Origin of the sequence: Acetobacter pasteurianus, assembly GCF_009914215.2 — a bacterium.
Classification (GTDB): Bacteria; Pseudomonadota; Alphaproteobacteria; order Acetobacterales; family Acetobacteraceae; genus Acetobacter; species Acetobacter pasteurianus.
Genome location: NZ_CP039846.2, coordinates 287779 through 345449 on the forward strand (window position 1 = coordinate 287779; position 57671 = coordinate 345449).

The 57671-nt window shown below is 54.9% G+C and carries 56 protein-coding genes (2 of these 56 only partly in view); 7 read left to right on the top strand and 49 right to left on the bottom strand.

Annotation, left to right across the window (positions count from 1 at the left end):
• The 4 genes in view from FCN51_RS14755 to FCN51_RS14770 are tightly spaced (each overlapping or abutting the next) and all read left to right on the top strand, a layout consistent with a single transcriptional unit that may run on beyond the window.
• A protein-coding gene (locus FCN51_RS14755; RefSeq protein ID WP_003622774.1) for an efflux RND transporter periplasmic adaptor subunit crosses the window boundary here: on the top strand, positions 1–238 show its 3' portion. 998 nt of this gene lie to the left of the window's left edge; only the last 238 of its 1236 coding nucleotides appear in the window; its start codon lies off the left edge, out of view; it ends in the stop codon at positions 236–238.
• On the top strand, positions 235–3426 hold the full coding sequence (locus FCN51_RS14760) for an efflux RND transporter permease subunit (protein ID WP_003622771.1): 3192 nt from the start codon (positions 235–237) through the stop codon (positions 3424–3426). Before FCN51_RS14755 ends, FCN51_RS14760 begins: the two co-directional genes overlap by 4 nt.
• A complete protein-coding gene (locus FCN51_RS14765; RefSeq protein ID WP_003622769.1) occupies positions 3423–6731 on the top strand; it encodes an efflux RND transporter permease subunit in 3309 nt (1102 codons plus the stop codon). The genes FCN51_RS14760 and FCN51_RS14765 overlap by 4 nt, the downstream gene beginning before the upstream one ends.
• A complete protein-coding gene (locus FCN51_RS14770; RefSeq protein ID WP_003622766.1) occupies positions 6731–8296 on the top strand; it encodes an efflux transporter outer membrane subunit in 1566 nt (521 codons plus the stop codon). The genes FCN51_RS14765 and FCN51_RS14770 overlap by 1 nt, the downstream gene beginning before the upstream one ends.
• A gap of 85 nt (positions 8297–8381) precedes the next feature.
• Here FCN51_RS14770 and FCN51_RS14775 read toward each other — a convergent pair whose 3' ends face one another.
• From FCN51_RS14775 to FCN51_RS15005, 47 genes are all read right to left on the bottom strand, one after another.
• Positions 8382–8558, bottom strand: a complete 177-nt coding sequence (locus tag FCN51_RS14775) for a DUF1328 domain-containing protein (RefSeq protein WP_003622765.1) — start codon at positions 8556–8558, stop codon at positions 8382–8384.
• 64 nt (positions 8559–8622) lie between these two features.
• Entirely contained in the window at positions 8623–8856 is a 234-nt protein-coding gene (locus FCN51_RS14780; RefSeq protein WP_003622764.1) for a hypothetical protein, read from the bottom strand.
• 83 nt (positions 8857–8939) lie between these two features.
• Complete coding sequence (locus tag FCN51_RS14785; protein ID WP_003622762.1) at positions 8940–9758, bottom strand: ABC transporter ATP-binding protein; 819 nt, start codon at positions 9756–9758, stop codon at positions 8940–8942.
• Positions 9746–10510 (bottom strand): ABC transporter permease, encoded by a 765-nt coding sequence (locus tag FCN51_RS14790; protein WP_003622758.1) that lies wholly within the window; start codon positions 10508–10510, stop codon positions 9746–9748. Before FCN51_RS14790 ends, FCN51_RS14785 begins: the two co-directional genes overlap by 13 nt.
• A complete protein-coding gene (locus FCN51_RS14795) occupies positions 10507–11568 on the bottom strand; it encodes an ABC transporter substrate-binding protein (RefSeq protein ID WP_050819566.1) in 1062 nt (353 codons plus the stop codon). The genes FCN51_RS14790 and FCN51_RS14795 overlap by 4 nt, the downstream gene beginning before the upstream one ends.
• A 175-nt stretch (positions 11569–11743) precedes the next feature.
• The gene (gene rplQ / locus FCN51_RS14800) at positions 11744–12169 is read right to left on the bottom strand and encodes a 50S ribosomal protein L17 (protein ID WP_012812772.1); all 426 of its coding nucleotides are present in this window, start codon (positions 12167–12169) and stop codon (positions 11744–11746) included.
• A 34-nt stretch (positions 12170–12203) separates the two neighbouring features.
• A complete protein-coding gene (locus FCN51_RS14805; RefSeq protein WP_003622752.1) occupies positions 12204–13223 on the bottom strand; it encodes a DNA-directed RNA polymerase subunit alpha in 1020 nt (339 codons plus the stop codon).
• 109 nt (positions 13224–13332) lie between these two features.
• Positions 13333–13725, bottom strand: a complete 393-nt coding sequence (rpsK, locus tag FCN51_RS14810) for a 30S ribosomal protein S11 (RefSeq protein ID WP_003622750.1) — start codon at positions 13723–13725, stop codon at positions 13333–13335.
• A gap of 66 nt (positions 13726–13791) precedes the next feature.
• Positions 13792–14169: a 30S ribosomal protein S13 gene (rpsM, locus tag FCN51_RS14815; RefSeq protein ID WP_003622748.1), complete on the bottom strand. Its 378-nt coding sequence runs from the start codon at positions 14167–14169 to the stop codon at positions 13792–13794.
• A gap of 113 nt (positions 14170–14282) precedes the next feature.
• Positions 14283–14951, bottom strand: coding sequence for an adenylate kinase (locus FCN51_RS14820; RefSeq protein ID WP_003628214.1), 669 nt, complete (start codon positions 14949–14951; stop codon positions 14283–14285).
• Entirely contained in the window at positions 14948–16306 is a 1359-nt protein-coding gene (secY, locus tag FCN51_RS14825; protein WP_003628215.1) for a preprotein translocase subunit SecY, read from the bottom strand. Before secY ends, FCN51_RS14820 begins: the two co-directional genes overlap by 4 nt.
• 135 nt (positions 16307–16441) lie before the next feature.
• Positions 16442–16930 carry a 50S ribosomal protein L15 gene (gene rplO, locus FCN51_RS14830; protein WP_003622740.1) on the bottom strand — a complete coding sequence of 163 codons (489 nt, stop codon included), beginning with the start codon at positions 16928–16930 and terminating at the stop codon, positions 16442–16444.
• A 1-nt stretch (position 16931) separates the two neighbouring features.
• Positions 16932–17117, bottom strand: a complete 186-nt coding sequence (rpmD, locus tag FCN51_RS14835) for a 50S ribosomal protein L30 (RefSeq protein ID WP_003622738.1) — start codon at positions 17115–17117, stop codon at positions 16932–16934.
• Positions 17110–17685: a 30S ribosomal protein S5 gene (gene rpsE / locus FCN51_RS14840; protein ID WP_003622736.1), complete on the bottom strand. Its 576-nt coding sequence runs from the start codon at positions 17683–17685 to the stop codon at positions 17110–17112. Before rpsE ends, rpmD begins: the two co-directional genes overlap by 8 nt.
• 15 nt (positions 17686–17700) lie before the next feature.
• Positions 17701–18063 (bottom strand): 50S ribosomal protein L18, encoded by a 363-nt coding sequence (gene rplR / locus FCN51_RS14845; protein ID WP_003622734.1) that lies wholly within the window; start codon positions 18061–18063, stop codon positions 17701–17703.
• Positions 18063–18596: a 50S ribosomal protein L6 gene (gene rplF / locus FCN51_RS14850; RefSeq protein ID WP_003622732.1), complete on the bottom strand. Its 534-nt coding sequence runs from the start codon at positions 18594–18596 to the stop codon at positions 18063–18065. Before rplF ends, rplR begins: the two co-directional genes overlap by 1 nt.
• Before the next feature lie 10 nt (positions 18597–18606).
• Positions 18607–19005 carry a 30S ribosomal protein S8 gene (gene rpsH, locus FCN51_RS14855; RefSeq protein WP_003622730.1) on the bottom strand — a complete coding sequence of 133 codons (399 nt, stop codon included), beginning with the start codon at positions 19003–19005 and terminating at the stop codon, positions 18607–18609.
• A gap of 9 nt (positions 19006–19014) precedes the next feature.
• On the bottom strand, positions 19015–19320 hold the full coding sequence (gene rpsN, locus FCN51_RS14860; RefSeq protein WP_003622728.1) for a 30S ribosomal protein S14: 306 nt from the start codon (positions 19318–19320) through the stop codon (positions 19015–19017).
• A gap of 79 nt (positions 19321–19399) precedes the next feature.
• Positions 19400–19969: a 50S ribosomal protein L5 gene (rplE, locus tag FCN51_RS14865; RefSeq protein WP_003622727.1), complete on the bottom strand. Its 570-nt coding sequence runs from the start codon at positions 19967–19969 to the stop codon at positions 19400–19402.
• Between the two features lie 10 nt (positions 19970–19979).
• Complete coding sequence (gene rplX, locus FCN51_RS14870; RefSeq protein ID WP_003622726.1) at positions 19980–20300, bottom strand: 50S ribosomal protein L24; 321 nt, start codon at positions 20298–20300, stop codon at positions 19980–19982.
• Entirely contained in the window at positions 20300–20668 is a 369-nt protein-coding gene (gene rplN, locus FCN51_RS14875) for a 50S ribosomal protein L14 (protein WP_012812770.1), read from the bottom strand. Before rplN ends, rplX begins: the two co-directional genes overlap by 1 nt.
• Positions 20669–20686: 18 nt before the next feature.
• Positions 20687–20956, bottom strand: a complete 270-nt coding sequence (gene rpsQ, locus FCN51_RS14880) for a 30S ribosomal protein S17 (protein WP_006116046.1) — start codon at positions 20954–20956, stop codon at positions 20687–20689.
• Positions 20957–20969: 13 nt separating this feature from the next.
• Positions 20970–21206 (bottom strand): 50S ribosomal protein L29, encoded by a 237-nt coding sequence (gene rpmC, locus FCN51_RS14885; RefSeq protein ID WP_003622719.1) that lies wholly within the window; start codon positions 21204–21206, stop codon positions 20970–20972.
• 1 nt (position 21207) lies between these two features.
• Positions 21208–21624 carry a 50S ribosomal protein L16 gene (gene rplP / locus FCN51_RS14890; RefSeq protein ID WP_003622718.1) on the bottom strand — a complete coding sequence of 139 codons (417 nt, stop codon included), beginning with the start codon at positions 21622–21624 and terminating at the stop codon, positions 21208–21210.
• An 18-nt stretch (positions 21625–21642) separates the two neighbouring features.
• The gene (rpsC, locus tag FCN51_RS14895; RefSeq protein WP_003622715.1) at positions 21643–22320 is read right to left on the bottom strand and encodes a 30S ribosomal protein S3; all 678 of its coding nucleotides are present in this window, start codon (positions 22318–22320) and stop codon (positions 21643–21645) included.
• Positions 22321–22323: 3 nt separating this feature from the next.
• Positions 22324–22734 carry a 50S ribosomal protein L22 gene (rplV, locus tag FCN51_RS14900; protein WP_160256256.1) on the bottom strand — a complete coding sequence of 137 codons (411 nt, stop codon included), beginning with the start codon at positions 22732–22734 and terminating at the stop codon, positions 22324–22326.
• Between the two features lie 6 nt (positions 22735–22740).
• Complete coding sequence (gene rpsS / locus FCN51_RS14905; protein ID WP_012812769.1) at positions 22741–23019, bottom strand: 30S ribosomal protein S19; 279 nt, start codon at positions 23017–23019, stop codon at positions 22741–22743.
• A gap of 13 nt (positions 23020–23032) precedes the next feature.
• Positions 23033–23863, bottom strand: a complete 831-nt coding sequence (rplB, locus tag FCN51_RS14910; RefSeq protein ID WP_003628218.1) for a 50S ribosomal protein L2 — start codon at positions 23861–23863, stop codon at positions 23033–23035.
• A 16-nt stretch (positions 23864–23879) separates the two neighbouring features.
• Positions 23880–24215, bottom strand: coding sequence for a 50S ribosomal protein L23 (locus tag FCN51_RS14915; RefSeq protein WP_003622708.1), 336 nt, complete (start codon positions 24213–24215; stop codon positions 23880–23882).
• Positions 24212–24826 (bottom strand): 50S ribosomal protein L4, encoded by a 615-nt coding sequence (gene rplD / locus FCN51_RS14920; RefSeq protein ID WP_003622706.1) that lies wholly within the window; start codon positions 24824–24826, stop codon positions 24212–24214. Before rplD ends, FCN51_RS14915 begins: the two co-directional genes overlap by 4 nt.
• Positions 24827–24830: 4 nt before the next feature.
• A complete protein-coding gene (rplC, locus tag FCN51_RS14925) occupies positions 24831–25514 on the bottom strand; it encodes a 50S ribosomal protein L3 (RefSeq protein ID WP_003622704.1) in 684 nt (227 codons plus the stop codon).
• Positions 25515–25524: 10 nt separating this feature from the next.
• Positions 25525–25833 carry a 30S ribosomal protein S10 gene (gene rpsJ / locus FCN51_RS14930; RefSeq protein ID WP_007282720.1) on the bottom strand — a complete coding sequence of 103 codons (309 nt, stop codon included), beginning with the start codon at positions 25831–25833 and terminating at the stop codon, positions 25525–25527.
• Between the two features lie 108 nt (positions 25834–25941).
• Positions 25942–27132 (bottom strand): elongation factor Tu, encoded by a 1191-nt coding sequence (gene tuf / locus FCN51_RS14935; protein WP_003622701.1) that lies wholly within the window; start codon positions 27130–27132, stop codon positions 25942–25944.
• A 90-nt stretch (positions 27133–27222) separates the two neighbouring features.
• Complete coding sequence (gene rpsG / locus FCN51_RS14940) at positions 27223–27699, bottom strand: 30S ribosomal protein S7 (protein WP_006116053.1); 477 nt, start codon at positions 27697–27699, stop codon at positions 27223–27225.
• Between the two features lie 14 nt (positions 27700–27713).
• Positions 27714–28085, bottom strand: coding sequence for a 30S ribosomal protein S12 (rpsL, locus tag FCN51_RS14945; protein ID WP_003622698.1), 372 nt, complete (start codon positions 28083–28085; stop codon positions 27714–27716).
• Between the two features lie 339 nt (positions 28086–28424).
• Complete coding sequence (gene rpoC / locus FCN51_RS14950) at positions 28425–32600, bottom strand: DNA-directed RNA polymerase subunit beta' (RefSeq protein WP_003622695.1); 4176 nt, start codon at positions 32598–32600, stop codon at positions 28425–28427.
• A 93-nt stretch (positions 32601–32693) separates the two neighbouring features.
• Positions 32694–36866, bottom strand: a complete 4173-nt coding sequence (gene rpoB / locus FCN51_RS14955; RefSeq protein ID WP_035362067.1) for a DNA-directed RNA polymerase subunit beta — start codon at positions 36864–36866, stop codon at positions 32694–32696.
• Between the two features lie 219 nt (positions 36867–37085).
• Entirely contained in the window at positions 37086–37460 is a 375-nt protein-coding gene (gene rplL / locus FCN51_RS14960) for a 50S ribosomal protein L7/L12 (RefSeq protein ID WP_003622688.1), read from the bottom strand.
• 100 nt (positions 37461–37560) lie between these two features.
• On the bottom strand, positions 37561–38079 hold the full coding sequence (gene rplJ / locus FCN51_RS14965) for a 50S ribosomal protein L10 (protein WP_003622686.1): 519 nt from the start codon (positions 38077–38079) through the stop codon (positions 37561–37563).
• A gap of 279 nt (positions 38080–38358) precedes the next feature.
• Complete coding sequence (gene rplA / locus FCN51_RS14970; protein ID WP_003622682.1) at positions 38359–39051, bottom strand: 50S ribosomal protein L1; 693 nt, start codon at positions 39049–39051, stop codon at positions 38359–38361.
• 6 nt (positions 39052–39057) lie between these two features.
• Positions 39058–39492 carry a 50S ribosomal protein L11 gene (gene rplK / locus FCN51_RS14975; RefSeq protein WP_003622680.1) on the bottom strand — a complete coding sequence of 145 codons (435 nt, stop codon included), beginning with the start codon at positions 39490–39492 and terminating at the stop codon, positions 39058–39060.
• Between the two features lie 104 nt (positions 39493–39596).
• Entirely contained in the window at positions 39597–41207 is a 1611-nt protein-coding gene (locus FCN51_RS14980; protein ID WP_160256257.1) for an efflux transporter outer membrane subunit, read from the bottom strand.
• Positions 41204–42556, bottom strand: a complete 1353-nt coding sequence (locus FCN51_RS14985; protein WP_124295259.1) for an efflux RND transporter periplasmic adaptor subunit — start codon at positions 42554–42556, stop codon at positions 41204–41206. The genes FCN51_RS14980 and FCN51_RS14985 overlap by 4 nt, the downstream gene beginning before the upstream one ends.
• Entirely contained in the window at positions 42553–45726 is a 3174-nt protein-coding gene (locus FCN51_RS14990) for an efflux RND transporter permease subunit (RefSeq protein WP_064776141.1), read from the bottom strand. Before FCN51_RS14990 ends, FCN51_RS14985 begins: the two co-directional genes overlap by 4 nt.
• Positions 45727–45823: 97 nt before the next feature.
• Positions 45824–47218: a sensor histidine kinase gene (locus tag FCN51_RS14995; protein WP_003622671.1), complete on the bottom strand. Its 1395-nt coding sequence runs from the start codon at positions 47216–47218 to the stop codon at positions 45824–45826.
• Positions 47205–47936, bottom strand: coding sequence for a response regulator transcription factor (locus FCN51_RS15000; protein WP_003622669.1), 732 nt, complete (start codon positions 47934–47936; stop codon positions 47205–47207). Before FCN51_RS15000 ends, FCN51_RS14995 begins: the two co-directional genes overlap by 14 nt.
• 3 nt (positions 47937–47939) lie before the next feature.
• Positions 47940–49208: a DNA recombination protein RmuC gene (locus FCN51_RS15005; RefSeq protein WP_003622667.1), complete on the bottom strand. Its 1269-nt coding sequence runs from the start codon at positions 49206–49208 to the stop codon at positions 47940–47942.
• A gap of 236 nt (positions 49209–49444) precedes the next feature.
• Between FCN51_RS15005 and FCN51_RS15010 the strand changes: the two genes are divergently transcribed.
• Entirely contained in the window at positions 49445–50728 is a 1284-nt protein-coding gene (locus tag FCN51_RS15010) for an MFS transporter (protein WP_160256258.1), read from the top strand.
• Between the two features lie 200 nt (positions 50729–50928).
• Positions 50929–51330 carry a hypothetical protein gene (locus tag FCN51_RS15015; RefSeq protein ID WP_160256259.1) on the top strand — a complete coding sequence of 134 codons (402 nt, stop codon included), beginning with the start codon at positions 50929–50931 and terminating at the stop codon, positions 51328–51330.
• A 38-nt stretch (positions 51331–51368) separates the two neighbouring features.
• On the opposite strand, the gene bcp is transcribed toward FCN51_RS15015, so the two are convergent.
• Together bcp and FCN51_RS15025 are read right to left on the bottom strand one after the other, a co-directional pair.
• Positions 51369–51857: a thioredoxin-dependent thiol peroxidase gene (bcp, locus tag FCN51_RS15020; protein WP_003628233.1), complete on the bottom strand. Its 489-nt coding sequence runs from the start codon at positions 51855–51857 to the stop codon at positions 51369–51371.
• Positions 51858–51937: 80 nt separating this feature from the next.
• The gene (locus FCN51_RS15025) at positions 51938–55015 is read right to left on the bottom strand and encodes a bifunctional [glutamine synthetase] adenylyltransferase/[glutamine synthetase]-adenylyl-L-tyrosine phosphorylase (RefSeq protein WP_201762587.1); all 3078 of its coding nucleotides are present in this window, start codon (positions 55013–55015) and stop codon (positions 51938–51940) included.
• A gap of 116 nt (positions 55016–55131) precedes the next feature.
• On the opposite strand from FCN51_RS15025, the gene FCN51_RS15030 reads away from it, so the two are divergent.
• On the top strand, positions 55132–57671 hold the 5' portion of the coding sequence (locus FCN51_RS15030; protein ID WP_201762614.1) for an AsmA-like C-terminal region-containing protein. Its footprint extends 646 nt past the window's final position; 2540 of the gene's 3186 nt are visible here — the first part of the coding sequence; its start codon is at positions 55132–55134; the stop codon falls past the right edge of the window.

Sequence of the window (57671 nt, forward strand, 5' to 3'; positions counted from 1 at the left end):
CACTACAGCAGTGCAAACTGGCCCTACCGGCCAGTTTGTTTACGTTGTAAAGGCCGATAACACTGTTGAGGTGCGGCCCGTTACCACCGGCACATCAGATGGCAACAACATTGTTGTGCCCACTGGCCTGAAAGATGGTGACAGAGTGGTAACAGATGGCACAGACCATCTGCGCGCCGGCATTAAAGTCACCATTCCTGCACAAACCACTCCAGCATCGGATCACGCGGCAAAGTGAACCCCTCAGCCCTTTTTATTCGCAGGCCGGTTGCCACTACTCTGCTTATGCTGGCCATTTTTATGGCTGGCCTGCTGGGCTACCATTTTCTGCCCGTTTCCGCCCTGCCTCAGGTAGATTATCCAACCATTACGGTTGAAACATTCTACCCCGGCGCCGGGCCGGATGTGATGTCCACCTCCGTAACTGCGCCGCTGGAAACCCAGTTCGGCCAGATGCCGGGGCTGGACCAGATGACATCCCGCTCATCTGGTGGGGCATCGGTTATTACTCTGCGCTTTGCGCTGGATACCTCTATCGATGTGGCGGAGCAGGAAGTTCAGGCGGCCATCAACCAGGCCAACTCCCTGCTGCCAACAGATCTGCCAGCCCCTCCGGTTTACGCCAAGGTAAACCCGGCCGATACACCTGTGCTGACGCTGGGCATTACATCCTCCACCATTCCGCTGCCTGAAGTGGAAGACTACGTGGATACGCGTCTGGCGCAAAAGATCAGCCAGATTTCCGGCGTGGGGTTGGTGACGCTTTCTGGCGGCAACCGCAAGGCCATTCGGGTGCGGGTGAACATTCCCAAGCTCACATCCTACGGGATGGATCTGGACACGTTACGCACCACCATTGGCAACGTGAACGTAAACTCCCCCACCGGTACGTTTGATGGCCCGCAAAAAGCCGCCACGTTGCAGGTGGATGGGCAGATTACCAGCGCAGATGTGCTGCTTAATCAGGTTATCGCCTACCAGAACAGCGGGCCCATCCGCCTACGTGATGTAGCAACTGTGGTTGTGGGCGCAGAAAACACGCAGCTTGCGGCGTGGTCCAATCTGACGCCTGCGCTCATCATGAACGTGCAGCGTCAGCCCGGTGCCAACGTGATTTCCGTGGTGGACAACGTAAAGGCCACCCTGCCTGCCCTGCGGGAAACGCTGCCTCCGGGCATTGATATTACCCCGCTGACAGACCGCACAACCACCATCCGCGCTTCTGTTTCCGATGTGCAGGGTGAACTGTTTTTATCCCTTGCGCTGGTTGTGGCGGTTATTTTTGTGTTCCTGCGCAATATCCCTGCCACCATTATCCCCAGCCTGTCTGTGCCGCTTTCCATTATCGGCACACTGGCGGTGATGTACCTGCTGGATTTCTCGCTGGATAATCTGTCTCTCATGGCGCTGACCATCGCCACCGGTTTTGTGGTGGATGATGCCATTGTCATGATTGAGAACATCTCCCGCTATGTGGAAGCAGGAGAAGACCGGATGACAGCCGCCCTGAAAGGGGCCGGGGAAATTGGCTTTACCATTATCTCGCTCACAATCTCGCTGATTGCGGTGCTGATTCCGCTGCTGTTCATGGGCGATGTGGTGGGCCGCCTGTTTCATGAATTTGCGCTTACGCTGGCTGTGACCATCATTCTGTCTGCTGTGGTCTCGCTTACGCTGGTGCCGATGATGTGTGCGCGTATTCTTTCCGAACGTGTGCATGATGCCAGTTCGGCCACCACGGCATTCCAGCGCTGGTCTGCCCGGATGGAAGACTACACGGAAAAGCTGATTGCCGGGTATGACCGCATACTGGATGTGGTGCTAGCCCACCGTGTGCTCACCCTGTGCGTGGCCGTGGGCACACTGGTGCTTACGGGTGTGCTGGCGTGGGTTATCCCCAAAGGGTTCTTTCCTGCGCAGGATACAGGGGTTATTCAGGGCATCTCCGTTGCTTCGCAAACCATCTCTTTTGAGAGCATGAAGGAACATCAGCAGGAACTGGCCAAAGTGCTGCTGAAAGACCCTGATGTGGTCTCTCTGTCTTCCTTTATCGGGGTGGATGGGCAGAACGCCACACTCAATCAGGGCCGGTTCCTTATCAACCTCAAACCGCATGATGACCGCACAAGCACTGCAGCACAGATTGCCCGCCGGCTGGCAGATGAAACCGCGCAGGTCGCCGGTATCAAACTGTATATGCAGCCTATTCAGGATCTTTCTCTGGATACAACGGTTACGGCCACGCAATACCAGTTTCTGCTGGAAAACCCGGAATACAGCGCCTTTGAAACATGGGTGCCAAAACTGCTAGACCGCCTGAAGCAGGAACCTGCGCTTTCTGATGTGACATCGGATTTGCAGGCATCTGGGCTGGTGGCAAAGGTTACGCTGGATAGAGCCACCGGGGCGCGCTATTCCATTACGCCGCAAACCGTTGATAACGTGCTGTATGACAGCTTTGGCCAGCGGCAGATTTCCACCATCTATACGCAGTCCAACCAGTATCGCGTTATTCTGGAAGCAGACCCGCAGTTTCAGACCAACCTGACCTCACTCTCCCAGCTTTACCTACCGGGTATTAGCGGCAATTCGGGGGAAAGTGTTTCTGGCCCCACGCGTTCGCCTACCTCCGGGCTGGTGCCACTGGCTGCCGTTACCACCGTTACGCAGGAAACAGCTCCCCTGCTGCTCACGCATTTTGGGCAGTTCCCGGCCACCACCATTTCCTTCAATCTGAGCGATGGTTACGCGCTGGGGGATGCCACGGCCGCCATCCGCAAGGTGGAAAAGGAAATAGGGCTCCCCTCGGCTTTCCAGACATCGTTCCAAGGCACGGCGGCGGCGTTTGAAGGCTCGCTCAGTAACGAGCTGTTCCTTGTGGCTGCGGCGCTGATAGCTGTGTACATCGTGCTGGGCATTCTGTACGAAAGCTTTGTGCACCCGGTTACCATTCTGTCTACCCTGCCCTCCGCCGCCATTGGTGCACTGCTTACGCTGATGATTGCGGGCGTGGATCTGGATATTATGGGCATTATCGGCATTGTGCTGCTGATTGGTATTGTAAAGAAAAACGCCATCATGATGATCGACTTCGCGCTGGAAGCCGAACGCGTGCATGGCATGGACTCCCTGCAATCCATCCGTACCGCCGCCACACTGCGTTTTCGCCCTATTTTAATGACAACCCTTGCCGCCATGCTGGGTGCGGTGCCTATGGTCATCTCACACGGCACAGGCTCGGAACTGCGTTACCCACTGGGGCTGAGCATTATTGGCGGGCTGGCACTCTCCCAATTGCTTACGCTGTTCACCACGCCGGTTATCTATCTGGCGCTGGATACGCTGGCCCATAAGTTCAATGCCATGCGGCATCGGCACAGCCAGCCTTCTGCCCCACCTCCGGCTGATGGACATTCTGCGCCATGAGCATAAGCCGGCTGTTTATTGACCGGCCCGTGGCCACCATTCTGCTTACGGTGGCCATGTTGCTGGGGGGCATTCTGGGCTACCGCACCCTGCCGGTATCTGACCTGCCGAATGTGGATTTTCCAGTCATTATGGTGCAGGCCACGCAGGCCGGTGGCAGCCCGGAAGAAATTGCCAGTTCCGTAGCGGCCCCGCTGGAACGGCATCTGGGCCAGATTGCGGATGTGACGGAAATGACGTCACAATCCTCGCAGAACACCACGCGCATCATGCTGCAATTCTCCCTCTCGCGCGATATCAACGGCGCTGCGCGAGATGTGGAGGCCGCCCTTCAGGCCGCCCATGCAGATATGCCTTCCTCCCTGCGGCAAAACCCGACGTACCGTAAAGCCAACCCCAACGGCGCGCCCATTCTGATTTTAACCCTGACATCAGATACACATACGCGCCCGCAGCTTTATGATTACGCCACCAACGTGCTGGTGCAGCATCTTTCCTCCGTAGCGGGTGTTGGTCAGGTAGAAATCAGCGGAAGTGCGCTGCCTGCTATCCGTGCGGAAATAAACCCCCTGCCGCTTTACCGTTACGGCATCAGCTTTGAAGACGTGCGCGCAGCCCTGGCCTCAGCCAATGCCCATACCCCCAAAGGTATTATTGATCAGGGCGGCATGCGCTTTACGCTGGACACGAATGATCAGGTCAGCAAGGCGCAGGATTATCGGGATCTGATTATTGCATGGCGCAATAGCCGGCCCGTGCGGTTGGCCGATATTGCCCAAGTGCGTGACAGCGTGGAAGACCTGCGCAACGCCGGGTACTATAACGGGCAGGACTCAGTTATTGCCGTTGTGTTCCCGCAGGCCGGGGCCAACGTGATCCACACGGTGGATCAGATCAACGCCAAACTGCCCATGCTCAAAGCCGCCCTGCCCGGTGGGGTGGATTTGCATGTGGGGCTTGATCGCTCCCTTACCATCCGTGCCTCTTTGGCGGATACACAGCTTACGCTGGTTATTTCGGTGGTGCTGGTTGTGCTGATGGTGCTGCTGTTCCTGCACTCTGTCAGAATGACGCTTATTCCCGCCATTGTGGTGCCTGCGTCCATTGTGGCCACGTTTGGGGTGATGGCGCTGTTTGGCTATTCGCTGGACAACATGTCCCTTATGGCGCTTACGGTTTCCACCGGCTTTGTGGTGGATGATGCCATTGTGGTGGTGGAAAACATTGCCCGCTACATAGAGCAAGGCCTTGCCCCGCGCGAGGCTGCCATAAAAGGCAGTGGCGAGGTGGCGTTTACCGTTTTCTCCATTTCCATTTCGCTCATTGCGGTTTTTCTGCCCATTCTGCTGATGGGTGGCCTTGCGGGCCGGTTGTTCCACGAATTCGCCATGACGGTCAGCATCACCATCATTATTTCCATGGTGCTGTCTCTCACCCTTACGCCCATGATGGCCGCTTACCTGCTGGCCCCACGTGCCCCTGCGCTTGAAACACAGGAACACCCTCCGCTTTCTGCCCGCGTGGCGGCACGCATTACGCGTGCGCTGGATAAGCTTCAGGCTGGATATGCGTATTCACTGGATGTGGCGTTGCGGCATAACAAGCTGGTGCTACTGAGCCTGCCCTTTACGCTGGCACTGATTGTGGCGCTGTTTATTCTTATGCCCAAAGGCTTCTTCCCGGTGGAAGATACGGGCCTGTTGATGGGGCATTTGCAGGGCGATCAATCCATCTCTTTTGGCGCACTCAGCAAAAAGCTGGCAGATGTGCAAAAGGCCATTCTGGCGGAACCGGAGGTGCAAAGTGTTTCCTCCTTTATCGGTGGTCGAGGCTCCTCCAACCAAGCCAATCTGTTCCTACAATTGCAGGACAAAAGTAAGCGCTCGGATACACCAACAGACCTTATCAACCGTATCAGCAAGCGGCTGAGCAAACTGGTGGGGGCTGATTTCTTTCTGATGGAACCCGGCGCCGTACGTGCGGGTGCCCGGCAGAGCAATGCCGCCTACCAATATACATTGGAGGGTGAAAACGCCTCCGAGCTTTATACATGGACTGAAAAACTACTGAGCGAGCTCCGCCATCACACGGAACTGACAGATCTTTCATCCGACGTGCAGCAGGGCGGTTCCGCCATGAGCGTGGATATAGACCGTGATACCTCCGCACGTGTCAGCATCACGCCCCAGTTGCTTTCCAACACGCTGTATGATGCCTTCGGCCAGCGTGCGGCCTCTGTCATCTACAACAGACTCAATCAGTATCGTGTGGTTATGGAAGCCGATCCAGTGCTGTGGTCCAACCCCCATAGCCTGATGCAGGTATGGGTGAGTGTGGCCGGTGGCACAGCAGGTGGTGGCACACAATCCAACACCATACGCGTACGCAACACGACCGGGCTGGATGCAGCGGGCAGTAGCTCGGCATCCTCCCTGAGTTCGGAATCCTTCAAAAACCAGATTGCCAACGCACTGGCCGGAGGTGCCGGGGCTTCCAACGGGTCTGCTGTCAGCACATCATCAGAAAGCATGGTGCCGCTTACCCTGGTTTCGCAGATTGTGCAGACACGCACCCCCCTTTCGGTCAACCATCAGGGTATGGCGGTGGCTTCCACCATTTCCTTCAATCTGGGCAAAGGGGTTTCACTCAGCACGGCAACGCAGATTATCAATGCGGCTCAGGTTACACTGCACATGCCTTCCACCATCCACGGCAGCTTTGCGGGGAATGCCGCACAGTTCCAGAAAGCCGTGAATGATGAGCCCCTGCTGATACTGGCGGCCCTATGTGCCGTGTATATTGTTCTGGGCATTCTGTACGAAAGCTATCTGCACCCGCTCACCATTCTTTCCACCCTGCCTTCCGCAGGTGTGGGCGCGCTTCTGGCGCTGCAACTGGCTGGTGAAGAGTTCTCGCTTATCGCCATGATCGGGGTGATCCTGCTGATTGGCATTGTGAAGAAAAACGCCATCATGCTGGTGGACTTTGCCCTTGTGGCAGAGCGTGAACATGGCATGTCTTCACTCGAGGCCATTCGTACCGCCTGCCTGCTGCGCTTCCGCCCCATTATCATGACATCCGCTGCCGCAGCACTGGGGGCAGCCCCGCTGATGATCACCAATGGCTATGGGGCAGAACTGCGCCACCCATTGGGCATTGCCATTGTGGGTGGGCTGCTCGTCAGTCAGGCCCTTACACTTTACACCACCCCTGTTATTTATCTTACGCTTGATACGTGGCGGCTGCGTGTTCAGAAAATACGCCTGCGCTCCTTCTTTTCTCGCACCTCCCGGCAGGATAGCTGATGGTTTCGCCTTCTTTTTCCAGCATGATGCTCAAACACAAAAAACTGTCCCGCCGCGCAGCCAGCCTTATGGCGCCACTGGTGCTGATGGGCTGCATGGTTGGCCCCAATTACAAGCGGCCCTCCGCCACTATCTCTCCCAAGTTCAAGGAGCTGCAGCCTGCTCCGGGCTGGAACTACGCGCAGCCCAGCTTGGCCGCCATTCCCAAAGGTGCGTGGTGGACGCTGTATAATGACCCGTTGTTGAACCAGCTTGAATCTCAGGTTGAAATCAACAACCAGAACGTGGCGCAGTATGAGGCCAGATACCGCAATGCCCGCGCTGCCATTAACGCCATACGGGCTGAACTGTATCCTACCTTAAGCGGCGCCCTCTCCTTCAACCGGCAGAGCTCTGGCCGTGGTTCACGCTCATCGGGCACGATCATCAATTACGGAGATACAACCTCATCCGTTGCCTCCAACACCACAGAAAACACCTATGCCATGGGTGCTTCGGCATCGTGGGATCTGGATTTGTGGGGCGCTATCCGCCGCCAGATTCAGGCTCAGGTAACCGAGGCTCAGGCTTCTGCGGCGGATCTGGCCAATGCCAAGCTCTCCTATCAGGCGCAGTTAGCCACCGCCTATTTCAACCTACGGTATCAGGACAGCCTGCACGATCTGCTGCAAAAGAACGTCGATTTTTACGAACGCTCCTACCAGATTACCAAAAACCAGTATGATGCAGGCACGGCCGACCCTACCACCCTGATGCAGGCCAAAACGCAGCTTGAGCAAACCCGTGCCCAAGCCACTGCAACAGATGCCGCTCGTGCAGGGTATGAGCACGCCATTGCCATTTTAATGGGTAAGGCTCCGGCAGATCTGTCCATCCCGCACGGTGCGCTTACGCGGGATATTCCGGCTATCCCCGTTGCTGTGCCTTCCGAACTCTTGCAACGTCGGCCTGATGTTTCTGCTGCAGAACGCAGGATGGAAGAATATAACGCTCAGATTGGCGCAGCCCTTGCCGCCTTTTACCCGGACGTAAAACTGACAGCCAGCTACTCCTACAGTGGTGACCCGGTGGGCGCGCTGGTGCAGGTGGCCAACCGTATTTGGGCGCTTGGTGCTTCCGCCACGGAAACCCTATTTGAAGGCGGTGCACGTACAGCCGCCGTGCGTGAAGCCGAGACCAATTATAATTACTATGTAGCTGCCTACCGCCAGACAGTACTGACCGCCCTGCAACAGGTGGAAGATCAGCTTGCCAACCTGCGCGTACTGGCAGATCAGGCAAACCAGCAGGCCGTTGCGGTAGAAGCCGCCAATAAGGCTGTGCAGATTTCCTTCAACCAGTACATGGCTGGCACCCAGATTTACACCACGGTGATTACGGCGGAAGTAACGGCCCTTTCCAACGCGGAAACGGCGCTGCAAATCCAGCAAAGCCGTATTCTGGATTCCGTAACGCTGATTGAGGCTCTTGGTGGTGGGTGGGACGCATCCTCCCTACCCAGCAAAGATTCCATGCAAACAGACAACCCGCTTCTGCCTTCCTTTATTCAGAAGGACAAAAACTAAGGTCTGCGCAGCTCTGCAGCACAAACAAAAACCCCCGGCCTTTCCAGACCGGGGGTTTTTTCATGCTCTGATTATTCCAGAGCGGTTATTTTGTAATGGCGCGCCCAGCCAGCAAGGCCACCACCAGGAAAACAACAAAAAGAATAATTGCAATAAAGAACAGGATTTTTGCCATTCCCGCAGCTGCAGTGGAAATGCCGCCAAAACCGAACAGCCCTGCAATAAGGGAAATAACCAGAAAAAACAGTGCCAGCTTCAGCATGTAATCATCTCCTTCATACTCTCAGGCAGAATTTTTCTGACTGAAAGACGTCTATCAAAAAACCTTAGCGTCGCCGACGCAGCAGGCCACCAACAATAAAGCTGAAAATCCCCACAACCGGCAGGATCAGAAAAGGCCGGTCAATCACCACATCTTTCACTGCTTCTGTTGCAGCGCAACGCTTGCCCGGGTTCATTTCATCATAACTGGGGAGCTGGCTGAACAAGCCTTCCGCACCATCCTGAACACGGCCAATACCTTCTTCCAGCGCGTAATCCTTTGTGTTGTCATCGCTCATGCGATGTCTCCCCGTTTTGTTGCATGTGAACGCACGACACCCCGCAAAGGATGCCGTGTTATGTTTATTTATATGCTTTTCAACTAAATTTCAGCAGAACGCCAGTAAGGAGCGCCACCGGGGTCTTTTTCCCCTGCAATCATGGCCCGCAAACGGGCGGCATAGGTTCTAAAAACCGTGCTTTCGGGGTTCCGTTCATCCATCGTAATGGCAATTTCACCCGTAATGCCTGCTGGTGGACCACCTGCCAGCACCACCACACGTGTTGCTAGGCGCAAGGCTTCCTCAATATCATGCGTAACAAACAGCACGGTTTTATGTGTTTGCTGCCAGATACGCTGGAGTTCTTCCTGCAGGCTGGTGCGTGTAATAGGGTCCAGCGCGCCAAAAGGCTCATCCATCAACAGCAGATCAGGGTTTACCGTAAAAGCACGGGCAACCCCCACACGCTGGCGCTGGCCGCCGGACATACGGCGCGGCCACCGGTCTGCGGCTTCCTCCAGCCCCACCAACTTGAGCGCATCCATGGCGCGGGTACGCTTTTCTTCACGCGTCAGGCCCAAGCCTTCCAGCCCGAACTCAACATTTTTCAGCACAGAACGCCACGGCATAAGCCGCGCATCCTGAAACACCAAGGCACGCCTGCGCCGTTTGGTGCCTGTTTCCTCTGCATCTGTTGTGCAGGCCGAACCTCCTACCGTGCCTTCTGTAGGCTGCATCAACCCCATAAACACGCGCAACAGCGTGGATTTACCCACGCCAGAGGGGCCTAAAAGCGCAACAAACTCCCCCTGCTCCAATGTCAGGCTGACATTGCGCAGTACAAAATTCGCCCCACCATCATGCGAGAGGCCAACATTATCCAAGCTGGCAACGCTATGTTTTTCGCTCATGGTTGCCACCTCAGCACGCGCTTTCTTACAAACCCGAACAGAAAATCGGTTACCGCATAAAGCAGCGCCATGGTGAGCATGTAAACAACCACAACATCGGTTGCCAGCAAGCTGGAGGCCTGCATCATTCGCGCACCAATACCGGGAACGCCAAACAGTTCCGCAGCCACAACAGACATCCAGCCCTGCCCCAGCCCTGTGCGTAGGCCAGACATAAGGCCGGGAGAAGCCGCAGGCAGCACCACTTTGAACAAGCGGCCAAAAAAGCCACCATGCCCAAAAGCGGCTGCCAGTTCATACAACTCCGGGTCCACCCCGCGCACGGCACTATGCGCCGCGTAAAAGTTGATCCAGAAAACTGAAATGGCGATGACAAACGTGGCGCCAGATGTGTTCAGGCCAAACCACAAAATGGCAAAAGGCACCCATGCCAAGCCCGGCACAGGCCGCAGCAGCCGGACAATACCTTCCAGCAAGCCATCCACAACGGCCACCATGCCGCACAGAATGCCTAAGCCAGCCCCCAGCACGGAACCAATAAGCAGGCCCAACAGATAATGATGCAGACTATCCAGAATGGCCTGTTGCCAAAAACCCCCGCGCACTTCATCCAGCCAGGCTGGCCCAAGTGAACTGGGAGCAGGCACCATACCAGAAGGCAGCAACCCTGTGCGGACTGCTGCCTCCCACCCTCCAAAAAAGACGATAAGCCCGATAAGACCTAACGCCCATTTTGTTGAAAACGAAACTTTATCCCTCACTGCTGGCTCTGCTTCCACATCTCCAGATCAAACAGGCCATCCACTGGCTCGGCTTTGCGCAAAAGCCCCTGTTCAACCTCAAAATCCTGCAACTGGCGCACGCCTTCTACAATACGCGCAGGGTCGCTCACAAAATGCTGGGCAGAGCGCGCAAGGGCTTTCTGCAACACTTCTTCCTTCAGCATACCGCCACCAAGTGCCGTGCGCACAAAAGGAGCGGCTTCATCCGGATGCTGGGCCACCAAGGTGTTGGCTTTAACAAACAGGCCTGTGAGTGTTTTTGCCCAAGGCACTTCTGTTGGCTTTACAATAGCCAGAACAGAACCCGGCTGATCGGGCAGCATATCATGCCCGGTGGCCAGAATGCGGGCATCCGGAATGCGGGTTTTAACAACGGTTAAAGAAGGTTCGCGCAACACAGCGGCATCTACCGCGCCAGCCAGAAAAGCCTGCTGTGCGGCATCAATATCTACACCGGCAATGTTGATAACAGAGGCAGGCTGCGCAATATCAAGGCGTTTTTGCAGCCAGTACCGCAGCATGATATCCGGCACAGAACCGGCTGGCTGTGCAGCAACACGTGGCAGATGGCCCTGTTCCTGCTTGAACTTGGCAAAACCATCCTTAATGACCTGAGCAGACAGGCCACCTTCCTGCCCTTCTGGCACCATTTGCGCCAGTGGACCACGGGCCACCAGCTCCAGTTCTTCAACCGAGCCAGAAGCCACAACCTTAACATCCACACCATGCGCACGGGCCTGCAGCAACGGCAACACACCCGCCACGTAGGCATCAATCCGCCCGGATACCAAGGCCTGAATAGCCTGAGGGCCAGAACCAAAGCGCACAAGCTGCAAGTCCAGCCCGGCCTGCTTGGCCCAGCCTTCACCATCCAGAACAAACAGGGCGGATGACCCCAGAACAGGAATATACCCAATACGCACCGGGGTTCCGGCCCGTGCCTGCTGTGTCAGCCCTACAAAAAGCAGGCTGATCACCAGCATGATCCGCAGAAAAACTCGCCTCATAATGCCACCGTGTTTGTTTGCGCCGTTCATTTTGCAATTACTAACGTGCTACAAGGCTATATTGTCAATATAGCAAGTAGAAATGGTGTAAATTTTCCAACCAATTTCACGATATAAAATCGCACCACTAACGGAGTCATAAACGCATAAAAAAAGGCCAGCCCATTTCTGAGCCAGCCTTTTTTCTAAAAACCGGATAAGTGGCTTATGCAGCCAGATCCTGCTTTTCTTCTGCTTCCGGACGTGGGCCGCTGTCCTGCCCTTTGGCAGAAACATCGCGATCAACCAGTTCGATAACAGCCATAGGTGCGGCATCGCCATAACGCACGCCAGCACGCAAAACGCGCGTATAACCGCCGTTACGAGCCTTGTAGCGTTCTGCAATAGCAGCAAACAGCTTTTTCACGATCACATCATCACGCAGCACGGCAAAAGCCTGACGGCGTGCATGCAGGTCGCCCCGCTTGCCCAGCGTAATCAGCTTTTCAACAACCGGACGCAGTTCCTTAGCTTTAGGCAGCGTGGTGGTGATCTGTTCGTGTTTGATCAGTGCAACAGCCATATTGCGAAACATGGCTGCGCGGTGAGAAGAAGTAACGCCGAGCTTTCTGCCGGCAATCCCGTGACGCATAGTTCAGTTCCTACGTACTGTGTGAAAAGTCAGATCAAAACGGCTCATCAAGCCGCTTTGCCAGCTCTTCAATATTTTCCGGCGGCCAAGCCGGCACATTCATACCCAAGGACAGCCCCATAGAAGTGAGAACTTCCTTGATTTCGTTCAGGGATTTCCGGCCAAAGTTCGGAGTACGGAGCATTTCCTGCTCGCTCTTCTGCACCAGATCCCCAATGTAGATGATGTTGTCGTTCTTCAGGCAGTTTGCACTACGAACAGACAGTTCAAGCTCATCCACCTTACGCAGCAGATTACGGTTGAACGGCAGATCATCTTCAGGCTCTTCAGCCTGCACAGGGCGCGGTTCATCAAAGTTGATGAACAGCTGGAGCTGATCCTGCAGAATACGTGCAGCCAGAGCCACAGCATCTTCAGGCGTTACAGCGCCATTGGTTTCAACCGTCAGCAGCAGCTTATCATAGTCGGTCACCTGCCCAACGCGGGTAGGCTCAACTTTATAAGACACGCGCTTTACGGGGGAATAAATTGCATCCACCGGAATCAGGCCAATTGGTGCATCTTCCGGGCGGTTAGCCGCGGCAGGCACATAGCCTTTACCCATGTTTACAATAAATTCCATGCCCAGCTTAACGCCATCGTCCAGCGTGCAGATAACAAGATCGGGGTTCATGATCTCGATATCATGGCCGGTCTGGATCTGACGGGCACGCACTTCGCCGGGGCCTGTGGCCGTCAGCATCATACGCTTTGGCCCTTCGCCATGCATACGCAATGCCAGCTGCTTGATGTTCAGCACGATGTCCGTGACATCTTCCCGAACGCCTGCAACAGACGAGAACTCATGCAGCACGCCGTCAATCTGCACAGCAGTAACAGCCGCACCCTGAAGCGAGGACAGCAGAACACGCCGCAGCGCATTCCCCAGTGTCATCCCGAACCCGCGTTCCAGAGGTTCTGCAACCACGGTTGCGATGCGTGCTGGCTCCACACCGGATTCGACCTCAAGCTTTTCAGGCTTGATCAGAGATTGCCAGTTTTTCTGAAGGACCAAGGTACCGGCCTTTCAATACGAAAAACCACTGCAATCGCAGCGATTTCTCTGAAGTGGACACAACAACCGGAAGACAGCCTAATTGATAAGCTGCCTTCCTGCTCAGGACTTAGACGCGGCGACGCTTGCGCGGGCGGCAGCCATTGTGCGGAACCGGCGTCATATCGCGGATGGAGGTGATGGTGAAACCAACAGCCTGCAAAGCACGCAGTGCGCTTTCACGCCCTGACCCAGGACCGGAAACTTCGATTTCCAGAGTTTCCATACCATGTTCGCGAGCCTTGCGACCTGCGTCTTCCGCCGCAACCTGCGCCGCATAAGGCGTAGATTTCCGAGACCCCTTAAACCCCTGTGCGCCAGCGGAAGACCAAGAAATGGCGTTCCCCTGTGCATCAGAGATGGTGATCATGGTGTTGTTGAACGTGGAGAGCACATGCGCCACGCCAGAAATAATGTTCTTACGCTCTTTTTTGCGAATACGCGGAGTTGCGGCTTTCGCCATGTCTTTTCTACCTCAGTCCCTGCCCAGAGCCTGCCGCAGCAGGGTTAGACATCCTAACCAGTTGGATTAGCGCGTTGCTTTTTTCTTGCCTGCAATCGCCACAGCCTTGCCCTTGCGCGTGCGGGCATTGGTGTGTGTGCGCTGACCGTGCACAGGCAGACCGCGACGATGACGCAGACCGCGGTAGCAGCCCAGATCCATCAGACGCTTGATGTTCATTGCGATTTCACGACGCAGATCGCCTTCAACGCGATACTTGCTGTCGATCAGTTCACGCAGCTTCAGGATTTCGTCATCGCTCAGCTCGTTAACCCGCTTTGCTTCCGGAATTTCCAGAGCCTTGCAGATTTCAACAGCCTTAGTTGCGCCAATCCCGTAAATATACTGAAGCCCGATAACAACCCGTTTGTTGGTCGGGACATTCACGCCGGCAATACGTGCCACGCCTTATACTCCTGTTCGCCCGCCTTAACCACGAACGCTCATAGCCCTTGGGGCAGATTTCACTTGGTGGCCGCGAAATATACCGGCCACCGCCACAAGTCAACGAAAACGGATCACTTTTTCGTGATCAGCCCCTCGCTGGCAAGCGCATCTTCGATTTCGCCTGTCACTTCAGAGGCCGACAGCATGCCGTTAATTTTGTGCAGCCGTCCGGTTTTTTCATAAAACGGCAGAATCGGAGCCGTCAGTTTCCGGTACTCTTTCAGCCGTTCAACAACGGTTTCCCGCTTATCGTCCGCCCGGCGCTTGAACTCATGGCTGCCGCAAGAATCACAGACCCCATCCACTTTAGGTGGGTTAGAGACCTCGTTGTACGTCTTGCCGCAGTTGCCACACGTAAAGCGACCGGAAATCCGATCTGCCAGAATTTCTTCATCCACATCCAGGAAGAGAACGGTGTCGATCTTCTTCCCATCAGAAGACAGCATGCTGTCCAGCTCTTCAGCCTGCGCCAGCGTGCGCGGAAAACCATCCAGAATAAAACCATTCTGGCAATCTGCCTGCGCAATCCGGCTTTTCAGCATTGCAATAATCAGCTCATCCGGCACCAGTTTCCCGGCATCCATCAGAGCTTTTGCCTGCTTACCTGTTTCAGATCCCTTGGCCACTTCTGCGCGCAGCATGTCACCTGTAGAAATCTGAATCAGTCCATACCGCTCTTCAAGAAGTTTGGACTGCGTACCTTTTCCCGCGCCGGGAGGGCCCAGAAAAATAATATTCATCGTCTGATGATCCTCTGCTTCCTGCCGCCGCGTGATTTACGCATAAGCCCCTGATACTGGTGCGCCACCAAATGAGACTGAATTTGTGTGACCGTATCAATAGTTACAGACACAATAATAATCAGACTCGTTCCGCCAAAATAGAACGGCACGTTGTAGTGGCTGATCAGGATCTGAGGCAACAGACAGACTGCCACCATATACGCTGCACCAATCGTGGTCAGACGGGTAAGGATTTTATCAAAGTATGACGCCGTAGACGCACCAGGGCGCACACCAGGAATAAACCCACCCTGCTTTCTCAGATTATCGGCTGTTTCCGTCGGGTTGAAGGTAACGGCCGCATAGAAATATGAGAAAAACACGATCATGGCAGCATAGAACAGCATATACAGCGGCTGCCCCTGCCCAAGCTCCTGCCCCAGAAATGAAAGCCAGCCCGGCAGTGATTTGCCATTCATAAAACCAGCAATCGTAACCGGAATCAGCAGCACTGAAGATGCAAAAATCGGTGGGATAACGCCCGCCGTATTCACTTTCAGTGGCATATGGGTTGTGTCACCCCCAAACATCCGCTGCCCCATCTGGCGCTTTGGATACTGGATGACAACCCGACGCTGCGCCTGTTCCATGAACACAATGAACATGATGGTAAGCGCTGCAAGAACCAAGAAAAGCAACACGAAGAACGGCGAAAGTGCACCCGTGTAACCAAGCTGAAAGAGGCTTGCCAGCGCATGCGGCAGGTTGGCCACAATACCAGCAAAGATAATGAGCGAAATGCCATTCCCCACGCCACGCGCGGTAATCTGCTCACCCAGCCACATCAGAAACATGGTTCCGCCAACAAGCGTAGTGACGCATGAAAGCAAAAAGAACATGCCCGGATGAACAACAGCAGCGCCAGCAGCGCTATGCACGTTCTCCAGCCCGACAGCTATCCCATACGCCTGAAACAGCGCGATAAGAACAGTGAGGTAACGTGTGTACTGGTTAAGCTTTTTACGCCCCTGTTCACCTTCCTTCTTGAGAGCCTCAAGAGAAGGCACAGCAGTAGACATAAGCTGCACAATAATAGACGCAGAGATATATGGCATGATGTTCAGTGCGAACACGGTCATACGCCCAAGCGCACCCCCCGTGAACATGTTGAACATGCCCAGAATGCCACCCTGATGCTGCGCCAGAAGCTGCCCCATAACTGTGGCATCTACCCCCGGAACCGGGATGTATGTGCCCAAGCGGTAAACAATCAGCGCACCTAGCGTAAACCAGATTCGCTTCTTCAGTTCTGTCGCTTTGGCAAAAGAGCCGACATTAAAGTTGGCAGCCAGTTGTTCGGCCGCGGAAGCCATGCATCCGTCCTTTCATACAAACAGCGCCACCACGGCTGTGGAGACGCTGGCACAATCGCCTGAAAAATTCAGACAACATTCTGAGAAGGAACAAGAAAGGAGAACAGTGCGAACACTGCTCTCCTTTTTGCAACATCAGGAAGCGCTGGCTTCAGCAGCTTTAGGCTGCAGCAGCTTAACGCTACCTCCGGCTTTTTCTACTGCTGCAACAGCAGAAGCTGATGCACCAGAGACTTCAAACGTAACAGCTTTTGTCAGCTCACCTTCGGCCAGAATGCGCACGCCAGCATATTTGCCAGTGCCAACCAGACCAGCTTTTTTCAAAGCTTCTTCAGTAACAGGTGCGCCTGCTGCAAGTTTGCCATCAGCCAAGGCTTTTTCCACCGCGCCAAGGTTTACAGGAGCATAAACCTTGCGGAAGATGTTTTTGAAGCCACGCTTCGGCAGACGACGATAGATGGGAAGCTGACCACCTTCAAACCCGTTCAGAGAAACCCCTTCACGAGCCTTCTGGCCTTTTACACCCCTACCAGACGTCTTGCCCTTACCAGAACCAATACCGCGCCCAAGACGCTTTTTCCGGTAACGGGAACCTTCGTTATCACGAAGTTCGTTCAGCTTCATTTCAATCCTCCACCTTCACCAGGTGGGCCACTTTGCGTACCATACCCCGGACAGACGGAGTATCTTCCAGAACGCGTTCACGGCCAATCTTGTTCAGACCCAGACCGATCAAAGTTGCCTGCTGCCCAGGCTTACGTCCGTTACCGGACGCAATCTGCACAACCTTAAAGGTTTTTTTATCAGACATCAGCGGCCTCCGCAGCAGCAGCCTGTTCACGCTTACCGAAGATTTCAGCAACCTTCTTACCGCGACGGCTAGCTACAGAACGTGGGCTTGCACAACGTGTCAGCGCATCAAAAGTTGCCTTAACCATGTTGTGCGGGTTCCGGGTACCCAGAGACTTCGCAACCACATCGTTAATACCAAGGCTTTCGAACACAGCACGCATCGGACCACCAGCGATGATCCCCGTCCCCGCTTCGGCTGACCGCAGCACAACCTTACCAGCACCGAAGTGACCAGCAACATCATGATGCAGTGTACGGCCTTCCTTCATCGGGACACGGATCATGCCACGCTTAGCACGTTCCGTAGCCTTACGAATTGCTTCAGGAACTTCGCGCGCCTTACCAGCACCGTAGCCAACACGCCCCTTCTGGTCACCAACAACAACCAGAGCAGCGAAAGCAAACCGACGACCACCCTTAACCACTTTCGCAACGCGATTGATGGTTACCAGTTTGTCGACCAGTTCATCCCCTTCGCGTTCACGCTCACGGCCGCCTCGACCGCCTTCTCTTGGTTCACGAGCCATTCCGTGATCCTTTCCTCAGAAGGAGAGACCGCCCTCACGGGCCGCCTCTGCCAGGGCCTTGACGCGCCCGTGATAAAGATAAGACCCCCTGTCGAACACGACCTGAGATACACCTGCAGCAACGGCGCGCTGTGCAACCAGCTTACCGACAGCGCCAGCGCTTTCCTGCGTGGAACCTTTTTTCAGATCCGCCTGCAGCTCCTTATCCAAGGAGGACGCTGAGGCCAGAGTACGGCCCTGCGCATCGTCGATCACCTGAGCATAAATGTTCTTGCCAGACCGGAAAACAGACAGACGCGGGCGCCCACCTGCTTTGCGGCGCAGCTGAAAACGGAGACGCGCCCGACGGCGGTTCCGCAATTCCTGCTGAGTGCTCATTATTTCTTCTTGCCTTCCTTACGACGAATGGTTTCCGTTTCGTACCGAACACCTTTGCCCTTGTAAGGTTCAGGCTTACGGAAGCTGCGGATATCAAGGGCCACCTGGCCAACCCGCTGCTTATCGATCCCTTCCACCACAATAGCCGTCGGACGCGGCGTAGAAATCTTGATGCCTGCAGGAATCGGATACACAACATCATGGGAGAACCCAAGGTTCATCACCAGATTGGAACCCTGCACAGCTGCACGGTAACCTGTGCCGTTAATTTCCAGAGCTTTGGAAAAACCTTCCGAAACCCCTTTAACAGCCGTTGCGATCAGAGCACGAGTTGTGCCCCACATCATGCGAGCCTGAGCAGCGGTGCCCACTGGCTGCACAACAACCTTTCCATCCTGTACATCAACGGAAACATGTGAAGAAAGCGGCAGAGCCAGCTCCCCCAACTTTCCTTTGGCCTTCAGAACACCATCTGCAATAGCGATGGTTACCCCTGCCGGCACTTCAACAGGATACTTGCCTACGCGTGACATTTACCCCTCCTTAGAAAACACGGCAGAGGACTTCACCGCCAACATTGGCAGCACGAGCCTCAACATCGGAAAGAACACCACGCGGTGTGGAAAGGATGGAAACACCCAGACCTGCACAAACGCGAGGAAGTTCCTTAATTTTGGAATATACGCGACGACCAGGGCGTGAAACGCGCTGAATTTCGCGGATAACCGGCTCACCGTCAGTGTATTTCAGCTCGATATGCAGCTGAGCAATACCCTTACGGACATCTTCACGCTTATAGCCACGAATGTAGCCTTCACGCTGCAGAGCTTCCAGAACACTCACGCGCAGCTTGGAAGCCGGAGCAACACAAGCATTGTGACGCGCACGCTGAGCATTACGAATACGGGTGAGCATATCACCCAAAGGATCAGAAAGTGACATCTCGCGCCCTTACCAGCTTGCTTTAACCACGCCCGGAATCTGGCCTTCAGATGCCAGATCACGGAAAGCAATACGGCACAGTTCAAACTTACGGTAGTTACCGCGAGAACGACCTGTCAGCTTGCAACGCAGACGAACCCGCACGCGCGAACCATTGCGCGGCAGTTCAGCCAACTTCAAAGACGCATCAAACCGATCCTCCACGGGAAGAGAACGATCCATAACGATATTTTTGAGAGCTACCCGCTTCTCTTTATCCCGTGCCGCCATGCGCGCGCGCTTTGCGTTACGCAGAATGGCAGAAGTCTTAGCCATACAAATTACCTCCGGAACCCTTCGAAAACCTTCGACGGTTTTCCAAGATCACACATTAAAACACCCAGAAGGGTCTGTATCACCCCAAGAAGGGAAGATCAAACGCCTTAAGCAGGGCCTTGGCTTCTGCATCTGTCTTTGCACTGGTAACAAACACCACGTCCATGCCGCGGATTTCATCTACCTTATCGTATTCGATTTCAGGAAAGATGATCTGTTCTTTCAGACCCAGAGCAAAGTTACCACGACCGTCAAAACCTTTGGTAGCCGGCAGACCGCGGAAATCGCGGATGCGTGGCATAGCAATGGTTACCAGACGATCAAGGAATTCATACATCCGTGCACGGCGCAGAGTGACCTTACAGCCAATCGGCAGACCTTCACGGATCTTGAAGCCCGCGATAGCTTTCTTCGCCACTGTTTTAACAGGCTTCTGACCAGCAATAAGAGCCATTTCTGCAACAGCAGCATCCAGCTTCTTCTGATCGCCAGCAGCTTCACCCACGCCCATGTTCAGGACGATTTTTTCGAGGTGAGGCACCTGCATTTCATTTTTGTAACCAAACTGCTTGCGCAGGTTGGCACGCAGTTCGCTTTCATACCGCTGCTGAAAGCGCGGCAGAGAACGACCTTCCTGTTTCGCACTCATTCGTAGCCCCTCAACCTTCAATAGCTTCGCCGGTCGCCTTAGCGATGCGAACTTTTTTGCCGTTTTCCAGCACTCGGAAGCCAACACGTGTGGGCTTTTTAGAGGCCGGATCAATCAGCTTCAGGTTAGAAAGGTGAATGGGCGCTTCACGGGTAATAATCCCGCTTTCTTCACCCATGCGGCGCGCACGCTGATGGCGCTTAATCAGCGCCACGCCACGAACAACAGCACGGTTTTCGGAAGGACGAACCTCCAGAACTTCTCCCTGCGTTCCCTTGGAGGAACCGCTGATGACGACAACCGTATCGCCTTTTTTAATACGGGCAGCCATTACAACACCTCCGGCGCAAGAGAGATGATCTTCATGAACTTCTTCGCACGCAATTCACGCACAACCGGCCCAAAAATACGCGTACCAATTGGTTCCTGCTGCTTGTTGATCAGCACGGCTGCGTTTTTATCGAAACGGATAGCGCTACCATCAGGCCGACGAACTGGATAGGAAGTCCGTACAATAACAGCCTGGTGAACGTCGCCCTTCTTCACTTTCCCGCGGGGGATAGCTTCTTTGACGGAAACGACGATCACGTCGCCGACCGAGGCGGACTTCCGCTTGGAGCCGCCCAGCACCTTGATGCACTGCACCTGACGTGCGCCGGAATTATCGGCTACGTCAAGGTTGGTCTCGGGATGGATCATAACCTAAATATCCTTACGTTAGGCCGATGCACCGGCTTCCGCACCAACGACTTCGCCGTTGCGGGAAATCACAGTCCACGTCTTGCGGCGTGAAATAGGCGGACATTCAACAATCCGCACGGAGTCACCAACCTTGCAGATATTTTCTTCATCATGCGCCGCATATTTTTTAGAGCGACGAATGAATTTCTTATAGAGCGGATGCATGACGCGACGATCAACAAGAACCGTAATGGTTTTGTCCATCTTATCGCTGGTCACACGCCCGGTCAGGACGCGCCTTGGCATCGGCTAACTCTCCTCAGGCATTGGCAGCAGATGTTTTTGCACCTGCTGCAGTCTTTGCATTTTGCACTGCAATCGTCTTGATTCGTGCAATCTCACGACGCACCGCACGCATACGGCTCTGCGCTTCAGTCTGACCCGTGGCCTGCTGGAAACGCAGATTAAGCTGCTCACGCTTCAATTCAACCAGACGAGCTTCGAGCTCGTCTGGAGTCTTGGCGCGCAAATCGGCTGGCTTAGTTGCCTTTACCATCTCACGCATCTCCAATTCGGGTCACAAACTTGGTCTTGATCGGCAGTTTTGCTGCACCCAGAGCCAACGCTTCACGCGCCAGTTCAGGGGGTACACCTTCGATCTCGAACAGAATGCGACCTGGCTTCACACGGGCCACCCAGAATTCGGGGGAACCCTTACCGGAGCCCATACGCACTTCTGCAGGTTTTGTCGAGACCGGAAGGTCAGGAAAAATACGAATCCAGACGCGACCTGCACGTTTCATGGCACGTGTGATAGCCCGACGGGAGGCTTCAATCTGGCGTGCCGTAATACGTTCCGGCTGAAGAGCCTTCAGTCCAAACGTACCGAAGTTCAACGTGGTGCCACTTTTAGCAAGGCCGTGGATACGGCCTTTGTGGGCTTTACGGAATTTTGTCCGCTTCGGGGAAAGCATGTTGTTTTATCCCTCTCCTCAGCGCTGAGGAGCCTGTTCGGCCGCCCGGCGATCCTGAGCCATCGGATCATGAGCAAGAATTTCGCCCTTGAAGATCCAGACTTTTACACCGCAAGTGCCATAGGTGGTCTTTGCTGTGGCTGTGCCATAATCGATATCAGCACGCAGGGTGTGCAGAGGCACACGACCTTCACGATACCATTCGATACGTGCGATTTCTGCACCACCAAGACGACCAGAGCAGTTAATACGAATGCCCTGTGCGCCCAAACGCATTGCAGACTGCACGGCACGCTTCATTGCACGACGGAAAGCCACGCGGCGTTCCAGCTGCTGAGCAATGTTTTCTGCAACCAATGTTGCATCAATTTCCGGCTTGCGGATTTCAACAATGTTCAGCGCAACTTCCGTGCCAGCCATACGCGTCAGCTCTTTACGGAGCGCATCGATGTCCTGGCCCTTCTTACCAATCACAACACCCGGACGGGCAGCGTAAATGGTAACACGGGGCTTTTTAGCCGGACGTTCGATAACGACACGAGACACACCAGCGCCAACCAGCTTGCGGCGCAGGAATGCACGCAGCTTCAGATCTTCATGAAGCAGCTTTGAATAGTCGGAATCGGCATACCACCGGCTATCCCACGTGCGGTTGATACCGAGCCGCAGCCCGATTGGATTGACTTTATGTCCCATACCTCAGGCCGCCTTCTGTTCGGAAGAAGCTGCTTCAGGCTCAGCAGCCCGTTCAGCTACAACAATCTTCAGGTGACTGAAAAACTTTTCAACGCGAGCAGAACGCCCACGGCCACGGGCATGGAAACGCCGCATGACAATGGATTTTCCAACTTCAGCTGTCTTCACCACCAGCTGGTCAACGTCCAACTGGTGATTGTTTTCAGCGTTAGCGATTGCGCTTTCCAGCGTCTTTTTCACTTCCTGAGCGATACGGCGCTTAGAGAACGTCAACGTTGCAACGGCCTGGGAAGCAGGCTTGTTGCGGATCAGGCCGGCCACAAGGTTCAGCTTGCGGGGGCTAACCCGGATGTTGCGCGTAATTGCCTGCGCTTCTGTTTCCGCGAGTGTGCGCGGATGCTTCGGCTTGCTCATCTCTGCTTAGCCCCGCTTAGACTTCTTGTCAGCGCCATGCCCGTGGAATGTACGGGTAGGGGAAAATTCGCCGAACTTATGTCCGACCATGTTTTCCGTAACCTGTACGGGCAGGAACTTCTGACCGTTATAAACACCGAACGTCAGACCGACGAACTGCGGAAGAATTGTAGAACGACGAGACCAGATCTTGATCACTTCGTTACGACCCGACGCGCGGGATACCTCAGCTTTATTCAGCAGATACCCGTCGACGAACGGGCCTTTCCAGACGGAACGTGCCATCTTCTATTGCCCCTTACTTGCCGGTCTTTCGACGACGGATAATCAGACTGTCCGTCCGCTTGTTGACCCGAGTTTTATACCCTTTGGTTGGCTTGCCCCACGGCGTAACCGGATGACGGCCACCAGACGTACGGCCTTCACCACCACCATGTGGGTGATCAACAGGGTTCATCACCACGCCACGGTTGTGAGGACGACGACCCAACCAACGGGAACGCCCTGCCTTACCCATGTGCTGGTTCATGTTATCCGGGTTGGACACGGCACCAACAGTAGCCATGCACTCACCACGAACAACACGCAGCTCACCAGACTGCAGCTTGATCTGGGCGTAGCCGGAATCCTTACCAACGAGCTGGGCATATGTGCCAGCAGAACGTGCCAGCTTACCGCCTGCACCCTGCTTCAGCTCGATGTTATGGATGATCGTTCCCACCGGGATGGAAGCCAGCGGCATAGCATTACCAGGCTTAATATCCACGCGTGCACCAGCGATGACATTGTCACCAACCTTCAGACGCTGCGGAGCCAGGATATATGCAAGCTCACCATCTTCGTACTTCACCAGCGCAATAAACGCGGTGCGGTTCGGATCATATTCCAGACGTTCCACCGTACCCAGAACATCAAACTTACGACGTTTGAAGTCTACATAACGGTAAGACTGCTTATGACCACCCCCACGGAAACGGGAAGTGATACGACCGTTATTATTACGGCCGCCTGTCTTGTTTTTACCTTCGGTCAACTGTTTGACCGGCTTACCTTTCCAAAGGTCAGCACGATCAACCAGCACCGTACCACGCAAGCTTGGCGTGACAGGATTAAAGTGCTTCAGAGCCATGAATTTCTACCTTCGGTCACGCCAGCTTGGCGGTAAGGTCAATGGACTGACCTTCCGCAAGCTGAACGAACGCCTTCTTCACGTCGGAACGCTGCCCAACACGCCCTTTAAAGCGCTTGGTTTTCCCCTTCTGAACCAAGGTGTTGACACCAACAACCTTGACCCCGAACAGCGTTTCCACCGCAACCTTGATTTCAGGCTTCGTAGCGGACATTGCCACTTTGAAAACAACCTGGTTCTTTTCAGAAAGCGCCGTAGCTTTTTCCGTGATCACAGGTGTACGCACGATATCGTACATTGCTTCACGGGAAAGACGCTCGGCTTTCTTGCGAATGGCAAGAATATTCGTCATGCCAGGCGCTCCTTCAGTCCTTCAAGGCCGGCCTGCGTAATAGCAAGCACCTCGTGGTTCAGAATGTCGTAAACATTCGCACCAATGGTCGGCAGAATGTCGATCTTGGGCAGGTTACGGGCGGCACGACCGAAGTTCTCATCCACGGCTGCATCCACGATCAGTGCAGATGTCCAACCCAGAGACTTCAGCTTCTTTGCCAGTTCGCTGGTTTTATCAACGCCAGAAGCAGACTGCAGCACGATCAGCTTGCCGTCTTTCGCCTTCTGAGAAAGCGCAGAGATCAGACCAAGGCGACGCACTTTTTTCGGCAGATCGTAACCGTGGTCACGCACAACCGGGCCATGCACTGCCCCACCGGTACGATACTGCGGCGCACGCAATGAACCCTGACGGGCGCTGCCTGTGCCTTTCTGGCGATACGGCTTTTTGGTGGTGCCGGACACTTCGCCCATGCCCTTCACCTTGTGTGTGCCGGCGCGGCGTTTTGCCAGCTGCCAGTGCACAACACGAGCCATGATATCTGCACGCGGTGCTACGGCGAAAATTTCGTCCGGAAGCGTTGCAGAACCAGCGCTGCTGTTGTCTAGCGTCTTGATTTCGATTTCCATGACCTCAGCCCTCCGCCTTCACGAGGCCGGCCGGATAAGGCGCGTCACCATGGCGGGCTTTTTTAATGGCGTCACGGATCAGAACAACACCGTTCTTCGCTCCTGGCACGGAGCCACGAACCATGATCAGATTCTTTTCCGGATCGACCGCTGCGATTTCCAGATTCAAGGTGGTCACGCGTTCATCACCGAGATGACCAGCCATCTTCTTGTTCTTAAAGGTCTTGCCGGGATCCTGGCGATTACCGGTCGAACCATGCGAACGGTGCGAAATGGACACACCATGCGTGGCTTCAAGACCAGCAAAATTCCAGCGCTTCATTGCGCCAGCAAATCCCTTACCTTTGCTCACACCCGTAACGTCAACCTTCTGGCCGACTACAAAGTGAGAAGCTGAAAGGGTAGCACCAACCTCAAGAGCGGCATCATCAGCCACACGAAATTCGCGAAGCGCCTGCTTGGGCTCCACCTTCGTGCGAGCAAAATGCCCACGATTCGGCTTGGTTACGTTTTTCACCTTGGCTTTACCCATACCCAGCTGAACAGCTACGTAGCCGTCCCGTTCCTGGTTACGGACATCAACCACCTGCACATCATCAACATGCAGGACGGTAACAGGCACATGCGTGCCATCTTCCTTGAACAGTCGGGACATGCCCAACTTCTTTGCGATCAATCCGGTGCGCATCGTCTGGACCTTAGAGTTTGATCTCGACATCAACGCCAGCGGCGAGGTCGAGCTTCATGAGAGCGTCCACGGTCTGCGGAGTGGGCTCAACAATGTCGAGCAGACGGCGATGAGTTCGAATTTCGAACTGCTCGCGGCTCTTTTTATCAACGTGAGGAGAACGGTTAACCGTAAACCGTTCGATATGCGTAGGCAGCGGGATAGGACCCCGAACCCGCGCACCCGTACGCTTCGCCGTATTCACGATCTCTTTCGTGCTGTTGTCCAGCACCCGATGATCGTACGCTTTCAGGCGAATGCGGATGTTCTGGTTGTCCATTTGTTTTTTAGTCCAACACTTTACCTATCCGGGGAATCCCGGCCGCCAAGTAAGACCCCGACCAAAATGAATCGGTCGGGGCCACTTAGGCTCAATATCCTCTATCGATTACTCGATAATGGAGGAAACAACGCCAGCACCAACCGTGCGGCCACCTTCGCGAATAGCGAAACGCAGACCTTCATCCATGGCGATCGGAGCAATCAGCTCGACTTCCATAGCGCAGTTGTCGCCTGGCATCACCATTTCGGTGCCTTCTGGCAGGTGCACAACACCCGTCACGTCAGTCGTACGGAAGTAGAACTGCGGACGATAGTTGGTGAAGAATGGCGTATGACGGCCACCTTCTTCCTTCGTCAGGATGTAAGCTTCTGCCTTGAACTTCTTATGCGGCGTGATGGAGCCTGGCTTTGCCAGAACCTGACCACGTTCCACATCTTCACGCTTCGTGCCACGCAGCAGAGCGCCGATGTTGTCACCAGCTTCACCGCGATCAAGCAGCTTACGGAACATTTCAACACCGGTTACGGTTGTCTTCGTCGTCGGCTTCAGACCAACGATTTCGATTTCGTCACCAACATTGATCACGCCGCGTTCAACACGACCCGTTACCACGGTGCCACGACCAGAGATGGAGAACACATCTTCGATCGGCATCAGGAACGGACGGTCAACCGGACGTTCCGGCTGCGGGATGTAGGAGTCAACTGCGTCCATCAGATCGCGAACGCGGTTTTCACCGATTTCCGGATCACCATCTTCCAGAGTTACCAGAGCGGAACCCTTGATGATCGGCACATCGTCGCCAGGGAACTGATAGGAAGACAGAAGTTCACGAACTTCCATTTCAACCAGTTCAAGCAGTTCCGGATCGTCAACCTGGTCAACCTTGTTCAGGAAGACAACCAGAGCAGGCACACCAACCTGACGAGCAAGCAGGATGTGTTCACGGGTCTGCGGCATCGGGCCGTCAGCTGCGGACACAACCAGGATTGCGCCGTCCATCTGCGCTGCACCCGTGATCATGTTCTTCACGTAGTCAGCATGCCCGGGGCAGTCAACGTGCGCATAGTGACGGTTGTCGGTTTCATATTCCACGTGTGCTGTGGAAATGGTGATACCGCGAGCGCGTTCTTCCGGAGCAGCGTCGATCTGGTCATACGCCTTGAATTCAGCGCCACCCTTCTTTGCAAGCGTCTTGGTGATCGCTGCCGTCAGAGAGGTCTTGCCATGGTCAACGTGACCAATGGTGCCGATGTTGCAGTGCGGTTTATTCCGCTCAAATTTAGCCTTAGCCATTTTTTACTCCATGCCCCAAAAACTATTCGGGATGCAGTTGTTATAAGCCCTGCAAACTCACTGCAAGAGGAAATGCAGCAGCTTCTTTCATTACCAGCGATAGTGGCTGAATGCTTTGTTAGCTTCCGCCATACGGTGGGTATCTTCCCGCTTCTTCACTGCTGCGCCACGATTGTTGACGGCATCCAGAAGCTCATTGGAAAGCCGATCCTGCATGGTGTTTTCGCCACGCTTGCGCGCAGCGTCAATCACCCAACGGATCGCCAACGCCTGACGGCGGTCTGCGCGAACTTCAACCGGCACCTGGTAGGTTGCCCCACCAACACGGCGAGAACGCACTTCAACAGCCGGCTTTACGTTGTCCAGCGCACTGTGGAACAGAACCACTGCATCCGCACCGTTACCGCTACGACGCACCATGGCATCCAGCGCACCGTATACGATTCTTTCTGCAGCAGACTTCTTACCATCGTACATCAGCGCATTCATGAAACGCGTGACAACGATATCTCCGAATTTCGGATCGGGAAGGATCTCGCGCTTTACTGCGCGATGACGGCGACTCATACCTGTTCTTCCTCTTATTTCGGACGCTTGGCGCCATACAGCGAACGACGCTGACGCCGCTTGGCAATACCCTGCGTATCCAGAACACCACGAAGGATGTGATAACGCACACCCGGCAAATCCTTCACACGACCGCCGCGGATCAGCACAACACTATGTTCCTGAAGGTTATGACCTTCACCCGGAATATAGCTGACCACCTCATAGCCGTTCGTCAGACGCACCTTAGCGACTTTACGCAGTGCGGAGTTCGGCTTTTTTGGCGTCGTAGTATAAACGCGGGTGCAAACACCGCGCTTTTGGGGGCATCCTTGCAGCGCGGGCACCTTGTTGCGCTTGACCGCAGGCTTGCGCCCCTTGGCAATGAGCTGGTTGATGGTCGGCATGCGCCTTTCCCGATCCTTACACAGTTCGGCCGGCCGCCATTATTTCTGACTGCCGACTTTCATTAAAAAAGATCCCATCAGGCATGTGCCTGTATGGGGCTATGTTGGCATCCGGCCCCGCTTCCACCCCGGAAGCCAACCGCATGCTAGACTCACACAGAAAACCTAATTGCTCTTTCTATCCACAGGGATATCCAGAGCTGAGGGCTGCTACCTAACCCTCCCCCCGCTGGGAGTCAAGTTTTACCCTGCGATTCTTAAAGATATTGCGTACGCTGTACATGAAAAAAGGACCAGGGTTTCCCCTGATCCTTCCTTCATGAAGCATATTTGCAACGTTTATTCAGCCGCAGAACGCCCAACACGCTGACGATCCTGCTCTGCCGCAATGGCCCGCAGACGCTTCATAACACTGCCTGTGCCTGCCGGAATCAGACGTCCAACAATCACGTTTTCCTTCAGGCCCATCAGCTTATCCACTTTCCCTGCCGTAGCAGCTTCTGTGAGCACGCGTGTGGTTTCCTGGAACGATGCAGCAGAGATGAAGGACTGTGTCTGCAGAGAGGCCTTGGTGATACCCTGCAGCACCGGCATACCTTGAGCTGGCCGTTCACCCGCCTTGAGGCACTTGGCATTTTCAGCCTCGAACTCAATACGGTCAACGGTTTCACCAATCAGGTACGTCGTGTCACCCGGCTCCAGAATTTCGACCTTCTGAAGCATCTGACGCACGATCACTTCAATATGCTTATCGTTAATCTTCACACCCTGAAGACGATACACATCCTGAATTTCGTTGATCAGGTAATCAGACAGAGCCTCAACACCCATCACCTTCAGGATATCGTGGGGCACCCGCGGACCATCGACCAGCGGATCACCTTTTTCCACAAAGTCACCTTCCTGAACGGAAATGTGCTTGCCTTTCGGGATCAGGTATTCCTGTTCCTCGCCCGTTTCATCGTTCTTCACGATAACACGGCGCTTGGACTTGTAGTCCTTCCCGAACTCAACGCGACCTTCCATTTCCGCGATAATAGCGTGGTCCTTTGGCCGGCGTGCTTCAAACAGTTCAGCAACGCGCGGCAGACCACCCGTAATATCACGGGTTTTGGACCCTTCACGTGGCAGACGGGCCAGAACGTCACCGGCGTTCACTTCCGTGCCGTTTTCAACAGACAGAAGTGTTTCGGGAGAGAGGAAGTAACGGGCATCTGCACCGTTATCCAACTTCACCACATCGCCGTTGGCATCTTTAAGCTGCAGACGTGGGCGCAAATCCACACCCTTACCTGCCTGCTTATAGTCAACCACCACTTTGGATGTCAGGCCTGTCACTTCGTCCATACGCTCAACAAGCGTAATGGAGTCAATCAGATCCAGGTATTCGACCTTACCGGCTTTTTCCGTGATGATCGGAAGGGTGTACGGATCCCACTCAGCCAGCTTCTGACCGCGAGCAACCTTTGCACCCTCTTCTGTCAGCAGGCGTGCACCATACGGCACACGGTAACGGGCTTTTTCGACCCCGTTGTCGTCAGACAGAAGGATTTCACAGTTACGTGCCATCACGATCGGCACGTTCTGACTGTTATGCACAACGTTGCGGTTACGGATCACAACATGTCCATCACGAGAGGCCTCGATCATGGACTGTTCCGCACCACGCTGCGCCGCACCACCAATATGGAAGGTACGCATTGTCAGCTGTGTGCCGGGCTCACCAATGGACTGAGCAGCAATAACACCCACAGCTTCACCGATGTTTACCGGCGTGCCGCGTGCAAGATCACGCCCATAGCAGCGGCCGCAGACACCAACGCGGCTATCACAGGTCAGCACAGAACGGATATGAACCGTTTCCACGCCGGATTTTTCAATCCGCTCTGCATCAGCTTCATCAATCAGATGATTGCGCGGCACAATAACTTCACCGGTGCCCGGAACCACCACATCAGAAGCAACAGTACGCCCAAGGATACGTTCGGACAGAGAAGCCACAACTTCCCCACCGTCCATAACTGCACGCACCGTCAGACCGCGTTCACTACCGCAATCTTCTTCAATAATGATGCTGTCCTGCGCCACGTCCACCAGACGACGGGTAAGATACCCGGAGTTAGCGGTTTTAAGCGCGGTATCGGCCAGACCTTTACGTGCACCATGGGTAGAGGTGAAGTAATCGAGAACCGACAGACCTTCTTTAAAGTTGGCAATAATCGGCTGTTCAATAATTTCACCAGATGGCTTGGCCATCAGACCACGCATACCGGCCAGCTGCTTCATCTGAGCCGGCGACCCACGAGCCCCGGAGTGGCTCATCATCCACACGGAGTTGATCTGCTTGCCAACTTCCTGACGGGAAATCTCTTTAGTCATGGCCGCCTGCACTTCGTCCGTGCAACGTGACCATGCATCGACCACCTTGTTGTAGCGTTCGCCAGCCGTGATCAGACCATCCTGATACTGCTGTTCAAACTCTTTCACTTCGGCAGCCGTGCGATCAACCAGTTCTTTCTTTTCGGGCGGGATGATCATGTCATCCTTACCGAAGGAAATACCAGCCTTAGCAGCGTGACGGAAACCCAAAGCCATCAGACGGTCACAGAAGATAACGGCTTCTTTCTGACCACAGTGACGGTACACCGTATCAATAACGTCAGACACAGCCTTTTTGGTGAGCTGACGGTTGATGAGGGAGAACGGCACGGCTTCATGCTGCGGCAGGATCTGCGCAATCAGCACACGACCGGGCGTGGTCACGGCTGTTTCGTAGGTGACCTTGCCATCTGCACCGATCTTCTGGAAACGTGCACGAATTTTATCATGCAGCTTCAGTGCACCAGCGCTCAGCGCATATTCCACTTCACCGATGGAAGAGAAAGACGGCGCACCTTCTTTGGTCAGAGCACCTGTTGTTTCGTCATACTCACAACGATCCGGCGTGACCTTGAATTCAGGTGTTTCGAGGCTGAGGTAATACAGCCCCAGAACGATATCCTGAGAAGGCACAATAATCGGCTTACCGTTTGCCGGGCTGAGAATGTTGTTGGTGGACATCATCAGCACACGTGCCTCAAGCTGAGCTTCAAGGCTCAGCGGCACGTGCACGGCCATCTGGTCACCGTCAAAGTCTGCGTTAAACGCGGTGCAGACGAGCGGGTGCAGCTGAATAGCCTTCCCTTCAACCAGCACCGGTTCAAAAGCCTGAATACCCAAACGGTGCAGCGTAGGCGCACGGTTAAGCATAACCGGATGTTCGCGGATAACTTCTTCAAGAATATCCCAAACTTCCGGACGCTCTTTTTCCACCATCCGCTTTGCAGCCTTAATGGTGGTGGCATGGCCGTATTTTTCCAGCTTGGCGTAAATGAACGGCTTAAACAGTTCCAGAGCCATCTTCTTGGGAAGACCGCACTGGTGCAGCTTAAGTTCTGGGCCCACCACAATAACGGAACGGCCAGAGTAATCGACGCGCTTACCCAGCAGGTTCTGACGGAAACGACCCTGCTTACCTTTAAGCATATCGGACAGGGATTTCAGCGGACGCTTGTTAGCACCCGTGATAGCCCGGCCACGACGCCCGTTATCGAACAGCGCATCCACAGCTTCCTGAAGCATACGCTTTTCGTTACGCACGATAATATCGGGCGCACGCAGCTCCATCAGGCGCTTCAGACGGTTATTACGGTTGATGACGCGACGATACAGATCGTTCAGATCAGACGTTGCAAAACGCCCACCATCCAGCGGCACCAACGGACGCAGATCAGGCGGAATAACCGGAACCAGATCCAGAATCATCCATTCTGGGCGGGAACCGCTTTCTGCAAACGCTTCAATCAGCTTCAGGCGCTTAACGAGCTTTTTGCGCTTAGCTTCTGAAGTTGTTTCCTTAAGTTCCTGGCGCAGCTCTACCTTTTCGGCATCGCAGTCAATGCGCTCCAGAACCTTTTTAATGGCTTCTGCACCAATACCGACTTCAACACCCTCATCGCCATATTCGTCCATGGCATCAAGGTACTGTTCTTCCGTCAGCAAGGAGTACTGCTTCAGCGGAGACGTGCCGGGTTCCAGAACCAGGTAGCTTTCAAAGTAAAGCACCTTTTCCAGATCTTTCAGCGTCATATCAACCATCAGGCCGATACGGCTGGGCAGAGACTTCAGGAACCAGATATGGGCAACGGGGCTGGCAAGCTGAATATGGCCCATGCGTTCACGACGCACTTTGGCCAGCGTAACTTCAACACCGCACTTTTCGCAGATAATACCGCGGAATTTCATCCGCTTGTATTTACCGCAAAGGCATTCATAGTCCTTGATCGGACCAAAAATACGCGCGCAGAACAGGCCATCCCGTTCTGGCTTGAACGTACGATAGTTGATGGTCTCGGGCTTCTTGATTTCGCCATAAGACCAGGAACGGATTTGTTCGGGCGATGCCAGCTGAATCTTGATCTGATCAAACGTCATCGCCTGGCCGGTCTGGCCAAGAATTTTCATGAGCTCATTCATGTGCCGAAGCCCCCAGCGGGAAACGGGGAGCCGAGGTTTCTACCCCGGCCTCCCCTTTGAAATAAGAACGGATGGTGGTGGCGAAATTCACCGTCACTCGGCCCCCTGCTCCAGTTCTACGTTCAGACCCAGAGACTTCAGCTCTTTGATCAGAACGTTAAAGCTTTCCGGAATACCGGCCTCAAAATCATCCTGCTCACGCACGATGGATTCATAAACTTTGGTTCGGCCAGAAACGTCATCCGACTTCACAGTCAGCATTTCCTGCAGAGTGTAAGCTGCGCCGTATGCTTCCAGCGCCCACACTTCCATTTCCCCAAAGCGCTGACCACCAAACTGCGCCTTACCACCCAGAGGCTGCTGTGTAACCAGCGAGTATGGGCCGATAGAACGTGCATGGATCTTGTCATCAACAAGATGGTGCAGCTTGAGCATGTAGATGTAACCGACCGTTGTTTTACGCTCGAACGGCTCACCTGTGCGCCCATCAATCAGCTGAGACTGACCGGATTTATCAACACCAGCTTTTTCAAGCATGGCTTCAATATCCGGAATGGAGGCACCATCGAACACTGGCGTTGCAATCGGCACGCCCTTGCGCAGGTTATTGGCCAGTTCAACCAGCTCATCATTGCTCATGTTGGCAATGTCTTCGCTGTAAACCTTATCCCCGTACACATCTTTCAGGCGGTCCAGCAGTTCCTGACGTTTTTCGCCATTACGCTGGTATTCATCCACCATATCGCCGATGCCACGGCCAATTTTGGCGCAGGCCCAGCCCAGATGCGTTTCCAGAATCTGCCCCACGTTCATACGTGAAGGCACACCCAGTGGGTTCAGCACCAGATCAACAGCTGTGCCATCTTCCAGGAATGGCATGTCTTCAACTGGAACAACGCGGGAAACCACACCCTTGTTACCATGACGACCGGCCATTTTATCCCCAGGCTGCAGCTTACGCTTAACAGCCACAAAGACCTTGACCATCTTCATCACGCCAGGTGGCAGTTCATCACCACGCTGCAGCTTTTCAACCTTGCTTTCAAAACGTGCCTGAATACGGGCAATAGCCGCATCAAATTCACGCCGCAGGGTTTCAAGCTCGGCCATCACGCTGTCAGAAGCGACAACAATCTGGCGCCATGTAGCACGCGGGTGTTCGTCCAGAACAGCATCAGTGATCTCGGTTCCGGAGCGAATGCCCTTGAACCCAGCACCAGCAACCTGCCCCAGCAGTTTTTCACGCAGACGGCTGTAGAAAGAACGTTCCTGAATAGCGCGTTCGTCGTCACGGTCTTTAGCCAGACGTTCGATTTCCGCACGCTCAATAGCCATGGCGCGTTCATCTTTGTCCACGCCACGACGGGAGAACACGCGTACATCAACGATTGTACCAGACGTGCCAGGCGGCAGACGCAGAGACGTATCACGCACGTCGGAGGCTTTTTCACCAAAGATGGCACGCAGAAGCTTTTCTTCCGGTGTCATCGGGCTTTCACCCTTTGGCGTCACCTTACCGATCAGAATATCACCCGGATTAACTTCGGCACCTACGTAAACAATGCCGGCTTCATCCAAGTTCCGCAGGGCTTCTTCACCCACATTCGGAATATCACGCGTGATTTCTTCCTGACCCAGCTTGGTATCACGAGCCATGACTTCGAATTCCTCGATATGGATCGAGGTGAAAACGTCATCCTTGGCAATCCGTTCGGAAATCAGGATGGAGTCTTCGAAGTTGTAGCCGTTCCAAGGCATAAACGCGACCAGCACGTTACGGCCCAGCGCCAGTTCACCCAGCTCTGTGGAAGGACCATCAGCAATAATATCGCCAGCCCGCACATTGTCACCAACATGCACCAGAGGGCGCTGGTTGATACAGGTGGACTGGTTGGAACGGGAATATTTACGCAGACGGTAAATATCCACACCCTGCGTAGAGCCTGTTGCGTTTGTTGCACGCACCACGATACGGGCACCGTCAATCTGGTCAACAATACCATCGCGCTTAGCGACAATTGTTGCACCGGAATCACGCGCTACAGCAGCTTCCATGCCTGTGCCAACCAGCGGTGCATCGGAACGCACCAGCGGCACAGCCTGACGCTGCATGTTGGAACCCATCAGTGCACGGTTCGCGTCATCGTTTTCCAAGAACGGAATAAGCGCTGCAGCAACAGACACCAACTGCTTGGGAGAAACGTCACACGCTGTAACTTCTGTTGGCGGAACCAGACGGAAGTCACCGTTACGGCGCACAGAGATCAGATCGCTTGTCAGCGCACCCTGATCATTCACCTTGGCATCAGCCTGCGCAACAACCAGCTTTTCCTCTTCCATAGCGGAGAGGTACTTCCAGCCGTCCTGCAGCACGCCGTCCTTCACCAGACGGTAAGGCGTTTCAATAAAGCCATATTTGTTCACTTTGGCATAGGTTGCCAGAGAGTTGATCAGACCAATGTTCGGGCCTTCCGGCGTTTCAATTGGGCAGATACGACCGTAATGTGTTGGGTGAACGTCACGCACTTCAAAGCCTGCACGCTCACGGGTCAAACCGCCCGGGCCAAGCGCTGAGAGACGACGCTTATGCGTGACTTCAGACAGCGGGTTGGTCTGATCCATAAACTGGCTGAGCTGGGAAGACCCGAAGAACTCACGCACAGCAGCGGCGGCAGGTTTTGCGTTGATGAGGTCATGCGGCATGACCGTATCAATATCCACAGAACCCATGCGTTCACGGATAGCACGTTCCATACGCAGCAGGCCAATGCGGTACTGATTTTCCATCAGCTCACCAACCGAGCGAACACGGCGGTTACCAAGGTTATCAATATCGTCAATCTGGCCGCGACCGTCTTTCAGGTCACACAGCGTTTTAATGGTGCGCAGAATGTCTTCTTTGCGCAGCACGCGCACTGTGTCCGGCACATCCATGTCCAGACGCATATTCATCTTCACACGACCAACGGCGGAAAGATCATAGCGGTCAGGATCAAAGAACAGGCCATTCAGCATGGCTTCGGCTGTTTCAGCCGTTGGCGGCTCACCGGGGCGCATTACGCGATAGATATCAATCAGCGCTTCATCACGCGTGCTGTTTTTATCTACCGTGAGCGTATCACGGATCCACGGGCCGTTAGCTGCATCAATCGCCAGCAGAGGAAGCTCTGTAATCCCAGCTTCTTCCAGAGCAGCAAGGCGCGCTTCGGTGATTTCTTCACCAGCCTCACCATAGATTTCGCCAGTCTGCATGTTGACGATATCATGAGCGATGTAACGGCCAAGCAGATCGATTTCACCCACCAGCACTTCACGCGTTTTTTCCGCGATCTTGCGCACCATGCGGGCGGTCAGCTTGGTTTCGGCTTCCGCCACCACTTCACCGGTTTCCGCATCCACCAGCGGTGCCAGCAGCTTGAGACCACGGAAAGAATCCGCATCAAACGGACGCGCCCAGCCCTTAGGTGTTTTTACGAATGTGACAGCATTATAGAAATAGGCGAGGATTTCATTGGCATCCATCCCCTTGATTTCCATAGAGTCAACATCGCCACCTTCAGCTGCCTTTGCCTTGCGTGCGGCTTCAGATGCTGCGCCTTCAAGCGCATATAGCAGCGTGGTAACAGGCAGCTTACGCTTACGGTCAATACGAACGTAAAGCAGATCTTTGGCGTCAAATTCGAAGTCCAGCCAGGAACCACGGTAAGGAATAACACGTGCGGCAAACAGATACTTGCCGGAAGAATGCGTTTTACCTTTATCATGATCAAAGAACACACCGGGTGAACGGTGCATCTGGCTAACAATAACACGCTCCGTACCGTTTACGATAAAGGTGCCGTTATCTGTCATGAGCGGCATATCGCCCATATAAACCGGCTGTTCCTTAATATCGCGAATGGAACGAGACCCCGTATCTTCGTCCACATCCCATACGATCAGGCGCAAAATAACCTTCAGCGGTGCGGCATATGTCAGGCCACGCTGAATGCATTCTTCCACATCATATTTAGGCTCTTCAAATTCGTAACTGACGAATTCCAGACGCCCCCGCCCCGCAAAATCATTGATGGGGAAAACGGAACGGAATACCTCCTGCAAACCTGTTGGAGTACGTGCATCAGGCGATACATTTGCCTGAAGGAATGTCTCGTAAGACGCACGCTGCACGTCAATCAGGTTCGGCATCGGGGCGATTTCGGGAATCCGCCCGAAACTTTTGCGAATCCGCTTCCGTCCTGTGAACGATTTAGTGATTGCGTTCATCGTCGCTCCTGCCCCGCCCATTTATCTCGGACCATCATGCCCGTGGTCATCCCGCGAGCCTGATGGTCCGACCTAATTTTGGTCTCAAGCCCATACCGGTTTTACCCGGCTCCTGTTTCAGATCAACCCGAAACAGGCAAACGGGCAGAGGCACAGCGCCCCCACCCGAAAACCTTTTTTCCCATTTCTCTGATGCCGTGCATCAGAAAATTGGCAAACTTACTTGACTTCGACGGTTGCCCCGGCGCCTTCAAGAGCCTTTTTGATCTTGTCAGCTTCGTCCTTGCTGACACCTTCTTTAACGGTCTTCGGCGCACCTTCAACCAGATCCTTGGCTTCTTTCAGGCCCAGACCGGTGATGCCGCGGATTTCCTTAATCACGTTGATCTTCTTGTCGCCAGCGCTGGCCAGAACAACCGTGAATTCGGTTTTTTCTTCAGCCGGTGCAGCAGCAGCACCAGGTGCAGCAGCAGCAACTGCTACAGGAGCAGCAGCGGAAACGCCCCATTTTTCTTCGAGCAGCTTGGAAAGTTCAGCAGCTTCAAGAACGGTCAGAGCGGACAGTTCGTCAACAAGCTTAGCAAGATCAGCCATAGTTTGACTTCCTAATATAGATACTGGTTAGCAGAACGCAACCTTCAAGCACGAAGGCAGCGCAAAATTCTTGAACATTCCCTCATACGAAGGAATGAAATCAGGCAGCTTCACCCGTTTTGGCATAGGCCCCAAAAACACGTGCAAGCTGGCCTGCCGGCGCCTGAGTAACGCTGGCGATACGCGTAGCTGGCGTGGAGATAAGACCCACGAGCTGCGCGCGCAGCGCATCAAGAGACGGCAGCTCGGCCAGAGCCTTGATTCCATCGGCGTCAAGCACCTGAGAACCAAGAGAACCACCAAGCAGCACAAGCTTGTCATTTGTTTTGGCGAACTCAACGACAGCCTTAGCCACAGCCACAGGGTCTTCAGACCACGCAAGCGCGGTCGGGCCTTGCAGCAGCGGCGCGATGCCGTTGAACTGGGTCCCATCCAGGGCGAGAGTTGCCAGCCGGTTTTTAGCGACCTTATAGTTCGCACCCGCTGCACGCACTTTACGCCGCAGTTCCGTCACAGCAGCCACAGTCAGCCCGTCATTACGGGTGACCACAACCATGGACGTCTGGGCGAAAACGGCGGCCAGAGAGGCGATAAAGGCCTTCTTTTCCGTACGGTTCAAATCCCGTCTCCGTCTTGTTCCATCAAGCTTGCGCCCAACAGAACGGGTTGCCCTTTAGGTTCCGCTATACATAACGGAACCCGCTCGCCTGTCCTTGAAACGGAATATCTGGCGTGCCGTAAATACGACCTGTAACCAGCATTCCCGTCTTACCGTTCGCCAACCCGAAGACTGATTAAAACCGCAGTTGCGCACGGTCTCGGACAGGAAGAAGGAGCAGCCGTAACCACTCCTTCATGCACCACGCCAACCCGAAAGTTAGCGCGGCGTCATTCTTTCTCAGCCAGCGAAGGCAGAGAGGTCCAGCTGAACGCCGGGGCCCATGGTGGAGGACAGAGCGCCCTTCTTCATGTAAGCACCTTTTGCGCCAGACGGACGGGCCTTCTGCACGGCATCGATAAATGCACGTACGTTTTCAGCCAGCTTATCTTCGCTGAAGGAAGCCTTACCAACACCAGCATGCACGATACCGCTCTTTTCAGCGCGATATTCAACCTGACCAGACTTAGCCGCTTCAACAGCGCCCTTTACGTTCATGGTCACGGTGCCCAGCTTGGGGTTCGGCATCAGCCCACGCGGGCCGAGGATCTTACCCAGACGACCCACCAGAGCCATCATGTCAGGCGTAGCAATGCAGCGGTCGAAGTTGATTTCGCCAGCCTGCACTTTTTCCATCAGGTCTTCTGCACCCACGATGTCTGCACCAGCAGCCTGAGCTTCTTCAGCTTTCGGGCCACGTGCAAACACGGCAACGCGCAGGGTTTTACCCGTGCCGTTCGGCAGGGAAACAAAACCACGAACCATCTGGTCTGCATGACGTGGGTCAATACCCAGGTTCAGTGCAATTTCAACGGTTTCGTCAAACTTGGCTGTTGCGTTGCTTTTTACCAGCGCGACAGCTTCATCAACACCGTAAGCTTTACCAGCTTCAACCTTGGCACGCGCAGCGGCGAGACGCTTGTTCTTTGCCATGATAGATTAGCCCTCCACCACATCGATGCCCATGGAGCGGGCAGAGCCGATCAGCATGCGCACTGCGCCATCCAGATCGTTTGCGTTCATGTCCTGCTGTTTCTGTTCAGCAATTTCACGAAGCTGGCTCATGGTCACTTTACCAACGCTGCCACCCTTACCAACTGTCTGGCTGCCTTTGGAAATCTTGGCGGCCTTGAGCAGGAAGTAGGTGTTCGGCGGGGTTTTGGTGATGAAGCTGAACGTACGGTCTGCATATGCGGTGATAACCACCGGAATCGGCATGCCCGGCTCAAGACCTTGGGTCTTGGCGTTAAATGCCTTACAGAATTCCATGATGTTCAGACCGCGCTGACCCAGTGCCGGACCAACCGGCGGGGAAGGATTAGCCTTACCAGCGGGGATCTGAAGTTTGATGTAGCCAACAACTTTTTTGGCCATATCCGGGACTCCTCAAAATGAACCCGGACCGCGGTTCTTCCGATTCCGCACCACGCACAGGGCGCAGACAAGAATCTCCCGCGTTCCGATCAGAAGTGCCGCGCTTACCGGGACGCTGGCTGTGTGTCAAGTGGTTGTGTGTTTTTCATGCCGCCTGTCAGATCATTGGAGACCGGATCTGTCTGGGTGCTAATGCCACCCAGCGGTGCGGCATGGCGCAGATTTTCATACTGCAAGGGCTTGAACGGCATAATGGTTTCCTCACCATGCGGCAACTGGCTGCGAGACCACCCGCCCCCAAGAGCCCGCACAAGCTGCACACGTGCATCCACCTGCCGGGTTTGCGCCTGCACCAATGAAATACGCGCATTCAGCGCCGCCACCTGCGCCACTACAACATCCAGATAATTGGTCAGCCCGCCGGTATATAGCGCCATCGTCATGCCCTGCGTGCGCAAGGCGGCATCTACGGCGTTGCTTTCCTGCTTCACCTGCGTTTTCAACCGATTGGTGCGCGTAAGATTGTCTTCCACTTCCTGAAAGGCATCCAACACCGTGGCGCGGTAAATATCTTCCGTTTGCCGATAGCCCGACCACGTGCGCTGCAATTCTGCACGCCGCAGACCACCCTGGAACAACGGCAGCACAGCCTGCGCCCCAAACTGGTACATAGCGTTGTAAAGCGAGGCCAGATCGAACCCGTTATCCATAAAGCCTGTCATGGCGTTAAAGGTAACGTGCGGATAAAACGCCGCGCGCGATACACCAATGGCTCTATTGGCTTGGGCCATGCGCCGTTCAGCCGCTGCAATATCTGGCCGGCGTTCCAGCAAGGTGGATGGCAGCGCCACAGGTGGTTCTTTATCCGCGAATGTCAGCTTGGTAACCGGCGCGATATGGAACGAGGCCGGAGCCTGATTGACCAGCACGGCAATGGCATGCTCCATCACATCACGCTGGGTGTGGATATCTGTTTCCTGCGCTTGCGTGGTGTAAAGCTGGGCTTCTGCGCGGGAAACATCCATACCCGGCGCAATGGCCCCGGCCAGACGCATGCGCGTAACCTGCACGGCTGTCTGGTAATACCGGATGGAATCCTTGTACACCGCATCCTGCGCATCCAACCCGCGCAGAATAACGTAATCTGATGCCAACTCCGCTTGTAGGCTCAAACGTGCCGAGGCGTAATTGGCGGCATTTTCCTGCACACCCTGTTTGGCCATACGAATCCGGTTGCGAATGGCAGACCAAAAATCCGGCTCCCACGTGGCCGTGGCTGAATACTGCTCGGACGACATATACATCGGCCCGGTTGCCCCGGCCCCACGCCAGAGCCTGTGTTGCGAGCCTTTATATTTTTCTCCGCTCGCGGCCCCATTCAACTGCGGATAGAGGTGAGACTTGGCCTCTGCCGCCATATCGCGCGATTGCATGAACGCCTCTGCCTGCGCCTGCAAATCCGGGTTCAGGCGCATGGCCTGATCTTCCAGTTGGTTCAGCACTGGGTCACCCAGCATTGTCCACCAATCTGGGCGAATGGCATCATCCGATGGATGCGCGGGCTTCATTACGCCCTGCCCGCTCCAGTTATCGGGTAGCACAAATTGGGCAGGCTTGTAGCGCGGGGCCATATCACACCCCGCCAAGGCTGATGTGGCCACCCCCACCAACAAAATATGCGTAACGTTACGTGGCAGAATGTTCCCCTTCCTCATGGGCGGGCCCCAGCTTCAGATGCATCCGCGCTGTCATCCGGCATCGCACGGGTATCATCCCCTTCCTCCAGTTCGGAGGATTTGGTGGGAGGAACTGGCTTTTGGGGTTCCTGCTTTTTGGCCGCAGGCGGTGTGCTGGGCATGTTATAACCGGGAGTGCCTTTAACAATGCGTACTTCCTGCCCATCCAGCAGACCAGCAGATGGGTTATTGATAACCCGATCCGTTTTTTTCACACCACGCAGAATCTGCACCGTTGTGCCAAAATTGGTGCCCAGCGTGACACTTACCAGATGTACGTGGTTGGTATCATCTACCAGCGCAACCTGTGTACCTTCCGCCCTGAACACAATGGCCCCCAGCGGCAGAATCAGCTCATCCGTATCACCGGGCGCATGAAACGTGGCTGTGGCGTAAGAATTAGGCCAAAGCTCTCCGGATTTATTATCCAGCGTCAGTTCTGTGGTGACGGTACGGGTAGAGGCGTTAAACGCCGAAGCCGTGGCTAGAAAATGCGCGCGGAATGTGCGCTCAGGATATTGCGGAATACTTAAATCCGCCTCCAACCGAGGGGAGATAATATCTGCATAATCCTGCGGCACGGCCACAAACACACGCATAGCATGCACGTCTGCCACACTAAACAATTCGGTGGCATTGCCGTGGGCATCTACATCCCCACGCCCGGCGTTGACGTAATCCCCCACATCCGCCAAGCGCGATGTGACGACACCATCAAACGGCGCAACAATCTTTTTAAACGCTTCCAGCGCAGCATAACGCTCTACATCATGCTGGGCGGCTTCCACCTCGGCCTTCTGGGCCTCGGCATTGGCGGCCTGCACGTCCACTTCCTGCTGAGAAACAGCTTGTGTGCCTTGCAGGGCCTTCCAGCGTTTTGCTGTAATCTGGGCCAGCTTGTATCGCGCCAGTGCCACATTCAGGTTGGCTTTGGCGGCGGCAAACTGGGCATCCAGCCCCGGCGTATCAATTTCGGCCAGCACATCGCCCGCCTTAACCTTGGCGCCAAAGTCTTTGTACCACATTTTCACATAGCCAGAGACCTGCGCATAAATGGGCGCCTGATACCATGCGGCTATATTGGCTGGCAGGGAAAGCGTGCGTTCATCCGGCCCCGGCTGAGGGAAGATAACCTGCACGGATGGAATAGCGTTATGTGCCGTTTCGTGCGCCAGATTAACATATTGCGTGTGGCGCTGAACAATGCCCACCACTGCCAGCAGGATGGCAACCCCGCCAACAGCCACAAACCCGATCTTGCGTTTACGTGTGCTGCCAGCCGGCGTGGGAGATTGAGGCCCTGAAGCGTCTGGATGCTCTTGGGTCATGCGGCAGCTTCCTCTTGTTCGGTTTCATGCGGTTTTTTACGTGTGTGCAGCATGGCAAATACGCAGGGCACAAACAGCAGAGTGGCAACCGTTGCCACCATCAGGCCGCCCATAACTGCCTTACCCAAGGGTGCGTTTTGCGAATTACTTAAAGACATGGGCAACATGCCAATAATCATGGCGGAGGCTGTCATCAGCACGGGGCGAATACGCTCAAACCCGGCTTCCAGCGCGGCCTTAATGGCATCGCCGTGTTCTTCCAACCGTTCACGCGCAAAGGCCACCACCAGAATGGCGTTGGCCGTGGCCGTGCCCATGCACATAATGGCCCCTGTAAGCGCAGGCACAGAAAGCGTGGTGTGCGTAAGAAACAGGCTCCATGAAATACCAGCCAGCGCACCGGGCAATGCGGTGATGATGATGAACGGGTCCAGCCAGGACTGAAAGTTCACCACAATCAGAAGGTAAACCAGCAGCACGGACATCGCCAAGCCACCCAGCAACTGCACATAGGCACTGTTCATGGTGACAGCCTGCCCCAGCACGCTGAGGGAAGAACCATGCGGCAGATTTCCCTGAGCCTCATCTACAATACGCGTCACCTCGCGCGAGACGGTGCCAAGGTCTATGCCTTCGTTCGTGGCGTAAATATCAAACACCGGCATGATGTTGTAATGCGCCACCTCCGCCGGGGTGCCGATCTGATCGATCTTGCTCAAACCACCCAGAATTTGCGGGTCTTGGCCAGATGGGTTGCCATCCCCTTTATCAACCGGCGTGATTTCCAGATCATTCATGGTCTGGAGGAAAGGTGCTGGTGTTTGAATATCAATCAGATGCGAGACACCTGTTTTGGTATCCAGCCAGTACACCTGCCCCACCTGAGAACTCCCGGACAGAGAAACCAGCGCGTTATTGGCCACATCGGCTTCTGTAATGCCGGTGCCCAATGCGTAGGTTCGGCGGGTGTTCACCATCAGGGTTGGCGTTGTCATGGGCTGTTGCACAAACACGTCTGTCAGGCCCGTAACGTGGCGCAGACGTTCTGCAAGACGGTTCGCAAAACGGAAGTTTTCCGACAGGTTGCGCCCAACCACCTGCACATCAATGGGAGATGGCAGACCGAAGTTCAGGATTTTGGCTGTCAGATCCCCCGGCAGGAAGGAAAACTGCGTGCCGGGGAACTTCATGTTGAGGTTATGGCGCAAAAGCCGCCGATATTCCGCCACAGGGGATGCCGGATTTTTAAGCGAAACCGTAATATCGCAATCCTGCGTACCCACAGTTGGCGTTGGAATATAAGCCTGATTCAGCGGGCTGAATGGCAGGCCGCAGTTATCAACCAGCCCTTCCACCTGCCCCGGTAAGGTGCGTTCGATCTCATCATTCACAAGCTGGGAAATCTTGCCGGATTCCTCCAGCCTTGTGCCGATGGGCGCACGCATATGCAGGGCAATGGCATCGGAGTTCACTTCGGGGAAGAAGTCCTGCCCCACAAAGAACAGCAGCCCCAAGGAACCAAGCGAGCACAGCACAAATACCGGCACAAAAGTGCCGCGCGTTGCCACCAGATGCGACAGAAGCTCGTGATAGCGATGCCGGAACTGTTCGAACTTGCGCTCAAACCCACGCTGAAAGCGGCCAAAAATGGTTTTGGGTTCCTGCGGGCCATGTGCATGGGCCGCCACCTGTGCGGCCAGCATGTATTTGGCCATGGTGGGCACCAGCGTTCGGGACAGGATGAAAGAGGCGATCATGGCAAAAATGATGGCTTCTGCCATTGGCATGAACAGCCAGCCTGCAACGCCTGTAAGCTGGAACAGCGGCATCCACACAATACAAATGCACATGGTGGAGACAAAGGTGGGAATAACAATCTGGTTGGCGGCATCAATAATGGCCGTTTCCAGATCCTTCTCCATCTCAAGATGCGCATCGATATTTTCGATCATCACCGTGGCATCATCCACCAGAATCCCCACGGCCAGCGCCAAGCCGCCCAGTGTCATGACGTTGATGGTCTGCCCAGCCCAACCCAGCCCGATAACGGAGCACAGCATGGCCAGTGGAATGGAGGTGGCAATAATAACGGTGGAGCGCCAAGACCCCAGAAACAGCAGCACCACAAGCCCGGTCAGGCACGCGGCAGTGAGCATTTCGCGCACCACGTCCTGCACGGATTCCTTCACGAAGGTGGAGGCATCATTCAACACCTTGATGCTCACGCCTTCGGGCAAGGTTTTTACAATGCCCGGCAGCAGCTTTTTAACCCCAGCCACAACATCCAGCGTAGAGGCATCACCGCTTTTCATAATGACAATCAGAACGCCCTGCTGCCCTTTAACCAGCACAAGGTTGGTTTGTGGCGGCCCACCTGCATGCACCCATGCCACATCCTGCAAGCGCACCACGGCATCCCCCACCTGTTTGATGGGGATCATGTTCAGCTCTTCCATGTTTTTGGGAGAGGCGTTGGTCTGAACCATCCAGTCAAACGGGCCAATGCGCTGGTCACCCGCGGGCAGCACAATGTTCTGGCTGTTCAACGCGCGCGAGACATCCACCGGAGAAAGCCGGTGCGCCAGCAGCTTAACCGGGTCCAGATCCACCATGATATTGCCCGGCTGCCCCCCGTAAGGGTTGGGAATGGCAGCCCCCGCCACGGAAACAAGCGCCGGACGGATAAGGTTGGAGGACATGTCGTAAATCTGCGAGGCCGTCATGGAGGTGGAAGACACCTGCAACGTAACAACCGGCACAGAGGACGCATTATAAGCCAGCACCAATGGTGGGGTAGAACCCGTGGGCATCTGCTTGATAACTGTCTGCGATACCGAGGTAATCTGGGTTTGCGCCACAGATGTATCCGTACCGGGCTGGAAGTAGATCTTCACAATCCCGCGGCCGTAATACGACTGGCTCTCGATATGCTCGATATTATTCACGGTCGCGGTCAGGGCGCGCTCGTAATAATACACCACGCGGCCAGACATATCCTCAGGCATCAGGCCCGTATAGGTCCAGACCACTGCCACAACAGGAATACGAATACTGGGAAATACGTCTGTAGGCGTATTGAATATCCCCCTGATTCCGAACACCAGAATCAGGATGGAAAGCACCACAAACGTATACGGCTTTTTAAGCGCGGTAACGACAATTTCGTTCATGCGCTCCAACCTTGCACGGTTAGAGACGCTGCATTGCAGACAGGCAGATTTGGCATGGTTTTATCGTTACATACATATCTGCGGCCCGCCAACATCATTACGTGCAATCTTCAACCTTTTGTAAAAAAGCGGATGGAAAGGTAATTCTGAAACAGGTGCCTATTCCTTCTGCCCCTGTTTCAATGGTGACATGGGCTTCGTGCAGATGCGCAATGGCGCACACAAGGCTAAGCCCCAGCCCGCTACCCGGTACATGGCGGCTTTTGTCTGACCGGTAAAAGCGTGAAAGCACGGCTTCTCTTTCAGCCGGTGCAATGCCTACGCCAGTATCCGTAACAAAAAGAGACGCCGCACCGTTGATCCGTTGCGACCCCAGAGTAATGCGGCCACCTTCTGGTGTGAATTTGATGGCGTTATCAACCAGATTAGCCAAAAGCTCGATCAACAAGTGCCGGTCCCCCCATACAAAGCAAGGGGCCTCGCCCTCCTTTGCAACCAGCACTTTATCTTCCATTTCAGCTATGGGTTCATACAAATCAAATACGTCTGCCACCAGATCGGCTAAAAGAACCTGCCCAAAGCCTGCTTTTCTGCGGCTATTTTCTATTTCTGCAATGCGCAGCAACGCGGTGATAATTCCCAGACACTGGTCCAGATCATCTACAGCGCGCCCTACTGCGGCCTCCAGTGCTGCTGGATCGGCCGCACCGGCAGAAAGAGCCCGCTCCAATCTGGCCCGCATGCGTGAAAGCGGGGTGCGCAAATCATGCGCAATATCATTGCCCACCTCCCGCATATCGTCCATCAGCCGTTCCAGCCGGTCCAGCATGCGGTTTACACTGCCTGCCAGGCGTTCCAGATCATCCCGCTCCTTGGCGGCAGGCAGGCGTTCATGGATATCACCGGCCATAATGCGGTCTATGGCTTCGTGCATTTCCTTCACGCGGGAAAGCGCGCGGTGGCTAAGCACGATGCCCAGAAACAACGCAAACACAAAGGTGGGTATGGCCGCCACCAGCATGGTGTGGCGCAGCATGAGCTTTTGCTCGGAAAGCAGATGAAAGCTGCGCCCCAACACCAGAATGGTGCCATCTGGCAGCTTTTCTGCCAGCACGCGCAAGGGGTACGAATCCCCTTCTTCGGGGTAGATTTCTACATTATGGGGTTTGCCATCTGCCTTCAGGCCCTTGGGCCATGTACGCAAATCCCCTGCAATAAGGGCATGCCCGGAATCAAACAGCCCAGCACTGTTGATGATGAGCCGTAGATCATCCGTGGCGCGCCGGCGGATAACGTATTCCAGATGCTCGGGAGACATCTGGGCCAGCAGTTCGGCCTCGCCTTTCAGCAATTCAGTGGAACGACGAGATTCCACAGCCTCAAGCTGCGCGTAAACCAGACCAAACTGCATGACCATCACCCCCGCCATGGCGGCCAGCGCCATAAGGGTGATGCGGAAGGTAGCTGTACGAAAAAGTTCAGTCAGGAACACGCAGCCGGAATCCCGTTCCGCGAATACTCTCGATCAACGGTTCTTCTCCCGGCCCATCAATTTTCCGCCGCAGCTTGCCGATATGCACATCCACCAGATTGGTGCGCGGAATAAACCGATACTGCCACACATCCTCCAGCAACATGGAACGTGTGAGCACCTGCCCCGGCCTGCGCATAAGGTATTCAAGCAAACGGAATTCACGCGGTAGCAGCTCGATTTCCCGCCCATCCCGCCAGACGCGGCGTTCTATCAGGTCCATATCAATCGGGCCCAGATGCAGCTTGGTGCTGCGGGTATCATCCGGCCTGCGCAACAGGGCTTCTATACGGGCCACCAGTTCTTCTATGGCGAAGGGTTTGGTGAGGTAATCATCTCCCCCAGCCTTAAGGCCGGTTACCCTATCATCCACCGCAGAAAGGGCAGAAAGCACCAGAACAGGCATGCGTATGCCCTGCTGCCGCATGGTTTCTATAACGCTCAAACCATCCAGACCGGGCAAAAGGCGGTCTACCACCATTATGTCTGCTTCTAACCGCAAGGCGGCTTCCAGCCCGGCATTACCCGTGGCTTCGTGCAGCACCTTAAAACCGCGGGCTGTCAGTTCAGCTGCAATTTCTTCGGCTATGGTGCCGTCATCTTCTACCAGAAGCACCGTTTTCCCATTGGGTGAGAAAAAATCGGTATCTTCCTTAGACATATCCGCTGTTCCATTCATCTGTTAAACTGATGCCGTCCCATTTGAATCAACGCCAGTAAATTCAATTTCAGACTCTTCTGTTCCGCTGGCATTGTCTTCCGGTTCATCCAGTTCGCGCAACTTGCGGCTCACCGAACGTGTGCGCCTGCGGGCTTCCTCGATAGAAAAAGACATGGCCTGCGCATTCCGCGCCAGTTTATCCAGCACGCCATCCATCTTGATCATTTCCTGCCGCGTGGCCCCCAGCAGGCGCGCAATGGTTTCTGTCCGCTCTTCCAATGCCAGTGTAACGTACCCCAAATGGATTGTGCGCAACATGGCGGGCATAAGAGCAGGCCCCATAACCATAACCCGAAACTGCCGCCCCAGATCATCAATCAGCCCCGGCATACGTGCCACTTCTGTATATAACCCATCTGTGGGCAGATACAGTACCGCAAACTCCACCGTTTTAGGCGGGTGAATATATTTGCTGGAAATTTTGCGCGCCTCTAGCCGCATGGTGTTTTCCAGAGATTTGCGGGCTGCCTTTTCTCCCGCTGTATCCCCTTCATCCGCAGCATTTAACAACCGTTCATAGGCTTCGGTGGGGAATTTACTGTCTACCGGCAGCAAGGGCGGCGTGCTGGATTTAACCGGCATGCGAATGGCAAATTCCACCACGTCATTCCCGTTGCCAATCCGCACATTGCTTTCATACGTGCCGGGCGGCAGCACATCATCCAGAATGGCGCGCAACTGGGCTTCCCCCCAGCCGCCACGGGTTTTGACGTTACTGAACAGGCGTTTGAGGTCTCCTATCTGGCCTGTCATGGCCCTTACCTCACCCATAGCCTTTTGCATGGCAGAAAACTGCTCCAGCACACGCTGAAACGATGTTTGCATCTGCTGCTCTACCGCTTCATGCAACTGTTCCGTCACGGCACGGCGGATAGAGGCAAGCTGCTGGGCTGATGTATCTGCCAGATTGCGCAGGGCTTCGGCCTGTGCGGCACGGGCTTCGGCCTGTTCTCGCCCCAGCCCTCCGGCTAGTGCGCCAAGCTGTTCTGCCAGCTCTGTGCGCATGCGTTCAATGCGCCCACCCATGGCGCGTTCCATTTCCACCATGCTGTTACGCTGGGCAGCAATATCGGAACGCGCAGTTGCGGCCTCTCGCTCGACCAGAACATACAGCCGTGCCAGCAAATCTGCATCCGTGCCACCAGATTTAGGGCGTAGCAAAATGGTAAGGCCCGCCCCCAACAACAGGGCGCACACAGCAATACTCAAAAGAACAATTATGGAACTCATGCCCCGTTTTGTCTTATGTCCGCAGCAAGAGCAAGCACTACAAACGCATAGATTGCCCGCCAGAACAGCTTTATCGCGGCACCGTAATGACAATCGACCACAGGCAGTGGTATGACCTGCCCCTTCGCCTGCCTTGCGTGCAGAACATGCACTGCGTGGCAAGCTATTAAAAACATGTCATTCAGGCAGCGGAATCAAATAACACCGTGCCTTTTCCAGACAGGAGAACAATAAGAGTGAACACGGCACAGCGCATTCGCGGCATTGTGGCAGGTTCCGCAGGTAACCTGCTGGAATATTTTGATTGGTATGTTTATTCCTCTTTCACCATTTACTTTGCCCATGCCTTTTTCCCGCACGGCAACCCTACGGTTGAGCTGTTAAATGCAGCCGCAGTATTTGCTGTAGGATTTTTCATGCGCCCTGTGGGCGGGTGGCTTTTGGGTATGGCGGCAGATCGGTATGGCCGCCGCAGCGCGCTTACCATTTCTGTGCTCACCATGTGTTTGGGGTCTTTGGCCATTGCCGTATGCCCAACATATGACCAGATCGGCCTTGCCGCCCCGCTGCTACTGCTGATTGCCCGCCTGCTGCAAGGCCTGAGCCTTGGGGGAGAATACGGGGCATCCGCCACCTATCTGGCCGAAGTAGCCACACCGGAACATCGTGGATTCTGGTCTGGCTTTTTGTATGTCACACTGGTTATGGGCCAGCTTTTAGCGCTTGTTCTGCTGCTGCTCATGCAATACGTGCTGCTAACCCCACAACAGATTGCAAGCTGGGGCTGGCGTGTGCCGTTTCTGATGGGGGCTTTGGGCGCTGTGCTGGTGTTCTGGCTGCGCCGCCAGATGTCAGAAAGCGACAGCTTTAAAAACGCACATACGGAAGAAGAAAAAGGCGGTATTCGCGTTCTTCTGCACCATTGGCGGGCTGTATTAACGGTATGTGGCCTGACGCTTGGTGGCACCGTGGCGTTTTATACCTACACCATTTACATGCAGAAATATCTGGCCAACACGCTGGGCTTTCCCAAGGAAACGGCAACTCTTATTTCCACCGCCAGTCTGGTGGTATTTGCCGCCATGCAGCCTGTTTTTGGGGCCATTTCTGATAAAATTGGTCGCAAGCCGCTGCTGCTGTTTTTTGGCTTTGGCGCAACATTTGGCACCATTCCGCTACTGCATGTACTTGCTACTGCTTCATCCCCATGGGTGGCATTTGGTCTGATTGTTACGGCGCTATTTATTGCATCGGGCTACACATCCATTAACGCCATTGTGAAGGCTGAGCTGTTTCCCACTCGTATTCGTGCTTTGGGTGTAGCCCTGCCTTATGCACTCACGGTTTCCATTTTTGGCGGCACAACCGAATATATTGCCCTGTGGTGCAAACAGATAGGGCATGAAAACTGGTTTGCCGGTTATGTTTCCATCTGTGCGGCAGTTACCCTGTTTACGGTTTTACGCCTGAAACAGGCAGACCGCATTAGTGCACCGACTGCCGCTCCTGCACGTTCCTGAATATTCAGTGCACGGCATGTTGCCTTTCGCGCATAAGGCAGCATGCCAGTTACGGCCTTTTAAGTACGAGGCCAGATGTTTCATAAAATAAGCATACAAAATAACGCCGCGGATACGCCTTTAATTTGCCATAAGACGCGCCATTATTTGAGATGAGACAAAGAACGCAGGTGTAATCCTGTTTCAAGGAGGCTCATTTCATGCGCCAGATAACCAAACTTCTGATGGCCCTGCCCGTTATTACGGGCCTTGGCTTGGCAAGCGTGCCCGCGGCGCAGGCGCAACCCGGACCACATATGATGGGCGGCCCCGGTTGGGCTGGTGGCCCACGTGGCGGACCGGGAGGCCCCGGCTGGGGCGGACCAAGAGGCGGCTATTATCATCATCGTGGCCCCGGTGGTGGTGCCATTGCCGGTGCCCTTATTGGCGGTCTGGCCGTAGGGGCTTTGGCAGGCGCCACAATGGCTGGCGGCCCACCAGTGGCTTACGCACCGCCGCCCCCTCCGCCACCACCAACAGCTTACGTAGTTCCCGCTGTGCCGGTTATGCCCGGGCCGGGTTACGGCTATTACGGCCCGCGCGGATATTATCAGGCATGGTAATCAGCCAGCCGAACAAAGCTGAGGCCTGAAAACAAAAATCAGGCGCTGCCCGCTAAGGCGCGGGCAGCTTCCAGCACGGCTTCAACATGGCCCGGCACTTTCACCTTGGGCCAGATATGCGCAATTTTACCATCCGCCCCGATCAGGAACGTTGTGCGCTCGATACCCATATACTGGCGGCCGTAATTGGTTTTTTCTACCCACACACCGTAGGCCTCTGTCACACTCCCGGATTCATCTGATGCCAAGGGAAATGTTAGATCATATTTGGCAGCAAAGGCGTCCAGCTTTTTTACCGGATCGCGCGAAACGCCAATAACGGTCAGGCCTGCCTTGTCAAAATCTTTCAGGGCCTCGTTAAATCCGCAGGCTTCCTTTGTGCATCCGGGTGTATCTGCCTTGGGGTAGAAATACAGAACAAACGGTTTGCCCTTAAAATCTGCCAACGCCACCTTACGGCCGCCGCTTGCTTCCATATCAAACGCTGGAGCAGCATCTCCTACTTCAAGCGTGTGTTTTTCCGTCATGCTTGGTTTCCTTCTTTTAAAATCTCTTACGCCAGAGTGAACGTGCAGGGTCAGCGAGCTGTTCCGGCGCCGTGCGCGGCTTATTCCACCGGGCCAACCAGCCGGGCAAAAACTGCGTGCACATCACGCGCCAGAATGTTCGCCTTTTCAATCAGATCCGGCAGCGTCTCCAGCTTCATGGCTTTCAGCAGCACGTTTAATGATGCAGGAGCCAGATCACGCTCCAGATCAACAGGCGGCGTTGCCCCACACAGCAGCCGCAACACAGCCTGAAGCTGACGCCAGAACAACTCGGCCTGCTTTAAAAACTGAGCATCTTCAGCACTCAGTAGCCCTACCTTTTCCAGCCGCCCCAGAGCCAAACGGGTGCTGACATCCCGCACGGCACTATTTGCGCCAATCAGCTGATAAATCTGGGCAATAAATTCCACATCAATCAGCCCGCCCAGCCGCCGTTTTACATCCCACACAGAAGATGCTGGCAGATCTCGCGCCAAACGCGCACGCATGGCGCAGGCATCTTTCAGCAACGTTGCACGAGATGCTGGCTCGGCCCGCAAACGGCCATCCAGAATGGTATCCAGATCCTTCCGCAACACATGCTTCAATTCTGCTGGAGCAGCTATAATACGGGCACGCGTGAGCGCCATGCACTCCCATGTCCATGCGGATTCTGTGTGGTAACGCAAAAAAGCGGGGCGCGAGACAGCAACCGGCCCCGCTGCGCCGGAGGGACGCAACCGCATATCCACCGCATATAATGGCCCTTCCGGCCCCGGTGCAGTAAGCGCGGCAATAAAGGCATGGGCCAACCGTGTATAATACTGCGCCACCCCAACAGACCGTGGAGCGGAAAACAGTGGACGCTCTGCTTTTGCCTCCGCCTGCGGTACCTCGCTGGCCTGCACATCTTCGGGGTGATCAAACACCATCAGCAAATCAAGGTCTGAGCGCGGCATCATCTCGCGCGAACCGGCTTTGCCAAGTGCTACAATGGCCATCCCCCCACCCGGAACATGCCCGTAGCGGCGCGTGTGCTCGACCTCCACCGCGTGTTTAACAATGGTGATAATGGTATCTGCCAGCACCGTGCGCTGCTTTTCGGCCTCGTTTTCCGTCATGCGGCCTTCCAGCAAGGCAACGGAGAGGCGAAATTCTTCACCACGCAAAAGCGGGCGTAAAGCTGTGACCAGTTCTTCAATATCCGCCATCTCCTCTGCCAGATGCTGAAGGCGCGCCACTACCGTACGCCCTTCCTCTGGTTCGGATTCTAAAAGCCCTTCCAGCGCAGAAGGCTTGTCTGCCAGATAATCTGCCAGAAAAACCGAGGCATCAAAGATATTGGCAATACGGTCCACCAATGCCGGATTGCGTTCAAACAGAGAAAGAAGCTGCACCCCAGCGTGCTGCCGCGCCAGCAAGGCATCAAACCGGCGCAAACAGGCCAGAGGATTGCTGCGTGCGCCAAAACTGGCCAGCAATGTCGGCAACAACACACGCAACAACGCATGTGCACGCTCAGACCGCAGCGCCCGCAAGCCGTTACCACGCCAACGGGTAAGAACCTGTGTGGCTTCCTCCACCTGTTCGGGCGGGAAACCGTGCTTTTGCAACAGTTCTGCCGTTTGCCCATCTTCCGGGCCGGGCACCAGAACACTGCCTTCCACTTCTTCCGGCTGGGCGGAATGCAGCACAAAATGGCGTTCAAAAATACGCCGTGCCTCACGCATACGGGGCAACATATCCAGCGCCAGAACTTCGGCATCTGGATAGTTCATGAAGATGGCAAAAGCCTCAAACCCTTCCCGCGTATCTGGCAGGCTGTGGGTTTGGTGGTCTGCCCGCATTTGCAAGCGGTGCTCTGCATCGCGCAAAAAGCGATAGGTACGGGCCAGCACCTCGGCTTCTTCCCGCGGCAGGCGGCCTGAACCCACAAGTTTTTTGAGCGCACCAAAGGTGGTTTTATCCCGCAACGCGGGCTCGCGCCCACCCCAGACAAGCTGCATGGCCTGCGCGATAAATTCAATTTCACGAATACCACCCTGCCCCAGCTTGAGGTTATGGCCCAGCAGCCATTCTATGCTAGCGGAAGGATCTGCCAGCACGGCATCTGGCAGAGTGCTTAAGTCTGTTCGGCCTGCCTTACGGTAACGGTCAATCCGGGCCTTCATGTCATGCAGGTCATCAATCAGCGCAAAATCCAAGTGTCTGCGCCAGATGAAGGGACGAATGGCTGCCAGAAAACGCCGCCCCAGTGTGAGATCCCCCGCCACAGGGCGCGCTTTTGTCATGGCCGCGCGTTCCCACGTTTGGCCGAGGCTTTCATAATACAGGGTGGCCGCCTGCACCGTAACCGCCGGAGGGGTGGAGGATGGATCGGGCCGTAATCTTAAATCTGTGCGAAAAACGTATCCATTGGCATCTCGTGCTTCCATCAGGCTCACAAGATCGCTAGTCATACGCACGAACACACGCCGCACTGTGTCCGACTGAGGGTACGCTGTGGGATCATACAGCACCATCAGGTCTATATCGGATGAAAAATTCAGCTCCCGCGCGCCCAGCTTGCCCATGGCCAGAATTACAAAGCCGCAGCCCTGCGCAGGCTGTTCCGGGTTTGGCAAAGCCAGCTGCCCTGCCTGAAAGGCACACCACAGCAAATGCCTGACAGCCAGATCCAGCGCGGTATCAGCCAAACGGCTGAGAGCATGCGTGACTTCTTCCAAAGACCAGAAGCCGCCCAGATCCGCCACAGCACAAATAAAAGCTATGCGTTTTTTTGTATGCCGCAAAAAAGCCGCGACACACTCTCGCCCCGATGTTGTGTCAAACTCCGCGCATGTTGCAAACGCATCCTGCACACAAATATCCGGCCCCTGTTCCAGCAGGGCCGCAAAGGCCAGAACATCTTCACGCGCCAGATCAGCCAGATACGGGCTGTTGCCCCCAAGGCAGGCCAGCAGCTCCCGCGCGCCGGGCTGTATCATGACAGATTCTGCAACACCCGCTTCCTGCGCCAGGGCCAGCATATCCTGCGTAAACAGTTCAGCCGCACGTTTATCAGCCGGGGCGGGCCAGTCTGCATCTGGCCACATGCGGGAACCATGCCCTCTAGGTTGCCTTACGTCTCGAAAAAGGGAATGGTCTGCCTGCGTCATGATCTGGCCCGTGCTGTGAACAATAAAGGCTTGCTGCGTTGACTTCCAACGGTCAAGACACCACGCGCCCACGGCGCACAAAAACCCGGCGATTTCTGGTCTATGGTGCCTATGCCATGGTTGGGCTGCCGCTTGTGGGCACAGCCTTGCTGTTTGCGCGCATGGCGCTGGGGCCAATAAATGTTACGCCGCTGGTGCGCCCTTTTTTACCGGTTACCGTTATTTCTGGCGGCAAAAAGCAGCCTCCTGTCGCCACATTGGGGCTTAGCCGCGCTTATCTGGAATGGAACGGTGTGCGCGATGGCTTCACATCTCCGCTCATGCTTGTTCTGCAAGATATTGCTGTTAAAGGGCCGGACCGCACAGTTGTTGATACCGTGCACGAGGCCCACGTTACGCTAGATACACTGGCCTTGGTGCACGGCGGCATTGCCCTGCGCGCTGTGGAATTAGAAGGCGTAAATCTTGCCCTCCGCCGTGGCAAAAACGGGGCTGTGGGGTTTGATTTTGATACCCCGCCTTCTGCGGGAGCACGTGATAGCGGAAGTGTAGATGCCGCCGGTCTGGACCGTGCCGTTATCTCCCACGCCATTGTGCGCATGAATGACCAGTTGACTGGCACGCATTGGGTGGCTTCTCCGCTGGATGCCACGCTGCACATGGCCTCAGCCCAAGGCAAAAAGGGCCTGACAGGTGCCGTGCAATTTGCCGTAACGGGGGAAGAAAACCCTGATTGCCACATAGAGGTAAAAGCCAACAGCCTGCCAGATTCAGATGGCAAGGGCATTACGTGGCATCTGGAAACCAATGCCGTTAAGCCTTCCAGCTTTTCCCATATCTCGCATGATCTGCAACACATTAGAACGCCTATAGCGGTCACGTCTGATGTTAATTTCCTGCCTGCGCCGGGTTCGGATTGGCTGATGCCAGGGGCGATGGACCTGCATGCAGATGCACAAAGCGGCAAGGTAACCGCCGCCGGGGCGCGTTACTTTTTAAACGGTGGTTCTGCCAATATTACCCTGCGGCTGGACCATCTTAAGGATGGCAGCACACCCGCGCATATTATTGTCCACAACATTACCGCAAACCTGCGCAATCCAGACCTTCCGGAAGATGAATCCAGAGGGCTTAATCTGGCCGTATCCGGGCAAGTAGATGCCACGGATCTGATAAACCCCACCACCGTTTCCGGGCAGGTTATTGCCGATATTCCGCAAGTGTACTTTCCTGATCTGATTTATTACTGGCCAGACAAGGCCGCCAAGGGCGGCAAAAAGTGGGTAACCAAGAATATTACAGATGGTGTGGCCTACAACCTGCACACCGTTGTTTCCCTCTCCAGCAAAACGGGCTGGAATGGTGTGGATGTAAGCAACATTGCTGGCGGGCTGGATGCCAAGGGGCTGACCATCCACTGGCTGCGGCCCATTTCTCCGCTTCGGGGTATGGATGCCCATATGGATGTGGATGGGCTGGACAAGCTGAGCATCAAGTTTGACCACGGCTATCAGCTTGTTGACCGTGCTGGCAAAAATGTGGGCCAGAATGGCACGGGCCGCATTGCCGCAGGCCCCGGCAGCATGGACATTGTGGGCCTGACCAAAAAAGACCAGACCGGCATTATCAACACGCAGCTGGATGGCAAGTTGCAGGATGTTATGGCTCTTCTGGCCGAACCGCGCCTGCATCTGCTTTCCCGCCACCCGCTGGATATTCGCAACCCACGTGGGCGCGCCAAACTTCAGCTCATGCTCAGCCTGCCCTTGAAAGACGATGTCAGTATTGATGACATGGAAATTAAGGGTCATGCCGATATTACACAGGCATCGCTTGATAATGTGGTGGCGGGGCGTGGTGTACGGCGTGCTGATATCAAGCTGGATGCTACAGCAGATGGGCTCTCCCTTGCCGGGCATGGCGTATTGGGTGGCTTGCCCTCCAATATCTCCTATTCAACAGATTTCCGGCACGTACCGCCTACCGGGCTATTGGAACAGGCGCATCTGACATCCCGCATCACGCCGCAAACCGCAACAGCCGCCGGTTTTGCAACGGGAGACCACTTTGGTGGTTCGGCTGATGCCGTGGTGGATTACCGCCAGTATGGAGATCACCACGGGTTGGTGGATATCAACCTCAACCTCAAGAACTCCCAAATCCGTATTCCGCTCTGGCACAAGGCACCGGGGCGGGCAGCGCAGGCCAATGCCACGCTGGGGCTAAAGAATGGGCAGATTGTTGCGGTGGATCGTATTCTGGCCACAGGGCCGGATCTGGATGTACGCGGCAAGGCCCGCCTGCGCCCCAACCATGCGCCCCAACTGATTATATCATCCTTCCGCGTTGCCAATTCCACCGGCCACGCCATGCTAGAACTGCCGCAAAAAGGTGTGTCAGGTTCGGTTATTCACGTTGGCGTATATGCAGACATGCTGGATCTTTCCCCCTTGGTGACGGGTGATCCATCGGCCCCCAAACCCGCGCAGCCCGCCAGCACTGGCTACCATGTGCCAGAAGCTGCAACAGGCAAGCTACACGGCCCGCCGGGAACGGCTTGGGCGATTGATCTGACAGCCAACACACTGCGCTACAACCCTGATAAACCCTCCTTAAAAGCTGTAAAAGCCTATTTTGAGGATAACGGTCAGCGGCT

Bases quoted from the DNA above. Each gene is read 5' to 3' on its own strand.
- rpoC (WP_003622695.1), bottom strand. From the start codon at position 32,600: ATGAATGAGCTCATGAAAATTCTTGGCCAGACCGGCCAGGCGATGACG.
- rpmC (WP_003622719.1), bottom strand. From the start codon at position 21,206: ATGGTAAAGGCAACTAAGCCAGCCGATTTGCGCGCCAAGACTCCAGAC.
- FCN51_RS14780 (WP_003622764.1), bottom strand. From the start codon at position 8,856: ATGAGCGATGACAACACAAAGGATTACGCGCTGGAAGAAGGTATTGGC.
- bcp (WP_003628233.1), bottom strand. From the start codon at position 51,857: ATGACGGAAAAACACACGCTTGAAGTAGGAGATGCTGCTCCAGCGTTT.
- rplL (WP_003622688.1), bottom strand. From the start codon at position 37,460: ATGGCTGATCTTGCTAAGCTTGTTGACGAACTGTCCGCTCTGACCGTT.
- rplQ (WP_012812772.1), bottom strand. From the start codon at position 12,169: ATGCGTCACGGGATTGCCGGCAGAAAGCTCGGCGTTACTTCTTCTCAC.
- rpsL (WP_003622698.1), bottom strand. From the start codon at position 28,085: ATGCCGACCATCAACCAGCTCATTGCCAAGGGGCGCAAGCCTGCGGTC.
- rpsK (WP_003622750.1), bottom strand. From the start codon at position 13,725: ATGGCGAAAGCCGCAACTCCGCGTATTCGCAAAAAAGAGCGTAAGAAC.
- secY (WP_003628215.1), bottom strand. From the start codon at position 16,306: ATGGCTTCCGCGGCCGAACAACTGGCTGCCAACTTTAATGTCGGCTCT.
- rpsE (WP_003622736.1), bottom strand. From the start codon at position 17,685: ATGGCTCGTGAACCAAGAGAAGGCGGTCGAGGCGGCCGTGAGCGTGAA.
- FCN51_RS15005 (WP_003622667.1), bottom strand. From the start codon at position 49,208: ATGAGTTCCATAATTGTTCTTTTGAGTATTGCTGTGTGCGCCCTGTTG.
- FCN51_RS14990 (WP_064776141.1), bottom strand. From the start codon at position 45,726: ATGAACGAAATTGTCGTTACCGCGCTTAAAAAGCCGTATACGTTTGTG.
- FCN51_RS14980 (WP_160256257.1), bottom strand. From the start codon at position 41,207: ATGAGGAAGGGGAACATTCTGCCACGTAACGTTACGCATATTTTGTTG.
- FCN51_RS14915 (WP_003622708.1), bottom strand. From the start codon at position 24,215: ATGACGAATATTCTTGCCATTCGCAAGAAAGCCGAGCGTCTTTCCCGT.
- FCN51_RS15025 (WP_201762587.1), bottom strand. From the start codon at position 55,015: ATGACGCAGGCAGACCATTCCCTTTTTCGAGACGTAAGGCAACCTAGA.
- rpoB (WP_035362067.1), bottom strand. From the start codon at position 36,866: ATGAACGCAATCACTAAATCGTTCACAGGACGGAAGCGGATTCGCAAA.
- rpsN (WP_003622728.1), bottom strand. From the start codon at position 19,320: ATGGCTAAGACTTCTGCCATTCTGCGTAACGCAAAGCGCGCGCGCATG.
- rplD (WP_003622706.1), bottom strand. From the start codon at position 24,826: ATGGAAATCGAAATCAAGACGCTAGACAACAGCAGCGCTGGTTCTGCA.
- rpsJ (WP_007282720.1), bottom strand. From the start codon at position 25,833: ATGGACAACCAGAACATCCGCATTCGCCTGAAAGCGTACGATCATCGG.
- rplF (WP_003622732.1), bottom strand. From the start codon at position 18,596: ATGTCACGCGTAGGCAAGTATCCTGTTGAAGTGCCGGCAGGGGTAACC.
- tuf (WP_003622701.1), bottom strand. From the start codon at position 27,132: ATGGCTAAGGCTAAATTTGAGCGGAATAAACCGCACTGCAACATCGGC.
- FCN51_RS14770 (WP_003622766.1), top strand. From the start codon at position 6,731: ATGGTTTCGCCTTCTTTTTCCAGCATGATGCTCAAACACAAAAAACTG.
- rpsG (WP_006116053.1), bottom strand. From the start codon at position 27,699: ATGAGTCGCCGTCATCGCGCAGTAAAGCGCGAGATCCTTCCCGATCCG.
- rplO (WP_003622740.1), bottom strand. From the start codon at position 16,930: ATGAAGCTGAACGAACTTCGTGATAACGAAGGTTCCCGTTACCGGAAA.
- rplN (WP_012812770.1), bottom strand. From the start codon at position 20,668: ATGATCCATCCCGAGACCAACCTTGACGTAGCCGATAATTCCGGCGCA.
- FCN51_RS14985 (WP_124295259.1), bottom strand. From the start codon at position 42,556: ATGACCCAAGAGCATCCAGACGCTTCAGGGCCTCAATCTCCCACGCCG.
- FCN51_RS14775 (WP_003622765.1), bottom strand. From the start codon at position 8,558: ATGCTGAAGCTGGCACTGTTTTTTCTGGTTATTTCCCTTATTGCAGGG.
- rplK (WP_003622680.1), bottom strand. From the start codon at position 39,492: ATGGCCAAAAAAGTTGTTGGCTACATCAAACTTCAGATCCCCGCTGGT.
- FCN51_RS14820 (WP_003628214.1), bottom strand. From the start codon at position 14,951: ATGAATATTATTTTTCTGGGCCCTCCCGGCGCGGGAAAAGGTACGCAG.
- rpmD (WP_003622738.1), bottom strand. From the start codon at position 17,117: ATGTCTGATAAAAAAACCTTTAAGGTTGTGCAGATTGCGTCCGGTAAC.
- rpsQ (WP_006116046.1), bottom strand. From the start codon at position 20,956: ATGCCAAGGCGCGTCCTGACCGGGCGTGTGACCAGCGATAAGATGGAC.
- rplB (WP_003628218.1), bottom strand. From the start codon at position 23,863: ATGGCTCTGAAGCACTTTAATCCTGTCACGCCAAGCTTGCGTGGTACG.
- rplV (WP_160256256.1), bottom strand. From the start codon at position 22,734: ATGAGCAAGCCGAAGCATCCGCGCACACTCGCGGAAACAGAAGCGCAG.
- rplR (WP_003622734.1), bottom strand. From the start codon at position 18,063: ATGAGCACTCAGCAGGAATTGCGGAACCGCCGTCGGGCGCGTCTCCGT.
- rpsC (WP_003622715.1), bottom strand. From the start codon at position 22,320: ATGGGACATAAAGTCAATCCAATCGGGCTGCGGCTCGGTATCAACCGC.
- FCN51_RS15000 (WP_003622669.1), bottom strand. From the start codon at position 47,936: ATGAATGGAACAGCGGATATGTCTAAGGAAGATACCGATTTTTTCTCA.
- rplA (WP_003622682.1), bottom strand. From the start codon at position 39,051: ATGGCAAAGAACAAGCGTCTCGCCGCTGCGCGTGCCAAGGTTGAAGCT.
- FCN51_RS15015 (WP_160256259.1), top strand. From the start codon at position 50,929: ATGCGCCAGATAACCAAACTTCTGATGGCCCTGCCCGTTATTACGGGC.
- rpsS (WP_012812769.1), bottom strand. From the start codon at position 23,019: ATGGCACGTTCCGTCTGGAAAGGCCCGTTCGTCGACGGGTATCTGCTG.
- rpsH (WP_003622730.1), bottom strand. From the start codon at position 19,005: ATGTCACTTTCTGATCCTTTGGGTGATATGCTCACCCGTATTCGTAAT.
- rplX (WP_003622726.1), bottom strand. From the start codon at position 20,300: ATGGCTGCCCGTATTAAAAAAGGCGATACGGTTGTCGTCATCAGCGGT.
- rplP (WP_003622718.1), bottom strand. From the start codon at position 21,624: ATGCTTTCCCCGAAGCGGACAAAATTCCGTAAAGCCCACAAAGGCCGT.
- rplC (WP_003622704.1), bottom strand. From the start codon at position 25,514: ATGCGCACCGGATTGATCGCAAAGAAGTTGGGCATGTCCCGACTGTTC.
- FCN51_RS14795 (WP_050819566.1), bottom strand. From the start codon at position 11,568: ATGAACGGCGCAAACAAACACGGTGGCATTATGAGGCGAGTTTTTCTG.
- rplE (WP_003622727.1), bottom strand. From the start codon at position 19,969: ATGAGTGCGAAACAGGAAGGTCGTTCTCTGCCGCGCTTTCAGCAGCGG.
- FCN51_RS14765 (WP_003622769.1), top strand. From the start codon at position 3,423: ATGAGCATAAGCCGGCTGTTTATTGACCGGCCCGTGGCCACCATTCTG.